58 protein-coding genes and 3 pseudogenes (2 of these 61 cut by a window edge) are annotated in these 56,535 nt (G+C 68.8%); 16 read left to right on the top strand and 45 right to left on the bottom strand.

Annotated elements, in window-relative coordinates:
* Positions 1-919 carry the 3' portion of a GDP-L-fucose synthase family protein gene (locus tag ABD655_RS04170; protein WP_344711832.1) on the top strand. Its footprint begins 62 nt before the window's first position, so 919 of the gene's 981 nt are visible here — the last part of the coding sequence; its start codon lies off the left edge, out of view; its stop codon occupies positions 917-919.
* On the opposite strand, the gene ABD655_RS04165 is transcribed toward ABD655_RS04170, so the two are convergent.
* The 3 genes from ABD655_RS04165 to istA are packed head-to-tail and all read right to left on the bottom strand — an operon-like array spanning position 895 to position 3,777.
* On the bottom strand, positions 895-1,458 hold the full coding sequence (locus ABD655_RS04165) for an NUDIX hydrolase (protein ID WP_344711830.1): 564 nt from the start codon (positions 1,456-1,458) through the stop codon (positions 895-897). The two genes, ABD655_RS04170 and ABD655_RS04165, sit on opposite strands and share 25 nt — an antisense overlap.
* A 10-nt stretch (positions 1,459-1,468) precedes the next feature.
* The gene (locus ABD655_RS04160) at positions 1,469-2,215 is read right to left on the bottom strand and encodes an ATP-binding protein (RefSeq protein ID WP_344710375.1); all 747 of its coding nucleotides are present in this window, start codon (positions 2,213-2,215) and stop codon (positions 1,469-1,471) included.
* Entirely contained in the window at positions 2,212-3,777 is a 1,566-nt protein-coding gene (istA, locus tag ABD655_RS04155; RefSeq protein WP_344710377.1) for an IS21 family transposase, read from the bottom strand. The genes ABD655_RS04160 and istA overlap by 4 nt, the downstream gene beginning before the upstream one ends.
* Before the next feature lie 406 nt (positions 3,778-4,183).
* Here istA and ABD655_RS04150 point away from each other — a divergent pair, with 406 nt between their 5' ends.
* The 10 genes from ABD655_RS04150 to ABD655_RS04105 all read left to right on the top strand — a co-directional run bounded on the left by ABD655_RS04150 (position 4,184) and on the right by ABD655_RS04105 (position 16,248).
* The gene (locus ABD655_RS04150) at positions 4,184-5,512 is read left to right on the top strand and encodes a UDP-glucose dehydrogenase family protein (RefSeq protein WP_344711829.1); all 1,329 of its coding nucleotides are present in this window, start codon (positions 4,184-4,186) and stop codon (positions 5,510-5,512) included.
* A gap of 16 nt (positions 5,513-5,528) precedes the next feature.
* Positions 5,529-6,449 carry a nucleotidyltransferase family protein gene (locus ABD655_RS04145; protein ID WP_344711827.1) on the top strand — a complete coding sequence of 307 codons (921 nt, stop codon included), beginning with the start codon at positions 5,529-5,531 and terminating at the stop codon, positions 6,447-6,449.
* Positions 6,450-6,627: 178 nt separating this feature from the next.
* Entirely contained in the window at positions 6,628-7,389 is a 762-nt protein-coding gene (locus ABD655_RS04140) for a response regulator transcription factor (protein ID WP_344711825.1), read from the top strand.
* A gap of 16 nt (positions 7,390-7,405) precedes the next feature.
* Positions 7,406-9,088: an ATP-binding protein gene (locus ABD655_RS04135; RefSeq protein WP_344711823.1), complete on the top strand. Its 1,683-nt coding sequence runs from the start codon at positions 7,406-7,408 to the stop codon at positions 9,086-9,088.
* Positions 9,088-10,179: a hypothetical protein gene (locus ABD655_RS04130; protein ID WP_344711821.1), complete on the top strand. Its 1,092-nt coding sequence runs from the start codon at positions 9,088-9,090 to the stop codon at positions 10,177-10,179. The genes ABD655_RS04135 and ABD655_RS04130 overlap by 1 nt, the downstream gene beginning before the upstream one ends.
* 312 nt (positions 10,180-10,491) lie before the next feature.
* Positions 10,492-11,121 carry a hypothetical protein gene (locus ABD655_RS04125; protein ID WP_344711819.1) on the top strand — a complete coding sequence of 210 codons (630 nt, stop codon included), beginning with the start codon at positions 10,492-10,494 and terminating at the stop codon, positions 11,119-11,121.
* A gap of 199 nt (positions 11,122-11,320) precedes the next feature.
* Positions 11,321-12,217 (top strand): hypothetical protein, encoded by an 897-nt coding sequence (locus ABD655_RS04120; RefSeq protein ID WP_344711816.1) that lies wholly within the window; start codon positions 11,321-11,323, stop codon positions 12,215-12,217.
* Between the two features lie 77 nt (positions 12,218-12,294).
* Positions 12,295-13,779: a tyrosine-protein kinase domain-containing protein gene (locus tag ABD655_RS04115; RefSeq protein ID WP_344711814.1), complete on the top strand. Its 1,485-nt coding sequence runs from the start codon at positions 12,295-12,297 to the stop codon at positions 13,777-13,779.
* 9 nt (positions 13,780-13,788) lie between these two features.
* Positions 13,789-15,597, top strand: coding sequence for a DUF4012 domain-containing protein (locus ABD655_RS04110; RefSeq protein ID WP_344711812.1), 1,809 nt, complete (start codon positions 13,789-13,791; stop codon positions 15,595-15,597).
* Positions 15,598-15,696: 99 nt separating this feature from the next.
* Positions 15,697-16,248: a cell wall protein gene (locus tag ABD655_RS04105; RefSeq protein ID WP_344711811.1), complete on the top strand. Its 552-nt coding sequence runs from the start codon at positions 15,697-15,699 to the stop codon at positions 16,246-16,248.
* A 385-nt stretch (positions 16,249-16,633) separates the two neighbouring features.
* Here the strand turns inward: ABD655_RS04105 and ABD655_RS04100 are convergent, their stop codons facing one another.
* Complete coding sequence (locus ABD655_RS04100) at positions 16,634-17,326, bottom strand: endonuclease/exonuclease/phosphatase family protein (RefSeq protein WP_344711809.1); 693 nt, start codon at positions 17,324-17,326, stop codon at positions 16,634-16,636.
* 658 nt (positions 17,327-17,984) lie between these two features.
* Between ABD655_RS04100 and lepB the strand changes: the two genes are divergently transcribed.
* Both lepB and ABD655_RS04090 read left to right on the top strand, forming a co-directional pair.
* Positions 17,985-18,683: a signal peptidase I gene (gene lepB / locus ABD655_RS04095; RefSeq protein ID WP_344711807.1), complete on the top strand. Its 699-nt coding sequence runs from the start codon at positions 17,985-17,987 to the stop codon at positions 18,681-18,683.
* Between the two features lie 259 nt (positions 18,684-18,942).
* Complete coding sequence (locus ABD655_RS04090) at positions 18,943-19,383, top strand: hypothetical protein (RefSeq protein WP_344711805.1); 441 nt, start codon at positions 18,943-18,945, stop codon at positions 19,381-19,383.
* A gap of 149 nt (positions 19,384-19,532) precedes the next feature.
* Here the strand turns inward: ABD655_RS04090 and ABD655_RS04085 are convergent, their stop codons facing one another.
* The 5 genes and pseudogenes from ABD655_RS04085 to ABD655_RS04065 all read right to left on the bottom strand — a co-directional run bounded on the left by ABD655_RS04085 (position 19,533) and on the right by ABD655_RS04065 (position 24,391).
* On the bottom strand, positions 19,533-20,372 hold the full coding sequence (locus ABD655_RS04085; RefSeq protein ID WP_344711803.1) for a universal stress protein: 840 nt from the start codon (positions 20,370-20,372) through the stop codon (positions 19,533-19,535).
* 186 nt (positions 20,373-20,558) lie between these two features.
* Positions 20,559-21,149, bottom strand: a pseudogene (locus ABD655_RS04080) (tRNA pseudouridine synthase A); the annotation flags it as partial.
* A 419-nt stretch (positions 21,150-21,568) separates the two neighbouring features.
* A pseudogene (locus ABD655_RS04075) lies at positions 21,569-21,788 on the bottom strand (tRNA pseudouridine(38-40) synthase TruA); the annotation flags it as partial.
* 85 nt (positions 21,789-21,873) lie between these two features.
* Positions 21,874-23,439 carry a PqqD family peptide modification chaperone gene (locus tag ABD655_RS04070; protein ID WP_344711801.1) on the bottom strand — a complete coding sequence of 522 codons (1,566 nt, stop codon included), beginning with the start codon at positions 23,437-23,439 and terminating at the stop codon, positions 21,874-21,876.
* Positions 23,440-23,461: 22 nt separating this feature from the next.
* On the bottom strand, positions 23,462-24,391 hold the full coding sequence (locus ABD655_RS04065) for a VanZ family protein (RefSeq protein ID WP_344711799.1): 930 nt from the start codon (positions 24,389-24,391) through the stop codon (positions 23,462-23,464).
* Positions 24,392-25,302: 911 nt separating this feature from the next.
* Here ABD655_RS04065 and ABD655_RS04060 point away from each other — a divergent pair.
* The gene (locus ABD655_RS04060; RefSeq protein WP_344711798.1) at positions 25,303-27,573 is read left to right on the top strand and encodes an acyltransferase family protein; all 2,271 of its coding nucleotides are present in this window, start codon (positions 25,303-25,305) and stop codon (positions 27,571-27,573) included.
* A 1,026-nt stretch (positions 27,574-28,599) separates the two neighbouring features.
* On the opposite strand, the gene ABD655_RS04055 is transcribed toward ABD655_RS04060, so the two are convergent.
* Entirely contained in the window at positions 28,600-29,625 is a 1,026-nt protein-coding gene (locus ABD655_RS04055) for a GNAT family N-acetyltransferase (protein WP_344711796.1), read from the bottom strand.
* A 219-nt stretch (positions 29,626-29,844) separates the two neighbouring features.
* Between ABD655_RS04055 and ABD655_RS04050 the strand changes: the two genes are divergently transcribed.
* A protein-coding gene (locus ABD655_RS04050) for an IS3 family transposase (protein WP_344711794.1) occupies positions 29,845-31,118 on the top strand; the annotation gives its coding sequence in 2 pieces (ribosomal slippage) (positions 29,845-30,115 and positions 30,115-31,118; 1,275 coding nt in all).
* A gap of 28 nt (positions 31,119-31,146) precedes the next feature.
* Here ABD655_RS04050 and ABD655_RS04045 read toward each other — a convergent pair.
* Positions 31,147-32,299, bottom strand: a pseudogene (locus ABD655_RS04045) (IS481 family transposase); the annotation flags it as partial.
* A gap of 994 nt (positions 32,300-33,293) precedes the next feature.
* Between ABD655_RS04045 and ABD655_RS04040 the strand changes: the two are divergent.
* A complete protein-coding gene (locus tag ABD655_RS04040; RefSeq protein WP_344711792.1) occupies positions 33,294-34,256 on the top strand; it encodes a hypothetical protein in 963 nt (320 codons plus the stop codon).
* Between the two features lie 393 nt (positions 34,257-34,649).
* Here the strand turns inward: ABD655_RS04040 and rplQ are convergent, their stop codons facing one another.
* The 34 genes from rplQ to ABD655_RS03870 form a co-directional block, all read right to left on the bottom strand.
* Positions 34,650-35,228 carry a 50S ribosomal protein L17 gene (rplQ, locus tag ABD655_RS04035; protein WP_344711791.1) on the bottom strand — a complete coding sequence of 193 codons (579 nt, stop codon included), beginning with the start codon at positions 35,226-35,228 and terminating at the stop codon, positions 34,650-34,652.
* A gap of 39 nt (positions 35,229-35,267) precedes the next feature.
* Entirely contained in the window at positions 35,268-36,257 is a 990-nt protein-coding gene (locus ABD655_RS04030) for a DNA-directed RNA polymerase subunit alpha (protein ID WP_344711790.1), read from the bottom strand.
* Positions 36,258-36,439: 182 nt separating this feature from the next.
* The gene (rpsK, locus tag ABD655_RS04025; RefSeq protein ID WP_344711788.1) at positions 36,440-36,838 is read right to left on the bottom strand and encodes a 30S ribosomal protein S11; all 399 of its coding nucleotides are present in this window, start codon (positions 36,836-36,838) and stop codon (positions 36,440-36,442) included.
* Between the two features lie 37 nt (positions 36,839-36,875).
* Positions 36,876-37,250, bottom strand: coding sequence for a 30S ribosomal protein S13 (gene rpsM, locus ABD655_RS04020; RefSeq protein ID WP_344711786.1), 375 nt, complete (start codon positions 37,248-37,250; stop codon positions 36,876-36,878).
* A 269-nt stretch (positions 37,251-37,519) separates the two neighbouring features.
* Positions 37,520-37,636, bottom strand: a complete 117-nt coding sequence (gene rpmJ, locus ABD655_RS04015) for a 50S ribosomal protein L36 (protein ID WP_036275999.1) — start codon at positions 37,634-37,636, stop codon at positions 37,520-37,522.
* Between the two features lie 91 nt (positions 37,637-37,727).
* The gene (infA, locus tag ABD655_RS04010) at positions 37,728-37,949 is read right to left on the bottom strand and encodes a translation initiation factor IF-1 (RefSeq protein WP_017201569.1); all 222 of its coding nucleotides are present in this window, start codon (positions 37,947-37,949) and stop codon (positions 37,728-37,730) included.
* A 164-nt stretch (positions 37,950-38,113) separates the two neighbouring features.
* Positions 38,114-38,806: a DsbA family protein gene (locus tag ABD655_RS04005; protein ID WP_344711783.1), complete on the bottom strand. Its 693-nt coding sequence runs from the start codon at positions 38,804-38,806 to the stop codon at positions 38,114-38,116.
* A 10-nt stretch (positions 38,807-38,816) separates the two neighbouring features.
* A complete protein-coding gene (gene map, locus ABD655_RS04000; protein WP_378720987.1) occupies positions 38,817-39,662 on the bottom strand; it encodes a type I methionyl aminopeptidase in 846 nt (281 codons plus the stop codon).
* A 12-nt stretch (positions 39,663-39,674) separates the two neighbouring features.
* Positions 39,675-40,283: an adenylate kinase gene (locus tag ABD655_RS03995; RefSeq protein WP_344711781.1), complete on the bottom strand. Its 609-nt coding sequence runs from the start codon at positions 40,281-40,283 to the stop codon at positions 39,675-39,677.
* On the bottom strand, positions 40,280-41,602 hold the full coding sequence (gene secY, locus ABD655_RS03990) for a preprotein translocase subunit SecY (protein ID WP_344711779.1): 1,323 nt from the start codon (positions 41,600-41,602) through the stop codon (positions 40,280-40,282). Before secY ends, ABD655_RS03995 begins: the two co-directional genes overlap by 4 nt.
* Before the next feature lie 101 nt (positions 41,603-41,703).
* Positions 41,704-42,351, bottom strand: a complete 648-nt coding sequence (gene rplO / locus ABD655_RS03985; RefSeq protein WP_344711778.1) for a 50S ribosomal protein L15 — start codon at positions 42,349-42,351, stop codon at positions 41,704-41,706.
* Positions 42,351-42,536 carry a 50S ribosomal protein L30 gene (gene rpmD / locus ABD655_RS03980; protein WP_039402995.1) on the bottom strand — a complete coding sequence of 62 codons (186 nt, stop codon included), beginning with the start codon at positions 42,534-42,536 and terminating at the stop codon, positions 42,351-42,353. The genes rplO and rpmD overlap by 1 nt, the downstream gene beginning before the upstream one ends.
* On the bottom strand, positions 42,536-43,258 hold the full coding sequence (gene rpsE / locus ABD655_RS03975) for a 30S ribosomal protein S5 (RefSeq protein ID WP_378720986.1): 723 nt from the start codon (positions 43,256-43,258) through the stop codon (positions 42,536-42,538). The genes rpmD and rpsE overlap by 1 nt, the downstream gene beginning before the upstream one ends.
* Positions 43,255-43,614, bottom strand: a complete 360-nt coding sequence (rplR, locus tag ABD655_RS03970) for a 50S ribosomal protein L18 (protein WP_344711776.1) — start codon at positions 43,612-43,614, stop codon at positions 43,255-43,257. Before rplR ends, rpsE begins: the two co-directional genes overlap by 4 nt.
* Positions 43,615-43,617: 3 nt before the next feature.
* Positions 43,618-44,154 (bottom strand): 50S ribosomal protein L6, encoded by a 537-nt coding sequence (gene rplF, locus ABD655_RS03965; protein ID WP_344711774.1) that lies wholly within the window; start codon positions 44,152-44,154, stop codon positions 43,618-43,620.
* Between the two features lie 6 nt (positions 44,155-44,160).
* On the bottom strand, positions 44,161-44,559 hold the full coding sequence (gene rpsH, locus ABD655_RS03960; protein WP_344711772.1) for a 30S ribosomal protein S8: 399 nt from the start codon (positions 44,557-44,559) through the stop codon (positions 44,161-44,163).
* A gap of 124 nt (positions 44,560-44,683) precedes the next feature.
* Entirely contained in the window at positions 44,684-45,274 is a 591-nt protein-coding gene (gene rplE / locus ABD655_RS03955) for a 50S ribosomal protein L5 (protein WP_344711770.1), read from the bottom strand.
* Entirely contained in the window at positions 45,274-45,633 is a 360-nt protein-coding gene (gene rplX, locus ABD655_RS03950; protein WP_344711768.1) for a 50S ribosomal protein L24, read from the bottom strand. Before rplX ends, rplE begins: the two co-directional genes overlap by 1 nt.
* Positions 45,634-45,635: 2 nt before the next feature.
* Positions 45,636-46,004 carry a 50S ribosomal protein L14 gene (rplN, locus tag ABD655_RS03945; RefSeq protein ID WP_344711766.1) on the bottom strand — a complete coding sequence of 123 codons (369 nt, stop codon included), beginning with the start codon at positions 46,002-46,004 and terminating at the stop codon, positions 45,636-45,638.
* 33 nt (positions 46,005-46,037) lie between these two features.
* Positions 46,038-46,340, bottom strand: coding sequence for a 30S ribosomal protein S17 (rpsQ, locus tag ABD655_RS03940; RefSeq protein WP_344715659.1), 303 nt, complete (start codon positions 46,338-46,340; stop codon positions 46,038-46,040).
* A 101-nt stretch (positions 46,341-46,441) separates the two neighbouring features.
* A complete protein-coding gene (gene rpmC / locus ABD655_RS03935) occupies positions 46,442-46,756 on the bottom strand; it encodes a 50S ribosomal protein L29 (protein ID WP_344711764.1) in 315 nt (104 codons plus the stop codon).
* Entirely contained in the window at positions 46,756-47,175 is a 420-nt protein-coding gene (rplP, locus tag ABD655_RS03930; protein WP_344711762.1) for a 50S ribosomal protein L16, read from the bottom strand. The genes rpmC and rplP overlap by 1 nt, the downstream gene beginning before the upstream one ends.
* The gene (rpsC, locus tag ABD655_RS03925) at positions 47,175-47,936 is read right to left on the bottom strand and encodes a 30S ribosomal protein S3 (protein ID WP_257501493.1); all 762 of its coding nucleotides are present in this window, start codon (positions 47,934-47,936) and stop codon (positions 47,175-47,177) included. Before rpsC ends, rplP begins: the two co-directional genes overlap by 1 nt.
* Positions 47,936-48,349 carry a 50S ribosomal protein L22 gene (gene rplV / locus ABD655_RS03920; RefSeq protein WP_344711758.1) on the bottom strand — a complete coding sequence of 138 codons (414 nt, stop codon included), beginning with the start codon at positions 48,347-48,349 and terminating at the stop codon, positions 47,936-47,938. The genes rpsC and rplV overlap by 1 nt, the downstream gene beginning before the upstream one ends.
* Positions 48,350-48,369: 20 nt before the next feature.
* Complete coding sequence (gene rpsS / locus ABD655_RS03915) at positions 48,370-48,651, bottom strand: 30S ribosomal protein S19 (protein ID WP_091703661.1); 282 nt, start codon at positions 48,649-48,651, stop codon at positions 48,370-48,372.
* A 12-nt stretch (positions 48,652-48,663) separates the two neighbouring features.
* Complete coding sequence (rplB, locus tag ABD655_RS03910) at positions 48,664-49,503, bottom strand: 50S ribosomal protein L2 (protein WP_344711757.1); 840 nt, start codon at positions 49,501-49,503, stop codon at positions 48,664-48,666.
* Between the two features lie 25 nt (positions 49,504-49,528).
* Positions 49,529-49,876 carry a 50S ribosomal protein L23 gene (gene rplW / locus ABD655_RS03905; protein ID WP_344711756.1) on the bottom strand — a complete coding sequence of 116 codons (348 nt, stop codon included), beginning with the start codon at positions 49,874-49,876 and terminating at the stop codon, positions 49,529-49,531.
* A complete protein-coding gene (rplD, locus tag ABD655_RS03900; RefSeq protein WP_344711754.1) occupies positions 49,873-50,535 on the bottom strand; it encodes a 50S ribosomal protein L4 in 663 nt (220 codons plus the stop codon). Before rplD ends, rplW begins: the two co-directional genes overlap by 4 nt.
* Before the next feature lie 4 nt (positions 50,536-50,539).
* Positions 50,540-51,196 carry a 50S ribosomal protein L3 gene (gene rplC / locus ABD655_RS03895; protein ID WP_344711752.1) on the bottom strand — a complete coding sequence of 219 codons (657 nt, stop codon included), beginning with the start codon at positions 51,194-51,196 and terminating at the stop codon, positions 50,540-50,542.
* Positions 51,197-51,204: 8 nt separating this feature from the next.
* On the bottom strand, positions 51,205-51,513 hold the full coding sequence (gene rpsJ / locus ABD655_RS03890; protein ID WP_116648288.1) for a 30S ribosomal protein S10: 309 nt from the start codon (positions 51,511-51,513) through the stop codon (positions 51,205-51,207).
* 658 nt (positions 51,514-52,171) lie between these two features.
* The gene (locus ABD655_RS03885) at positions 52,172-53,113 is read right to left on the bottom strand and encodes a hypothetical protein (protein WP_344711751.1); all 942 of its coding nucleotides are present in this window, start codon (positions 53,111-53,113) and stop codon (positions 52,172-52,174) included.
* Between the two features lie 343 nt (positions 53,114-53,456).
* A complete protein-coding gene (locus tag ABD655_RS03880) occupies positions 53,457-53,675 on the bottom strand; it encodes an Rv0909 family putative TA system antitoxin (RefSeq protein WP_344711750.1) in 219 nt (72 codons plus the stop codon).
* A 265-nt stretch (positions 53,676-53,940) separates the two neighbouring features.
* On the bottom strand, positions 53,941-54,885 hold the full coding sequence (locus ABD655_RS03875) for a class C sortase (RefSeq protein ID WP_344711749.1): 945 nt from the start codon (positions 54,883-54,885) through the stop codon (positions 53,941-53,943).
* Positions 54,886-55,093: 208 nt separating this feature from the next.
* Positions 55,094-56,535, bottom strand: the 3' portion of a protein-coding gene (locus ABD655_RS03870; protein WP_344711748.1) for a SpaH/EbpB family LPXTG-anchored major pilin. It continues 13 nt past the right edge of the window; the window shows 1,442 of its 1,455 coding nt (coding positions 14-1,455); its start codon lies beyond the right edge, outside the window — the gene reads right to left on this strand; the stop codon is at positions 55,094-55,096.

Below are 56,535 nucleotides of genomic sequence, written 5' to 3'. Positions count from 1 at the left end.
CGTCGCCGGGCACCGGGGCCTGGTCGGATCCGCGATCGTCCGCAAGCTCGAGGCATCCGGGTTCGAGAACATCGTCGGCAAGCCGTCGGCAGAACTCGACCTCAAGGATCGCGATGCCGTCTTCGCGTACATGTCCGAGATCAAGCCGAAGTACGTGGTTCTGGCCGCGGCGAAGGTCGGTGGCATCCTCGCGAATTCGACGTACCCCGTCGACTTCCTGAGCGACAACATGCGCATCCAGGTGAACGTGTTGGACGCAGCCCTCGCCAACGATGTTGAGCGAGTCGCGTTTCTCGGGTCGTCGTGCATCTATCCAAAGTTCGCCGAGCAGCCCATTCGCGAGGACTCGTTGCTCACGGGGCACCTGGAGCCCACCAACGATGCCTACGCGATCGCGAAGATCGCCGGCATCCTGCAGACGCAGGCTGTGCGCCGGCAGTACGGGCTTCCCTGGATCTCGGCGATGCCGACCAACCTCTACGGTCCCAACGACAACTTCTCGCCGCAGGGGTCGCACGTCCTACCTGCCCTGATCCGCCGCTACGACGAAGCAGCCTCGGCCAGCGCTGAGGTTGTCACGAACTGGGGCACAGGCACGCCCCGCCGCGAGTTCTTGCACTCCGATGACATGGCCGACGCGGTCCTGCACCTGCTGGAGCACTACGACGGACCTGAGCAGGTCAACGTCGGTACCGGTTCGGACGTGACGATTCGTGAGATCGCCGAGACCATCGCCGGCGTGGTCGGCTTCTCCGGGGAGACGGAATGGGACACTTCCAAGCCGGACGGGACGCCGCAGAAGCTGCTTGACGTGTCGAAGCTGGCGGATGCTGGCTGGCGGTCGAAGATCGGTCTGCAAGAAGGACTCGAACGCACCGTCGCCTGGTATCGCGATCACGTGGGAGCTTTGCGCGAGTAACGGGGTCCCGCACTGAACAGGCGCCCGAGCAGGCGCCCGCACCCCGGCCATAGCGGCTCGGGAAGCTCGTCCAGCGAGAAGTAGGCGAAATCGAGCGCCTCGCCCTGAGGAGTGGGCGCGCCCTCGTGCTCGACGATGAACGAGAGGCCGATCGCATGCTTGCGGGCATCGTCACCGTACGGCGTGCCGTCATCCGGCGCGACCTCGGCCGGAAACCACTGGAACACATCGACGGGCTGCGGCTCGAGCGCCAGCTCGATGTCGATCTGCAGGGTTTCGCGAGCGTGGCGCCTCAGCGCGTCGGCGATGGTCTCACCGCGCTGGATGCGACCCCCGAGGTGACACCACACCTCGCCGTACGGTGAATGCCGCAGGATGAGCCCCACCCGCTGCGCTGCACCTGCATTGCGGGGCGGGCTGACGATGAGTATTCGGACGTTTGAGGGCCAGTGATTATTGCGGTTCGGGGCCAGGGGATATTGCAGTTCAGGGCCAGGCGATATTGCCGGTGAGCGCCAGCCGAGGTGACGGGCGCTCACCGGCGCCGGGTCAGCTGGCGGTGGCGGTGTGTTCGCGCATGTTGGTGCTGCCGGTCTCGATCCAGATGGTGTTGTGCACGATGCGGTCCATGATCGCGTCGGCGTGGACGTCGGAGCCGAGCCTCTGGTGCCAGTCCTTCTTCGCGTATTGGGTGCAGAACACCGTCGAGGTGGTGTCGTAGCGCCGTTCGAGGAGCTCGAGCAGCATGCTGCGGACGTCATCGGCGGGTGGGTCGAGGAGCCATTCATCGATCACGAGCAGCGTGAACGCAGCGTATTTGCGGAGCCATTTCTCCTTCCCGCCGGGCCGATCCCGGGCCGCGGCCCAGGTCTCTTCGAGATCGGGCATGCGGACGTAGTGCGCCCGGTAGCGGTGCTGACAGGCCTGCTTCGCGAGAGCGGATCCGAGGTAGGACTTCCCCGATCCGGTGAACCCTTGGAACACGACGTTCTGCTGCCTCGTGATGAACGCGCAGGTCCCGAGCTGCGCGATCACACCCCGATCGAGGCCGCGCTGCTCTAGCAGATCGAGCCGGCGCAGGTCCGCGTTCGGGTAACGCAACCCCGCGCGCCGGATCAGCCCCTCGACCTTGGAATGGCTGAACGTGGCGTGCGCGTCATCGACGGCGAGCTTGATGCGTTCCTCGAACACCATCCCCAGCGTCAGGGTGTCGTCCTGGACCTCGAACGCGTCGACCAGTGCCGTAACGCGCATCTCACGGAGCTTCCGCTTCGTCTCCGAATCGATGCGGCTCATCGGGTGCCTCCCGCGTAGTAGTCCGCGCCGCGAACATACCCGGCCGGCTCCGCCGTTCTCGCTGGTGTCGACCAGGCGTCACGGGAGTCGGGGTCGTCCTGTCTGGTCTCGAGGATCGGCCGCAGGTGCGCGTAGCGCGGAGACCGAACCCGGGATGTCAAGGCGATCCCGGCGGCGGCTTCGACCCGGGCCGCGGAGTAGCGGCGGGTCAGTCGCAACACCGCCAACGCCGCGTCCAGGCCCTGCTCCTCGACGGGCACGGACTCGAAGATCCGGTTCACCACCGTCGTGGTGTTCACCCCGATCCGGGCCGCCCATTCCCTGACCCGAGCGGCGTCCCATTGCCGGTAGCGAGGGCCGTCAGGTAGGTCACCGTCATGTGTCCGATACTCGTTCACGACGCCGATCGGGGCGAGGACGTGGCTAGTCAGCCGCTGGTCCCCAGCGAAGACCTCGAGCGTGGTGTCGGTGACCCGCAGATCAACACCGCGGCCGATGTGCGGGTAAGGGACGGAGTAGAAGTTCCGCTCCCAAACCACGTGCCCGTTCTTCTGAACCCGGCGCCTATAGACCCACCGGGAGATCTCGAACGGCGTCGCCGGCAACGGCCGCAGCAGCGGCTTCTCCTCCGCCTCGAACACCCCCTGTCGGGAGCCCTGCCGCTTCTGGAACGGCTCAGCGTTGTATGCGGCGACGCGCTGATAGACCGCCGCGCGCAACTCCGGCAAGGTGCCGAACTGCGTGTCGCGGAGGGACGCGATCACCCAGGTCGCGATGTTGCCGACGGTGTTCTCGACACTCGCCTTGTCCTTCGGCTTCTTCACCCTCCCCGGCAGCACCGCCGCCGAGTAGTGCGCCGCGAGCTCTCGATACGCGTCGTTGAGGACCACCTCGCCCTCGGCAGGGTGTTTGATCACCCCGGTCTTCAGGTTGTCCGGGACGACCCGAGGGACGCTCCCGCCGAACCAGTCGAACATCGCAACATGCGCGCGCAACCAGGTGTCCTGCTTCATATCCAGGGTCGGCTCGACGAACGCGAACCGCGAGAACGGCAGACACCCGACGAACACGAACACCCGAGTCTGTTGCCCTGTGGCCGGGTCGGTGAGCTGCATCGTCTTGCCCGACCAGTCGACCTCGACCGTCTGACCCGCCTTGTGGCCGACCCGCGACGCCGCCCCGGCGACGAGGACGTGCTGCTGGTAGGACTTGCAGAACCGGTCGTAACCCATCGCCGGGGACCCCTCGACCCGGCAGGCGTCGAGATACTCGCCGTGCAACAGTTTGAGCGTCACCCCGACCCGAGCCAACTCTCGGTGCATCCTCTCCCAGTCCGGCTGTGCGTAGACGCTGTCGTGCTCACCACGACCCGGGAACAGGCGTGCATAGACCGCCGCCTCCTCAAGATCGGCGATGTCGTCCCAACCCACGTCTTCACGAACAGCGGCGTCGATGACCGCCGCCACGCTCGTGCGCGACATGCCCTGCGCTGCGATCTGCCGCCCCGAGAGCCCCTCCGCCCGAAGCCGGAGCACCAGCTTCGCTCTGATCTTGCGTACCATCCGAATCACTCCTTCTGCCGCGTGATAGGCCACGCGGCAGAAGGAGCCTAGAAACGATGGCCCTCAACCCGAACATCGGGTGGCCCTCACGGACACGAACGCGTCGACGCAAGCCCGGCCCCCGACCTCAATAACGGCGGCCCTCAGAAGACCGAATACTCACTGACGAGAACGAAGTCGACGCAGGCGATCGGCATCGAATGCTCGATCTCGGTGTACAAAGCATCTGGCAGGAACGTCATTCCCCCATTGTGGCCACGCACCCCGGGCCATGACGGGATCGGCAGAAAGACTGAGAGTATGGGAGTTCCGGCCAGGACGCTTTCGGAAACATCCGCCTGGTAAGAAGAGATCGAATCATCGCCGCCAACGGTCGCCGGCATCCCCAGCACATCGAGGAGTTCCCATGCGCCTGTCCGTTATCGGATGCGGTTACCTCGGCGCGGTTCACGCAGCCGCCATGGCATCGATCGGGCACGACGTCGTCGGCATCGACGTCGACGAGCAGAAGGTCGCCACCCTGGCCCGGGGTGAGGCCCCCTTCTTCGAACCCGGTCTGGCGGAGATCCTCACCGAAGGCATCGCCTCCGGTCGCCTGCGGTTCACGACCGACATGGCCGAGGCGCACGGCGCCGACGTGCACTTCGTCGGAGTCGGCACACCGCAGCAGAAGGACAGCCACGCGGCCGACCTCTCCTATGTCAACGGCGCCTTCGACGCGCTGATCCCCTACCTGCGGCCCGGGGACATCGTCGCGGGCAAGTCGACCGTGCCCGTCGGCACGGCCGCCGACCTGGCGGAACGCGTGCACCCGACCGGTGCGACCCTGGTGTGGAACCCCGAGTTCCTCCGCGAGGGCTGGGCCGTGCAAGACACCATCGACCCCGACCGGCTGGTGGCCGGTGTCCCCAGCACGAGATCCGGCGTGCCCACCAAGGACGGCGACCGGGCAGCCGGCATCCTCCGCGAGGTGTACCACCCCGCGATCGCGAAGCAGACGCCGTTCATCGTCACCGACTACGCGACCGCCGAACTGGTGAAGGTCGCCGCGAACGCGTTTCTAGCGACGAAGATCTCGTTCATCAACGCGATGGCCGAGATCGCCGAGGTCACCGGCGCGGATGTGACGCAACTGGCGGACGCGATCGGGCACGATGCACGCATTGGCCGCCGTTTTCTCGGTGCAGGCATCGGCTTCGGCGGCGGCTGCCTGCCCAAGGACATCCGCGCATTCGCCGCGCGCGCCGAGGAACTCGGCCGGGGCGAATCGATCAGCTTCTTGCGCGAGATCGACGCGATCAACCTCCGCCGTCGCGATCGGGCCGTGCAGCTCGTCGTCGAAGCGCTGGACGGGTCAGTGTTCGAGAAGAAGATCACCGTCCTCGGTGCCGCATTCAAACCGCACAGTGACGACATTCGGGATTCTCCTGCTCTCGACGTCGCCGTCCAGCTCCGGGGGCTCGGGGCATCGGTGACTGTTACCGACCCCGCTGCGATCGAGAACGCCAAACGGGTGCACCCGCAGTTGTCGTACGTCGAAGACCGCGACGAAGCCTTGCGGGGCGCGGACGCTGTGATCGTCGTCACCGAGTGGGACGAGTACCGCCGAGAACTCGCTCCTGAGCACGCCGCGACGCTGGTCGAAGGCCGCATCATCGTCGACGGGCGCAACTGCCTCGACTCAGCAGCGTGGCGCGCGGCCGGCTGGACCTATTACGGCATGGGACGCCCGTAGCGGCTACGGTTTCCCTGTGACCGAGCCGCGTGTAGTCCTGCGACTCGACGAAGCCGTAGACCTCGGCCACGCATGGATGCAAGCACTCGCTGACGTCCGCGGCATTCGGGTCCTTTTCATCAAGGGTCCCGCGCTGCACCGACACGGTCTGCGCGATGAGCGCGTCTCCGCCGATGTCGACCTGCTCGTCGAGCCAGTGCGGTTTGCGGAGTTCTGCCAAGCCGTCCTCGAGGTCGGCTGGACGACACGGCCCGGAAACTTCATCAGCCACCGGACGACCCTGCACTCCGAAACCTTCCTGCGTGAAGGATGGCCGTGCGACCTCGATGTGCACGGGTTCTTCCCCGGGTTCCTCGCTCCCCCCGCCGATGTCTTCGACGCGTTGTGGGCGCGCCGTGTGCGGATGGAGTTCGCACACGTGGAGTGCGATGTGCCAGACCGCGTGGGCGGCGCGCTCATCCTCGCCCTGCACTCACTGCGCGGCGCCTCGATTCAGGCTCGTCATGCCGACGAGTTGGAACAGCTGACGCGCGTGGTGCTGACCGAGGACGAACGGATCCAAGTGGCGGACCTGGCTCTCGCGACGGGCTGTGCCGCGACGTTGGCATCGGTGCTGCCCCGACTCGGGGTGCCTGTCGAGGCACCCGTCGCAGAACTTGCGTCGCGGGGGCTGCGCGAGTGGCGCGAACGAGTGGACTCGGGATCACACGGCGCCTACTTCTGGATGCTTGCTCTACGAAGGGCTCCGTGGTGGGAGAAGCCAGCGGTCCTCTGGCGTGCGTTCTGGCCGAGCGGCGCCGAACTCCGCGTTGCGCACCCGGAGATCGACGGGACGCTGCGGTCCGCGATGCGCGCGCGATGGGCGCGGTGGGTGCACGGCGTCACGAGCGCGCCGAAGGCGATGCACGCGATCTTTTCGAACCGACGTCGCCGCTGATTTGTCAGTCGCCTATCGGACCTAATCGCAATTTCGTGACACTTGCGACCCTGAGTCTAAGAACCACTCAAACGGCCTTAGGCTAAAGCTAAGAAAAAGTCCATTCACGTGCGGAGAGGTGAAGCCATGAACGCTTCCATCGTTCGCTTGGGCGCGGACGGCGTTCTTCATCGCTGACATGCCCAACTCCGTCACCCAGCAGACAGCGATCGTCATCGAAGACGATCCCGCCGTGCGCGAGCTTCTGCTCGAGGTCTTCGAAGCAGCGGGCTTCGACGCGACCGGCACCGACAACGGTGTGGACGGAGTCGCGCTCGTGGAGAAGCACCGCCCGCACATCACCACGGTCGATGTCAGCATGCCCGGAATCGACGGGTTCGAGACCGTTCGCCGCGTCCGCGCTCTCAGCGACACCTTCATCGTGCTGGTCACTGCGCGCACCGACGAGTCCGACGTGGTGCTCGGCCTGAGCATCGGCGCGGACGACTACATCACCAAGCCGTTCCGGCCGCGGGAGTTCCGCGCCCGGGTCGAGGCGATGCTGCGCCGACCGCGCCTGGTCGAACCCAGCGACTCGGTCGCACCGACGAGCGCAGCGGGCCTGCGCGAGCACATGCTGAACCACCGCGACCTGTCGCTGGACACCAGCACACGAGTCGTCTATCTCGGAGACGAAGAGGTCTCGCTGACGCGCACCGAATTCGATCTGCTGCAGACACTCCTCGAGTCCGAGCGCCGGCCGCGCTCGAAAGAGGATCTCGCGCTGGTTGCACGCGGCGACCAGGTGGGCGCAGCGTACGTCAGCGACCTCGACAAGCGGGCGATCGAAGTGCACGTGACGAACCTGCGCCGAAAGATCGGTGATTCGGTGACGCAGCCGAAGTACATAGAGACCGTCCGCGGGATCGGCTACCGACTCACCGTCGCAGACGCCCGATGACGCGGCGCGATCCCCGGTGAGTGAACCGGTGCGCAGTGTCGCGCAGACGGAGGCGCGTCCGACGAACGCCCGTCTGACAAGCGTCACCACGGCTGTCCCGAGCCGCTCGCGCTCACGTTCCATCTGGCTGTGGCAACTGTCGCTCGCCGGGGGCGTGGTCACCATCATGATCATCGGCGCGGTCCTCATGCCGTCGATGTTCGCCAGTCCCTTCTTCGTGACCGGCATCCTGTCGATCTTCGCGATCACCGTCGCAACGCTCTCGCTGCCCTGGCATCGACTGCCGTTGCTGGCGGTCGTGGTAATTCCCCTCGCCGACGCGATGGCCATCGGCGTGGTCGTCTTCGACAACGACTCCCGCTTCGCGTACCTCTGGGTGTTCCCGATCGCGTGGGTGGCGACGCACTTCTCGCTCCGCTGGCTCTTGGCCACGCTCGGCATGATCACGGTCTTCATGGCGATCGACGCGACGTTGGAGAACGCGCCGCCGACGAGCGTGCAGCGCATCGTCGTCATCACGATCAGCCTGGGCTTTCTCGGTCTGGCCACGTTCAACGGAGCGCAGCATGCGCGGGCGCTGCGCAGACTGCTGCGCCGTCACTCCGCGCGCCTGCAGACGACCCTCGACCGCGCGCACCGCCAGGCACATCGCACCACCCAGATGTTCAACAGCCTCGACGTCGGTATCGCCCGGATCGACGGCAGCGGCGAAATCGTCAAGGCCAACGACGCCTTCATCGAGCTGTACGCGCTCGACCGCAATGATCTCAACCTTCCGGCCCGGTCGATCGAGTACTACACCGAACGCGGCAGGCCGCTGCCCGCCCACGACCAGCCGCGCACGCGCGCCGCCCGCGGCGATCTGCTCGATGACGAACAGGTGTGGCTGTACGACCCCGACGGCACCTGGCACATCATCTCGGTGTCCACCCGCCCCCTCCCCGCCTCGCCGGGCAGGTCGAGCACGCTGCTGCTCGTTCAGGACGTGTCGGAGATCCACCGCGCGGAGGTCGAGAGGCGCGCCATCCTCGCCGCCGTCTCGCACGAGCTGCGCAACCCGCTGCAGGTCGTCCTCGGGCACACCGAGATCCTGCTCGAGCGCGACGACCTCGCTCCCCGCGTGCGCGCGCAGATCGCCAACATCGATGCCGCCGGCGAGCGCATGCTGCGCATGGTCGGCGAGAACCTCGCGGACGCGCGCGCGAGCACGCACGCGTCGGTCGAGAAGACGCAGGTCGACGTGCGACGCGTGCTCGAGGCATCCATCGAATCCTTCCTGCCCGCGATGAAGCCCGCCGGAATGACCCTCGAACTCAACCTCGTCGAAGACATGGACTGCCTGGGCGACGCGTTCCGCCTGCGCCAGGTGTTCGACAACGTGCTGAACAACGCCGTCAAGTACACCCGCGCCGACGGGAAGGTGACGATCAGCTCGCGGAGCGGTGCCGAGCAGCTGTCTATCCGCTTCGCAGACTCCGGCATCGGCATGGAAGCGGACGAAGTGCCGCACATCTTCGACCAATACTTCCGCGGCCACGCCGCCCGTGAAAGCGGTGCCACCGGCACCGGCATCGGCATGGGCATCGTGCGCGAGATCGTCGAAGATCACGGAGGCACCGTGACGGTCACCTCCGAACCCGGGATCGGAACCACCGTGACCGTGACGCTGGCGCGTCGAACGGCCAACCAGGAGGAATGATGCTCGGACCAAGCCTGACGGTTTCGCACCTGGCCATCGCGACCGTGTGCACTGCCATGATGCTGGGGCTCGGCTTCCTCGCGCGCCCGGGCAAAGCCACGGCGCTGTGGTCGGCGATGTACGTGGTGTGGCTGACCTCCGCCTTCCTCGGAGTGACGGCCGACCTGGTGGACTCCGGCGCACTCTGGCTGGTCGCGGTCGGATTGATCATCTCAGTCCCCGCTTACACGTGGTCGGGCCTGCGGGCGTTCCGCGGGGCGCCCTCCTATGCGTGGATTCCGGTCGCGGTCAGTATCGCGGCCATCGGGATCCTGATCCTCAGTGCGGGTCAACCCGGGTTCCACCTCGTCGGCCGAGCGGTCTTCCTCGCGGGAGCCCTCTTCAACGTCCTCGTGGTGCAGGAGCTGTTCCGCGGCCCCCAGAGAGCACAGGGGTTCACCGTGCCGCTCATCCTCTCTTCCGGTGCGTGGGTCGTCCTGGGTGTCGTCGGCATCTTCGCGGGCGCTCTCAACCTCGCCGAGAACTACGAGCTCCTCACGCAGAGCAACGCCGTCGCCGCGATGATCTACCAGATCGCCGCGCTGGCGACGCTTCTGTTCATGATCCGCGACACTCCTCCGCCCATCGCACCATCGACGACGGCGGCCTTCTACGCGCAGGCGGCCGACCGGCTGGACCGCGCAAAATCCGCCGGTGAGCACACCTGGACGCTGCTGGACATCCGCCTGGACGACGCGGACGAGCTGCGCGCCGCCACCGGCGGCTCCCGCTTCGCCCAGCGCAGCGAACGCTTTCACGAGGCCGTGCGCTCGGCGTTCCCCGCCGAGGCCGATGTCGCCGCGGTGAGCGAGGGACGTGCGCTGGTGCTGGTGTCGCGTACCGCGTCTGCGGTGAGCGCCTCGATCCGCCGTCTGATGACAGACCTCGAAGCCATCGACAAGGACCTGCCCACGGCCCCTCAGGTTTCTGCGAGCATCGGCTGGGCGGACGTCTCGACGGCCGGGTACGAGTTCGAAGGACTGCTCGCCGCCGCCGACGCGCGTGCCGAAGCGGCCGTCGCCGAGGGCGGGGACCGCTGGAAGCGGGACTGACCCGCCCCTCGGTCATCGAGTAGCGCGCAGCGCACCCGCCCCTCGGCCATCGAGTAGCGCGTACGCCTCCCGGTCATCGAGTAGCGCGCAGCGCGTATCGAGATGCCCAGGTGCACCGTTCGTTCGGGCGCGGCCGTGCCCCCGCTTTCTTAGCGAAACCCTAAGCCGTGGGAGCGCTCCCTAAAGGAAGCGCAAGATCGCTTTAAGCACCCGAAGATCGGTATTTCCGGAGAAATGATCATAGAGATGGCGCGGATTGAACGCCCATCCATGCGAGGCTCCGCTGGTCCCTGAGCCGTTTGGGCTCCCCCCGTGAACTTCGATTTCCTCCGCGCCACCGCGCGCTCCGCAGGCACTGATCTCGGCATCCAGACCGCATCCGCCAAGGTGCTCGACCGCCGCCAGATCCTCAAGGCCGGCGCGTGGGCCGCTCCCATCATCGTTCTGGCGACGGCCGCACCCGCCGCGGCCGCGAGCACCGTCGTGCCGGACAAGTCAGCGCCCGCTCCGGCTCCCGCGCCCCCGCAGCCTGCGCAGCCCACGCAGCCCGCCCCGTCCGTGGACTCGCTCCGCTTCAGCAGCACCGCCGTCTGGCAAGGCGGTAACAAGTGGAACGTCGGAACGCCATGGGAGGGCTTTGGCGGCACGCCTGGCCAGGTGGTCGGCAACTTCTGGATCGAGAACCGCAGCGCAGACCAGTCGACAGGCCTGGCGAACAAGGCAACGGCGGTGGTGACCGTCATCGTCACCCGCTCGGACCTGCCCGGCCAGTCGAGAACGTTCACGCACGCGATCCCGTTCAACGAACATGCGTCCGAGAACCCGTTCACCTGGGACAACCCGAACTACGCCTGGAACAAGCCGGTCACCGTCACATTCAACGCGGTCGCATCCGGCTTCAAGCCCGCAGCGCCGGTCACGAACACCGTCGTTCTGGGCTGAATCCCTAAGTTCAGCCACAGCGCCTGAGGTGATGCGCAAGGTTCTCTGAAGTCCCCGAAGATGCCTCGGTCGGGCAACAGGATCAGATCGTTGGTGGGAGTTCCAGTCACCAAAAAGAAGTCGGCCTGGGGGCCGATCTCGGGGGCCTTCTGGGGAGGCCCCCGAGAGTTCTGATCTGACCGAGAACTGGGGTTCCGCTTTGTCGTACGACCTTTCGTCCACCATCACCTCCCAGACCTTCGAGCGCCCTGAGCCGAGGTTCAGCCGTCGCCAGTTGATCAAGGCCGGGGCGTGGGCCGCGCCGGTCATCGTGCTCGCCGCGGCTGCGCCGGCCGCCGCGGCGTCGCCAACGACGATCACCGCAGCGGCGATCGTCGCATCGGTTCCGAACGCGCGGGCAGTATCGCCGAGTACGGTAACGGTGGACTTCGCATCGGTCTCCTACAACTACACCGCGTGGGCTCTGACCGGCGAACACAATCAGACGGCCGGTCCCGCGACCGCGAGCGTCAATTGGCGGGTAGGGCTCAGGAATATTTCGGACGGGTCCCTTTACGCGTACTTCCCAATCGGCTCGGCAAACGCAACTTCCAGGACCGACGCAATTGCGATGTACGCTGCCGCTGAGGTCGGGGCTGCGTCGCTGACGGGGGTTCCAGCCGGTGAATACCAGGTCGTGGTAGAAGTCGTCTCGGTTAGCTATCCGGCGAGCCCCGTCAACGGCGTGGCGTTCGCGTCGAATGGCTTCACCGGCAATCCGGTGCTCGTCACGATCGCCCAAACTCCTTCGCCCCCGCCGGGGCCGGCGACAACCTCCCTAGCAATCGCCAGGGTCAAGAAGGGCGAAAAGGCACACAATGTGACGCTGACCCTGAGTGGGGATCCGGGCACGGTGGTCAACATCGGAGTAGGGAGCTGGAACGTGACCTGGGACGCGCCGATGCCCCCCAGTGCGACCATCGGATTGAATCGCACGGCGACGGCAAGCGCAGTCGTCAGGGCATCGTTCAACTACGCAGGCGGATTTAACCTCTCGCTCGCATCCGACGCGAAGCTGAGCAAATCGCAATTCAACGAACAAGTGGTTCCGGCTTAGCGGAAGCCGCCTGCCGCGCTGCGCGAACGGGCACGCACAGCCCTACCGGTAGTCTTCAGAGGAACTGAAGGAGCCGGATGGAACTGCGCGACTACCTGCGAATCCTGCGGGCACACTGGCTCGGCATCCTGCTCCTCACCCTCCTCGGTGTCGGTGTTGCGGCGGGCTGGACGGCGCTGCAGCCACGGGTTTACACCGCCAGCTCGAGCGGCTACGTGTCCTCGGGCGGCGGCGGATCCGACGTCGGTTCGTCGCTGGTCGGCGACCAGCTCGCGCGCAGCAAGGTCACCTCGTACATAGACATCGGCTCGTGGCGCACGGTGGCCGAGTACGCGATCGACGAGCTCGGGCTGCAGACCTCGCCCGAAAGTCTCGTGACCAAGGTCGACGTCTCCAATCCCCTCGACACCGTCGTCATTCACGTGTCGGCATCCGCCTCATCACCCGAGGGCGCGCGCGACCTCGCCGAGGCGTGGATCCGCGGCATGGTCGCCGAGATCGACAACATCGAAGGCGACGGCTCATCGGGATCGGCCGCAGTCAGCCTGATCCCGGGCGATTCCGCACGACTGCCGGGCGGCCCGTCGTCCCCGAACGTGCGACTGAGCCTCGCGCTCGGAGGACTCGTCGGCCTCGCCCTCGGCATCGGGTACGCCGTCATCCGTCACGTCCTCGACCGTCGCGTGCGTGATCCGCGCGACATCGAGCGCGAGACGGGCGTCTCGGTGGTCGGCACGCTGCCGCTCGACAAGGAACTGGCCGCCCACCGCCAGATCCTGGACTTCACCTCGGCCGGCGCCGGCCCCACCGCGATCGCCGAGGCGATGCGCGAGCTGCGGACGAACCTGCAGTTCATGGACGTCGACAACCCGCCGCGCGCGATCGTGGTCACCAGCCCCCTGCCCGGCGACGGCAAGTCGACGCTCGCGGGCAACCTCGCCGTCAGCCTGGCCGCAGCGGGCCAGAAGGTCATCCTCGTCGACGCCGACCTGCGCCGCCCGATGGTCGCGTCGCTGTTCGGCCTGCCCGAGGGCGCCGGACTCACCGACATCCTCGCCGGCCGCGCCCAGATCGCCGACGTCCGGCATACGGTCGACCCGTCGGGCAACCTCGTCGTCATCGCCGCCGGCCGCATCCCGCCGAACCCGAGTGAGGTGCTCGGCTCCAACCGCATGCGCGACCTCATCCGTAGCCTCGGCGAGTCCGCGCTGGTCATCATCGACTCTCCGCCGCTGCTGCCGGTGACGGATGCCGCGATCCTCGCCAACCTCGCCGACGGCGCGCTCATCGTGGTCAGCGCCGGCAAGACCACCTACGACATGCTGCACAAGGCCACCGCGAACCTCGAGAAGGCCAGCGCCCGCGCGCTCGGCATCGTGCTGAACCGGGTGCCCAAGCGCGGCGCGCAGGCGATGTACTACGGCTACCAGTACCACGGCGAATACGCCTCGACCGAGCCTGCGGCCGTCACCCCTGACGAGCCGGCCCTGGTCGGGCCCGGCCAGCCGGCGCTGCGTCGCTCGAGCCTGCGCCGACGGGGAACACTCGGCGACCCCGCCTAGGCTGGTTCGGTGACCTCTTCCGCGAATCGCTCGTCCTCCCGCGATCGCGGACCTCTCCGCACCGGAGGAATCATCTTCGCCTCGGTGCTCGGCGCCCTGCTGCTGATCGCTGTGATCGCGACGATCTGGGTCGGCGCGCGCGGCGCGATGGCCTACGGACACCTGCGTGACGCGCAGGCCGCGGCCGCCGATGTCCGCGCCACCCTCACCGACCCGGCTGCCGCCTCTGGCGCGATCGACAGCATCGCCGCCGAGACCTCGGCCGCCCACGCGCTGACCAGCGACCCGGTGTGGCGGGCCGCCGAGACACTCCCCTGGGTCGGACCCCAGCTGGCCGCGTTCGCGACGGTCGCGGCATCCATCGACGATGTCGCCGGAACCGCACTGACCCCCCTGGCCGAGGTCGCCTCCACGTTCTCGGTCGACGCGCTGCGTCCCGTGGATGGGCGCGTCGACCTGTCCGGCTTCGTGGCGATTCAGGATGCCGCGGCGACGGGCGCATCCGGGATCGATCGCGCCACGGCATCCGTCGATTCGATCGATCGCACCCCCCTGCTGGCTCCTCTGCGCACTGCCGTCGACGAGGTCTCGGCGCTGCTGCGCGAGACCCGCGACGGCACCGGCGCGCTGGCCCGGGCGACCGTGCTGCTGCCCGCGATGCTCGGCGCCGAAGGCCCGCGCGATTACCTCGTGCTGTTCCAGAACAACGCGGAGTGGCGCTCGCTCGGCGGCATTCCGGGCGCGATGGCGGTCATCCACACCGACGGCGGCGCGATGACCCTGGCCGGCCAGGAGTCCTCGTCGGACTACCCCAAGTACGACACGTCGGTGCTGCCGCTCGAGCCCGAGGCCGAGGCCATCTACGGACAGCGGCCGGGCCGGTGGATTCAGAACGTCACGCAGATCCCGGACTTCACCGTCTCGGGTGCACTCGCCCGCGAGATGTGGGCGCGCGAGCACGGCGGACAGCAGGTCGACGGCGTCCTCTCGCTCGACCCGGTGGCCCTGTCGTACCTGCTGCAGGCGACCGGCCCGGTGACCCTGCCGACCGGCGATGTGCTGACGGCCGAGAACGCGGTGCCGCTGCTGCTGAACGAGGTGTACCAGCGCTACGAGCGCCCCGCCGACCAGGACGACTTCTTCGCCGCCGCCGCGGCATCCGTCTTCTCCGCCCTGTCCGCGGGCGGGGTCGACCCGGCCGCGCTCGTCTCGGCGCTCGCGCAGGCCGGCGACGAGCACCGGCTGCTGATCTGGAGCGCGCACCCCGACGATCAGGCCGTGCTGGACGGCACGACTCTGGCGGGCCGGCTTCCGGCGACGGATGCCGAGGCCACCCGATTCGGCGTCTACCTGAACGACGGCACCGGCTCGAAGATGGACTACTACGTCGCCGCGGACTCGACCGTCGCGTGGAACGAGTGCGTGATCGGCAGCGCGGGCACCGCGAGCGGGACCGCCACCCTGTCGGTGACGGTGACCAGCAATGCACCGGCGGATGCCGCGAACCTGCCCTCGTACATCACCGGCGGCGGAAGCTTCGGTGTGCCGGGGGGAATCGTCCGGACCATGGGCTACCTCTACCTGCCCGAGGGCGCCGAGCTGCTGGATGCGACGATCACCGGCGACCTCGGTTTCGGAGGCGGGATGCACGACGGCCGCCGCGTACTGACGTTCAACGTCGACCTCGCGCCGGGCGCGTCGGCGACCGCGACGGCGACCGTTCGCGCACCCGCGGGATCGTCGCCGCAGCTGCTCGTGGAGAGCACGCCGACCATCGCCCCGACCCCCATAGTTGCCGATACCTGCGGGGCGCCGTAGTCTAGTCCTACTGGCACCGCAGCTTTGGCTGCCGGTGCCATCGTCTTGATGCCGACCGCTCCGCACTCGATGCCGCCCCCCGCACCGCGAGAGAGATCCATGAAGCACCCCGTTCGCACCGTTCTCGCCGCTTCGGCTTTCGTCGCGTTGGCTGTTCTGGCGGTTCCGTCCGCGGCATCCGCCAATGCGATCTACCCTCCGTCGGGGTCGTGCACCGTCTCGCCCGCCACCCCCGCGGCCGGTGAGACCGTGCGGTTCCAGTGCTCGGCCGAGACGTTCTCGCCGAACGAGCCCGTCACGATCACCGTCACGGGTGAGAACGGCGCCGGAGCCGCGATCGGCATGATCAAGTTCGCGATCACCACCGCCAGCGGCACCTCGACCTCGACCGACGTGGGCGCGCTTTCGGCCGTGCCGATCACGCTGCCCTCGAACGCGAGCGGCACCTACAACATCGCCGCGGTCTCGCCGACCTCGGCCGGCAGCACCGCCGCCGCGACGATCAGCAGCGACGGCAGCGGACTGCCCACGACGGGCCTGGACAGCGCCTCGCTCACGGGTCTGTGGATCGGCGGAGGCGCGCTCGTGCTCGCCGGCGCCGCGCTCGGCGTGACCGCGATGGTCCGCCGGTCGCGCAGGAACGCGGACTAGGGGTTCGTCGGTTCGGCGGGGGCGGTTCGCGGGCTTCGTGCGGGCCGAGCGTCAGCTTGGGGTCGTCGGGGATTCGTCCGAGGTTTTTCGGGTCCGTCGGGGTTCTTCGAGGCTTCGTCCGGCTTCGTCGCCTGCGGCCGGGGGGTTGTCAGGGCCGAGCGTCAGCTTGGGGTCGTCGGGGCTTCGTCCCGGTTTTTCGGGTTCCGTCGGGGTTCTTCGGGGCCGAGCGTCAGCTTGGGGTCGTCGGGGCTTCGTCCGAGGTTTTTCGGGTCCGTCGGGGTCCGTCGGGGTTCTTCGGGTCCGTCGGGGTTTTTCGGGTCCGTCGGGGTTCTTCGGGTCCGTCGGGGTTCTTCGGGTTATTCCGCGGCTTCGTCCGACCGGAGTGTCAGGCCGCGTTCGCCGCGGTCTGGGCCGTGATGTTCGTGGTCACGAGGATCGGCAGGTGGTCGCTGAGGCCCTGCGGAAGCGTCCGGACGCGGTCGATCGTGAACCCGACCGAGGTCGCGAAGTCGTAGTGCCCGCGGAAGAAGCGGTACCGCGTATACGTGCGCGAGTCGCTGAGGTTGAGCTCGTAGCCGTGCTCGCGGATCTTCTGCCCCAGGTTCTCCTTGAAGACGGGGTAGTTGTAGTCGCCGACCATGAGTACCGGGAGCCCCTCGCCCAACGTCTGCAGCTCGGTCAGCGCGGTGCGGATCTGGTGGCGGCGGAGTGAGTTGAGGGCCGTGAGGGGTGCGGCGTGGAAGGATCCGACGATCACGTCGCGGTTCTCGTCGATGTCGTGGAGTCTGACCCCCAGCATCCGCTCTTCCGCCGGTTTGAGGACGCGGTCGTGCATGGACTTCTTGAGCGCCATGGAGCGGACGTCGACGAGGCGGAAGGTGTTCTCGCGGTAGTAGACGGCGAGGCCGAGGCGGTTGCGCGAGGTCGCGTTGGCGAGGCGGAGACCGCCGATGTTGTCGGGCATGCTCGTGGTGTCGCACTCCTGCAGGCAGAGCACATCGGCGCTGTAGCGGGACACGAGAGCCGCGAGCTCGCCCGCCGCGCGGTGCTTGCGCAAGTTGTAGGAGATCACCTTCATAGCCGTCCCAGCCTATGACGCGAAGGATTCGCGGGGATGCACCCTTGACAATCGCTTGTGAAGTTCCCAGCCGGGTTCCAGGGCGTGGGTCGCTGGGGGGGTGGTGACGCGGGTCGCGGGGGTGGCGTGGGTCGCGGGGGGGGTGGTGCCGTGGGTCGCGGGTGCGGTGCGGGTCGCGGGTGCGGTGCGGGTCGCCGGGTGCGGTGCCCCGGTTTCTGGTCCCCAGCTCGCGAGAGCGCATGTCGCGGCTCGCGAGAGTGCACGTCGCTGCTCGCGAGAGTGCATGTCCTCGCTCGCGAGAGTGCATGTCGACGCCCACGGACGTGGTCACTCACCGTCGGCCCCCACCCTCGGCATCCCGCACGTGCACTCTCGACGGCCCGGACACGCACCCTCGGCAGCAGGAAGATGCACCCCCGGCGGCCCGGACACGCACCCTCGGCAGCAGGAAGATGCACCCCCGGCGGCCCGGACACGCACCCTCGCGAGCAGTGACACGCACCCTCGGCAGCCCGGACACGCACCCTCGGCAGCAGTGACACGCACCCTCGGCAGCCCGGACATGCACTCTCGGCAGCAGGGACACGCACTCTCGGCAGCAGGGGGCCGCGGCATCCGCTCGTCCGGCCACGGCCGCGCTACCGGGTACCGTGAGGACGTGCCCCAGACTCCCTCCCGCCCGCGGTGGCGGCGCGTCGCGGGGAGCCCGTGGTTTCACCTGGTCGCGGCGTTCGTGCTTGCGGGCCTGGTGCTCAGCTTCGTCGCCAAGCCGTACTGGGTGCCGTCGGGATCCATGGAGACCACGCTCGAGCCGGGCGACCGCGTGCTCGTGAACCGTCTCGCGTACGTCGGTTCCTCCCCCGGATCCGGCGACGTCGTCGTCTTCGACGCGGGGCCGGAGTGGGACATCGCTGCGGCTGCGGCATCCGATCCCCTTCGCGGAGCCCTGCGATGGATCGGCGAGGTCACCGGCTTCGGACCCTCCGGCGCCCACACCCTCATCAAGCGGACGATCGGCACCGCCGGCCAGACGGTCGCGTGCTGCACCGACGAGGGACGCCTGACCGTCGACGGCGCACCCCTCGACGAACCGTACGTGACGAACGACTTCGCGTTCGAGCCCGGAACCCTCGACTGCACCAGCACACCGCGGTCGCCGCGCTGCTTCGACGCGGTGACGGTGCCGGCGGAATCGCTCCTGCTGCTCGGTGACAACCGCGGCAACTCGTCGGACTCGGCCGCGTTCTGCCGCAGCGACGATGCCGCGCCGACGTGCTGGCGCTGGGCGACTCGGGCGGACGTGGTCGGCAAGGCCGCCGTCGTGTTCTGGCCCGTCCCGCGGTGGAACGTTTTCTAGATCGGATGCCGCGACAGCGACATGCACTCTCGGCAATCGGACATGCACTCTCGGCAGTAGGGACATGCACTTTCGACGGCGGGGAGATGCACCCTCGGCGGCCGCAGGCAGCAGGTAGCAACCGGCAGTCGGACACCGGATGCCGCGGCCGAACCCGTAGATCCGCCGACGAATCTGCCCGACAATGTACGAAAGCCGCGTATGCCGACTCCTTCATGGGGACAGGACCGACGACAGGGGCAACCGAATGTCAATGAGAATGACGCACCCGACGCGCGCCGCGCGCGTTCGCTCACGGCGGCTCGAGATCGCGACCACCGCGAGCCCGGCACGTACCGCCGATTCCAGCACCGCGGGACCACGACACTCGCTCGCCGAGGCGGTCGACACCGCCGGTCAGGCGCGGATCGACGCCGAACGCGCGCTGCGCCGCAGCGAGATCGAACGGGACCGCGCCGGGCGGGCGCTTGAGTTGAACCTGCCTCCGCGGATCGACGAGGCCGAGCGGGCTCGCCTGCGGGCTGTGCACGCGGATGCCGCGAGCCACGTCCACATCGCCCGCGAAGCACTCGACCGCGCTCGCGACATCGAGGACGCCGCCACCCTGATCCGCGACAACGCCGCCGACGACGGCAGCCGGGTCAGTCAGGACCTCGCCGAGAGCCTGCTGCGATTCGTCGAGTCACGAGACGAAGCCTGAGTTCTGCAGCCAGACCGCGGTCACGCATCCGGGGTCCCCGCGCAGACCCACCGGCGCCGGACCGCGGTCGCGCACCCCGGGTCCCCGCGCACACCCACGCGACCGCAGCGCCGGCGCACACCCGACCGCCCCGGCCCCGCCGACCCGCCTCAGCGCACGATCGCCGTGATCGTGGCGAGGCGCGACAGGACCTCTTCGCTGATCGATCCGAGCAGGAAGCGCGCGACCGCCCCGCGGCCGTGCGAGCCCAGCACCGCGAGGCGAGCGGACTCCGCGATCCGGTTGAGGACCGCCGACGGGTACCCCTCCTCGACGTGCTTGATGACCGCCAGATCCGGATAGTCCTGCCGCAGCCCGGCCACCGACAGGGCGAGCGCCTCCTCGGCCAGAGCCTGCATGTTGCGCAGATAGTCGTCGGGATACACACCCGGATTATGCGGAGTCACGATCGGCGACCACACGGTGGCGACCGTGAGCGTCTCGCCCATCCGGTCCGCCTCGGCCGCGGCGAAGGCGATCGCGCGCTCGGACACGTCCGATCCATCGGCCCCGACCAGCACACCGGACCTCCCGGACACGTCGACATCGGGAACCACGACCACCGGGCAGCGCACCCCCGACGCGATGCGCACGCCGTGGGCACCGCGCTCGGGCCCGGAATCCGGGCCGCGATAGTCGCTGCCGATCACCAGGAGCGCGGCATCCGATGAGGCATCGATCAGCCGCTTGACCGGGTTGCCGCGCTCGACCCGCACGGTGGCGACAACGCCGCGCTTCTCGATACGCAGCGCCTCAGCCTCGAGCATCTGCCGGCTCGTGTCCATGGCCTGCTCGATGACCGCGCGCTCGCCGACCGCACCGACCGCTCCGCCCACGACCGAAATGAGCTCGAGGTCCTGGCGCCGGTCCGCCGCCCGCTGCACCGCCCACTCGAGGGCGCGGCGCGAGACCGGCGCCTCGGTGATTCCTACGACAATCCTGTTCGTCACGTTGTCCCCCTCACCCTCAACCTACTGGAAGGCGCGTGCTCGGGCGGTGCGGGTCCTTCGAAGGATGATCGGATGCCGCGGCCCGGCGGGCCGGGCGCGCGAGGTTCCGCGGCCCAGCGGGCCGGGCGTGCGAGGTTCCGCGCCCGGCGGGCCGGGCGTGCGAGGTTCCGGGCCCGGGCGTTCAGCTCACTCGCGGTCGCGCCGTGCGCGAGTCTGCGCGGCACGCGCCGCGAGGAGTTCGTCGGAGGGATAGCCGACCTCGGTGAGGGCCAGCCCGCGCGCGGCGATCACGGTGAAGTCGCTGGTGCGCTCACCCTCGTCGCGGATATCCGTCACGTCCTCGACGTCCAGCCGACCCTGCCCCACCGCGACGCACGCGCCGACCAGAGCGCGCACCATGCTGTGGCAGAAGGCGTCGGCTTTGACGTTCGCGACCAGGACGCCCTCGGCATCCCGCTGCCAGTCGAACTCGAGCAGGGTGCGGATGGTCGTCGCCTTCTCGCGGGGTTTGCAGTATGCCGCGAAGTCGTGCAGGCCGATGAGGGATCGGGCCGCGGCATCCATCGCGTTCTCGTCCAGGTGTCCGCGGACGGTGGTGGTGCGGTGCCGTTCGAGGGGATCGTAGCCCGTCGTCGCGTCGGCGATGCGGTACGAGTAGCGGCGCCAGACGGCCGAGAAGCGGGCATCGAAGCCGTCGGGCGCGAGGGACGCGTGATGCACCGCGACGTCGGAATACGAGCCGACGACGCCGCGCACGCGCGCCGCTAGTTTCGCGGCGGCGGCGGCGAGAGCGGGGTCGGCGGCCGCGGCGGCGGCGGCGAGAGCGGGGTCGGCGGCCGCGGCGGGACGGGGTGTTGGGTCGGCGCCGGGTGCCGCGGCCCCGCCGTGCACAACGTCGCTCATCCGCTCCGGGACGCCTACGGCACCCCGCTGGAGGCGGCCCGCAGCCCGCGGATCAGCGACGTTGTGCGCGCGGGCAGCGTCGGCCTCGGCGTGGGGGGCGCGACCAGCGTCGGCCGCGGCGTCGGGACTGGAGGTTGGGTCGGAGCCGGGTGCCGCGACCCCGCCGTGCACAACGTCGCTCATCCACTCCGGGACGCCGGCGATACCCTGCTCGGGGCGGCCCCCAGCATCCGGATCAGCGACATTGTGCACACCGGCACCGGCGGCCTCGGCCCCGCTGACTCTGCTCCGGCGCAGCCGGGCGATCTGAGCCGCGTCGAGGTCGACGTGCGCGACCTGACCCGTCGCATGGACTCCGGCATCCGTTCGGCCGGCGACAACGAGCGAGGCCTTGCCGCCGAGGATCCGCTCCAGCGCACCCTCGAGGGTCCCCTGCACGGTGCGCAGGCCGGGCTGGACCGCCCATCCTCGAAAGTGCGTCCCGTCATAGGAGATGTCGAGCCGGATGCGCACCCGCCCAGTTTAGATGCGGCCCGCGGTGGCGCCGTATCCGGAACTCTATGCACCGGCAACAGGTTCCGGAACACGCAACGGGAAGCTATTGCGCCTGCACCAGCCGCGACTCGACCAGCCCTGCGACGAACGCCTGCACCTGCCCCGCGACCTCGGCCGCGGCATCCATCCCCGCTGCCTCCGTCGCGCGCGCGACGAGCTGTGTCATCGTGACCGGATCCTCCAGCCACTCCCAGATCACCGCGGCCGACCCGGTCAGCGCGGCGGGCTGCGCGAGCTGCGCGTCGGGCCCGGGGCTGAGCGGCAGCGCGACGATGCGGTCGCCGCTGTCTACCCACGCGACGTCCTTGCGGCGCAGGTACACGGGTTCATCGGAGGTGAGCAGGCCGGCATCCAGCAGCTGACCGACCGCAACGAGCACCGCGGCCCCGGCATCCGATCCCTCGGGTTCGTCGTAGGCGGCGACCGCGGCATCCACCAGCTGCGCGAACGTGGCGCCGTGGGCCGCGCGCCACACGGCCGGCGCGATGCCGCCGAGCACGGTGACGTACCCGCGCCCGTCCGCTCGCACGGTGAGGATGCCGGCGCGATCGGGATCCTCGAGCGCCACCTCGTCGGCGACATCCACGCGTGAAAAGCGGGGCTCGTGGGCTGGACCCGCCCGTGACTCCGCGACGTCCGAGCGGGGTCCGTCCACCGACGCCGGCTGCGTCTCGTCCGCCACGGCACGTCGCGCGTCGTCCGCGACACCGCCCCGCGCCGCGTCCGCGACACCGCCCCGCGTCACGTCCATCGACGCCGGCTGCGTCTCGTCCGCCACCGCATGTCGCGCGTCCGCGACACCGCCCTGCGCCCCGTCCACCGCCGCCGCAGCCCGGTGCGTGATCACCGGCGGCAGCACGATCGGGGCCGCCGGGCGCGCCAGCTCCGCGATCACCGCGGGAAGACTCGTCGCCTCGCGGTACTTCACCGTGCGGATGCCGCCGGTCGCCGCCGCGAGCGCCGCGATGAACCGCAGTCCGGCCGCCTGGTCGTGCAGAAAACTCGTCTGCGACACCAGGTCGCTCATCGCGTCGCCGACGTCGGTGACCTCGACGACAGGCTGCTCCGGATGCCGCTCATCCCGGTCCAGCAGCACGACAGCCGCGACGCGCAGCTCGGCATCCGGCAGCGGCTGCAGCCCGAGCGCGGACGGCGGCAGCTGCGTCTTCGGAGCCTCCGGATCCTCGATGACCGAGAGCGGCTTGCGATACGGCCACACCCGCCCGTCGGCGTCGATCGCGACGGTCTCGTCCGAGACGTATCCGTACACGGCGCCGAGCGCGCGCGACGCGGTGGTCTTGCCCCGACCGGACGGCCCCACCATCACCACGACGCACCCGTCCGCCGTCGCGACGCCGGCCGCGTGCAGCATCCACGCCCGCCCGCGCGCGGCCTCGATCGCCGCCAGCGTCACCTGCTGCGAAAGGTCCGAGAGCATCTGCGCGCGACCTGCACCGCCGGGCGTGACGGTCGCGATCGGTGCGGCCGCGGCATCCGCTGCCGCATCGCCCCACGCGGCACGCACGGCCGCCTCGTCACCCTCGTCGAGCCCGCTCAGGTCGATCGCGATGCACGAGCCGACGGCGTCGACGAGCAGAGTACGGGGCACACCGGAAGTGTACGTCGACCTGTTATCGCTGGACGTCGCCCGGCAGGGGCGGTTTCGGCGGGATCCGAACGGACGGGATGGTGTCGCCCGCGGTGGGCGTCGGGGTGCGCTTCGTGCTCTTCGACGGGATGCTGTCGCCTTCGGCCTGCGACTGGGCAGGCATCGTGCGCACCGGCCGGGTGGTGTCGCTCTCGGGCTGCTCCCGAAGCGGCAATGTGCTCTTCGGCGGGATGCTGTCGCCCTCGGCCTGCGGGGCCGGCGGTGGCGGCACCGGCACGGTGATGTCGTGTTCGGTGGGCGGCGGGGCCGGCGGGATGCGCTTCGGCGGGATGCTGTCGTGCTCGGGCGGCGGCGATGCGGCGAGCGCCGCGCCAGACCTAGGGGGACGCGATGCGGCGAGCGCCGCGCCGGTCGGGCGCGGAGGCCGGGGTGGCACGAGCGGCAGCGGCGGAACGGGAGGGGGGAGGAAGCCGAGGGTCGCCCAGGCATCCGTCGGGTTGTCGCGCTGCGGCATCCGACCCGCCGGAAGACGCGCGGGACGGGCGCGGCGGTATTCGACGAAGGCGACGATCAGCATGCCGATGCATGCGCCGGCGGTGTTCGCGATGATGTCGAGGGTGCTGGGAGTGCGCTTGTCCAGGAGCAGGCCTTGGGCGCATTCGATCGCGACGGTGACGACGATCGCGACCGGAAGGATCAGGTACCGGCGCCGCAGGATCAGCATGAGCAGCACACCGAGCGGCACGAACAGCAGGATGTTCGCGGAGAACTCGATGCGCGCGTACGTGAGCGCCGGGATCACCTGGGTGATCGTGCGCAGGAAGGGTCCGGCGCCGCTGTCGACCGGGACCGGCCAAAGCGCGATGATCGCGAGGGTGACCGCGTAGACGGTCAGCACGAGGCGCGCGCGGGTGCGCCGGGTGGTGCGGGGAGCGGATTCAGCGGAGGTCATGCGGGCCTTTCAGTCGGACGCCGCAACGCTGATGCGTGGGCCAGAGCTTACCCGACCCTCCTGAGCGGGGTCGGGGGTTTTTGGGGTGGGCGCGCGCTCGCTGGGTGGCGCGTGCTTGCTGGCTGCGGCGCGCGGTTGCTGGCCTTGGGCTCGCGGCCCGCGCTTGGACTCCTGGCCCGCGCACGAACACGCGCCGCGAGCCCCAACCCGGGCCGGGAGCCGGACCGACCGGTGGCCTCCGGCTCGCGGGCTCACTTCGTGCTCGCGGCCCGCCCTTGGACCCTCCGCGGTCCCCGCTGACTCGCCTCCTGCCAGCGGCCCGCGCTTGCACTCGCGGCCCGGGCACGAACACGCGCCGCGAAGATGAACGCGGGCCGGCAGCCGGACCGACCGGTGGCCTCCCGTTCACGGCGCGCCCTCGGCATCCGGGTCAGCCCGCTGACCCGCGTCACGCTCGCCGCCCGCGCGCGGGCTGACTTCGTGCTCGCGGCCCGCCCGCGGACCCTCGGCACTCCCCGTTGACTCGCCCCCTGCTCGCGGCCCACCCCTGCACTCCCGGCCCGCGCACGAACACGCGCCGCGAGCCCCAACTCGGTCCGGGAGCCGGACCGACCGGTGGCCTTATCCGTGCGGCGCGCTGGCTCGCTCGCGGCCCGCCCTTGCGCTCCCGGCCCGCGAACACGACACCCGCTGCGATCCCGAACACGCGCCGCGAGCCCAACTCGCGACACCCGCGAAGCCCCAACACCCACCGCGTCCCCGAACACGCGCCGCGAGCCCAACCTGCGACACCCGCGCCACCCGCGCCAACCCGCGCCACCAACGACGCCCCGCGACCACCCACCCAAGCGCGCCGCCCAAGCCGCACCGCGGGGGCCTTTTAGACTGGGGGCTGCCATCTCTGGAAGTTGATGACCTCGAACACCCCTCCTCGCCCCCCAGCCCGTTACGCCGGCCTCGACGGCATGCGCGCGATCGCCGTGACCCTCGTGGTCACGTACCACCTGTTCCCCTCGTCGTGGGTGCGAGGCGGGTTCGTCGGCGTCGATGTGTTCTTCGTGATCAGCGGCTTCCTCATCACGTCGCTGCTGCTGCGGGAGCACACCGCGACCGGACGCATCGGCCTGCTCGCGTTCTGGCAGCGCCGCGCGCGGCGCCTGATTCCGGCGCTGGTCGCGGTCGTCACCGTCTGCGCGACCGGCGCGTGGTTCGTCGGCGGTGACGTCCTCGTGCGGCTCGGCGAGCAGGTGCTCGGCGCGGCGACCTTCAGCTACAACTGGGTGTCGATCGCCGAAGGGACCGGATACTTCTCCGCCGCCACACCCAAACTGTTCCGCAACTTCTGGTCACTCGCCGTCGAGGAGCAGTTCTACGTGCTGTGGCCCCTGCTGCTGCCGCTGTTCCTGCTGCTCCCCCGGTCATGGGGGCGCGCGGCGGCCGTGCTGGCGTTGGCCGCGGCATCCGCTGTCTGGATGGGCGTGGTCGTCTCGTCGGGCACCGACGTGACCCGCGCGTACTTCGGCACCGACACCCACGCGTTCGGCATCCTGCTCGGCATCGCGCTGGCGTTCCTGCTCGAGCGGATGCTGTGCCGGGCGCGCGCCGGTTCGGCGGGCGTTGTCGCAGGCGGGGCTGCCGGCGTTGCCGCCGGTAGGGCGAACGCTGCCGCAGGCGGAGCTGCCGACGTTGCCGCCGGATCGGCGGGCGTTGCCGCAGGCGGGGCTGCCGCCGTTGCCGCCGGTTCGGCAAGCGTTGCCGCAGCCGGGGCTGCCGGCGTTGCCGGCGGCAGGGCGAACGCTGCCGCCGGCGGGGCTGCCGGCGTTGCCGCCGGTAGGGCGAACGTTGCCGCGGGCCGGACTGCGACGGTTGCTGCCGGTTCGGCAAGCGTTGCCGCGGGCGAGACCGCGGGCGGGACCCCGGGTGCGCCATCCGCGCCGGCCTCTCGCCGTCTGCGGATCGCAACCGCAGTCGCGGGCGGCGCCGCCCTCGCCGGGCTCGTCGCGCTCGCGATGCTGCCGCCGACGTTCACGCCGGTGACTTTTCCGGGCGTGGTCGCAGCTGCCAGCATCCTGAGCGGGATCGCCATCGTCGCCGGGGTGTGGCCGGGCTCGGTCTTCGGGCCCGCGATCGACGTGCGGCCGCTGCGGTGGATCGGCGACCGCTCGTACGGCATCTATCTGTGGCACTGGCCGCTGCTCGTGCTGCTGGTCGCGGGCATTCAGCACACCAGTCCGGATGCCGGTGTCCCGGTGTGGCTGGGCGGCATCGCGCTCGCGCTGACACTCGTCGCGGCGGAGCTGTCGTACCGGCTTCTCGAGACGCCGGTGCGGCGCTACGGTTTCCGCGGGTCGATCGTCCGGGTGAGCCGCCGCCTGCTCGGCTCGCCCGCGGCACGTGTGCGCGCGATCGCCGGGGTGACGATGGGTGTGCTGCTGCTCGGCGGAACCTCGGCCGCGATCGCCGCAGCGCCGGACGACTCGTCGGCGCAGTACGCCGTCCGGGCCGGGCTGCAGGCGCTCGACGCGGCCGGGGCTCCGGGGACTGGCGAGCCGGCGGGGCCGGTGGGCCCTTCGGCGCCGGCGGTGTCCGCGGATGACGCGATGCCGGTGCCCTCCCCCACTCCGGTCACGGGCGACCAGATCACCGCGGTGGGCGACTCGGTGATGCTCGCCTCCGGTGCGGGGCTGCTCGAGCGGTTCCCCGGGATCGCCGTGGATGCGGCGGTGTCGCGGTCCACGTGGGCAGGTCCCGGCATCCTGCAGGCCCTGTCCGACACCGGCCAGCTGCGGCCGTACGTCGTCGTCGCGCTCGGAACCAACGGGCCGCTGAACGCCGAGGCGATGGAGCAGATGGCACAGATCGTCGGCCCCGACCGCGGCCTCGTGCTCGTGAACGCGTTCGCGCCGCGCGAGTGGATCCCCGGCGTCAACGCGGAACTCGCGGCGTTCGCGGCATCCCGCCCCGGCGTCTTCGTCGCGGACTGGTCGAGCGCGATCGCCGGTCGCACCGAGTTGCTGGCCGGGGATCAGATCCACCCCGGGGATGCCGGCGCCCGCGTCTTCGCCGACACCGTCGCCACCGCGGTGGAGCACGCCGAGCAAGCGCGGGCCAACGCCGCGTACCAGGTCGAGATGCGCGCGTACCGGCGGCTGCACCACAGCGAGGCGCGGGTGCCGGAGTAGCGGGTGGGGCGTGGCTGCGGGTGGCGTGGCTGCGGGTGGGGCGTGGCTGCGGGTGTCGGGTTGCCCGCGCGCGTGGCTTGCGGCCCGCGCTTCGTGGCTCGCCCGCGCTTCGTGGCTCGCCCGCGCCGTGGACCGCCCGCGCTTGGTGGCCGGCCCGCATCCGCTCGCGGCCCGCGCTTCCGCTCCCGGCCCGCGCTTGAGCACTCGCCGCGACACGAAACACGTGCCGCGACGCGGAGCCCCGCCCCGAGCCCCGCGCCCGCGGGTCCCCGCCAGCCCCGTCGCGGCCACGCCCCCGCGCCCATCCCAGCAACGCGCCCGCATCCGCTCCCGGCCCGCGCTTCGGCTCCCGGCCCGCGCTTCGGCTCGCGGCCCGCGCTACGGCTCCCGGCCCGCGCTTGAACACCCGCCGCGACACGAAACACGTGCCGCGACGCTGACGCCTGCCCGAGCCCTATGCCTGCGGCTCCCCGCCAGCCCCGTCGCGGCCACGCCCCCGCGCCCATCCCAGCAACGCGGCCGCATCCGCTCGCGGCCCGTGCATACGCTCGCGGCCCGCGGTTCCGCTCCCGGCCCGCGCTTGAACACCCGCCGCGACACGAAACACGTGCCGCGACGCCGAAGCCTGCCCCGAGCCCCGTGCCCGCGTCGCTCGCGGCGCGCGCTTCGCGTGCCGGCCCGTGTTCAAGTACCCGCCGCGATACGAACTGCATGCCGCGAGCGGTCTGACCGTCGCGGGGCCCCGTGCGTCAAGCCCCACCGCACCTCCGGCCCCGCGCCGGCCCGCGGCCCGCGCCGAGCCTCGCGGCCCACGCTCCCGCTCCCGGCCCACGCCGAGCCTCGCGGCCCACGCTCCCGCTCCCGGCCCGCGCTCCACCTCGCGGCCCACGCTCCCGCTCCCGGCCCGCGCTCCACCTCGTGGCCCGCGGCAAAGGGCCTGCCCGCGACACGAAGCACCCGCCACAACACGAAACACGTGCCGCGACGCCGGCCCACCCGCCCACGAGCCCGAACGAACGCCGGACCCTAGAACCGCCGCACCAGCGCCTGCTGCCGCTGCGTCGGCCGGAACCCCAGCCGCTCGTACAGCCGGTTCGCGCCGGTCTTGCTCGCGGTGTCGACGTCGAGCACGGCCTGCTCGAGCCCGGCAGCCTTCGCCGCCTGAAGCGTCCGCGCGATGACCGCCGGCGCCAGGCCACGGCCGCGGGAGTCCCGCACCACCCCGATCAGATCGATATAGGTATTCGGGGCGCCGAGAGCTGCCCAGTCCTCCTCGTTGACCGACGCCATGCAGAACGCCACGACGCGACCGTCCACGAGCGCGAGGGTCGACAGGTCAGGACGCAGGAACGGTCCGTCCACGAACTGCCCCCACCGTTCCGGCGTGCTGGGCAGGCTCCCCCAGTGGTCGCGGAACGCGTCGTTGCGAGCAGCGAGGACAGCGCCCGAACGGTCGGCCGTGTACGCGATCAGCTCGACCCCGTCCGCGGCTGGCGGCTCCTCGATCGGATCCGCCAGGTCGCGCTGCATCGACGTGAACCAGCGTTCGGTGCGCAGGCCGAGCCGCTCGCCGAGGGTTGCGGCATCCGTGTTGCCCTCATCGACGTATTGGTAGATCGCCGCCTCCGCCGTCGACCCCGTGTCGGCGAGCAGCTCGATCGCGCGCGCGTAGAGCCACCCGATCAGCTCGGTGCCGATGCCCTTGCGACGCCAGTCCGGATGGACCGTGCCCTGCAAGTACGCGTGGAGCTCGGCATCCTGAGTCGGGTGCACCATCGCCCACCCCATCGCCACGACCGCACCGTCGGGCGCGATGGCAAGCAGCGTGTCGCGTGCGGCGTCGACGTGCGAGAGCTCGAATATGTCGGCGATCTCCTCGCGCGGCGTCACCCAGGTGGGGTGGTCCACCCGATCGGATGCCGCCACCGCAGCATGCACGGCATCGATGTCGTCCACGGTGGCCGGGCGGAACACGACATCCGGATGCTGCGGCTGGACCGGCGGTGCGGCGTTTAGCCGCTCGGACAGGGGCGGGGTCGCCGACTCACTCACGCCCGCAAGCGTACCCGCCGCGGCGCGGCGCACGGCGCGGGGCGGTCGCGGGGGGGCGGAGTGGCGCGTGCGCTCCGCTGTGATGAGTCGCGACATAGGAGACATCTGAGTCGCGACATAGGAGACATCAAGAAAGAGAGCCCGGCCATCGGCCGGGCTCTCTGAACCGTCCCCGGTTTGATGCCGTTTCCTTTCGAGTCTGGAAGGAAGATGTTGATCATGCCGAAGAGGATTCCGGAGGAGACGAAGCAGCGAGCGATCCGGCTTGTGCTCGATCACCTCGATGAGTACCCGAACCTGACGACTGCGTGCGAGGCGGTTTCGGCGAGGCTCGGGTTCGGGGCTGAGTCGCTGCGCCGCTGGGTGCGGCAGGCGCAGATCGACGGGGGCGAGCGCCAGGGGGTGTCCTCGAGTGAGTCGGAGCGGATGCGTCGGCTCGAGCGGGAGAACCGTGAGTTGCGTGAGGCGAACGCGATTCTGCGGGACGCGGCGGTTTTCTTCGCCGGGGAACTCGACCCCCGACGCCGTTGATCCTCGCGTTCATCGAGGATCAACGCGCCAAAGGCCGCTCGGTCGGGTCGATCTGCAAGGTTCTGCGGGAGCAGGGCGTGCCGGTCGCCGAGCGGACCTATCGGGCATGGAAACGCGCCCAGCCCAGCAACCGGGACCTCGCGGACGCGGTCATCATCGACGCGATCCGAGCCGCCCGGGTGAACGCGAAGGGCGAGCTGACGCCGGAGTCGATGTATGGGCGACGGAAGATGACCGCGCTGCTGCGCCGGCAAGACCTCGCCGTGTCGAAGCGGCAAGTTGACCGACTGATGCGACAGCTGCAGATCAACGGCCTCGTGCGGGGCAAGGGCGTGCGGACCACCATCCCGGACCGTAACGCCGCGAGGGCGCCTGACCTACTGGACCGCGATTTCACCGCCGCCGCGCCGAACCGGCAGTGGGTCGCTGACTTCACGTATGTGCGGACGTGGGCCGGGTTCGTCTATGTGTCGTTCGTGATCGACTGCTACTCGAGGGCGGTCGTCGGCTGGCATGCCGCGACCGTGAAGACGACACCGCTGGTGACCACCGCGCTGCGGATGGGACTGTGGCGCCGTGACCGTGCCGGGCACGGAGTGAAGGACGGGCTGATCCATCACAGCGACGCCGGCTCACAGTTCACGAGCGTGTCGTTCGCCGAGACGCTCGCCCTCGAGGGCATCGCCGCGTCGATCGGATCGATCGGTGACGCATACGACAACGCCCTGGCCGAATCGACCATCGGGCTGTTCAAGAACGAGGCGATCCGCGACGGCTCCCCGTTCCGATCCGGGCCGCTGCGCACGATCGACGACGTCGAATGGGTCACCACCGACTGGGTCGACTGGTACAACGCGAGACGCCTGCACTCGACCATCGGAGACGTCCCGCCCGAAGAGCTCGAGGCCGCGTACTACGCTGACCTCGAAACGCCATCCCATCCGGTGATGGAACCCGCATAGGAGCGGCACAGAACCGGGGACGGTTCACTCTTTCGTTGTTTCGCCAGTAGGTTTTGGCGGGGTTGATGGTGTTGGTCGCGAGGATTTCGCCGGTGTCGAGGTGGATGACGGTGACGGTGTGTTCGTCGGCGATGAGGATGCAGCGTTTGCCGCGGTGGGCGGTGCCGATGCCGAGGTGGTGCATGCGGGCGGCGCGGCGGAAGCTGATCTTCCCGTTGCTGCCGACGTGGTCGTAGCGGATTCGGTAGTGGCCGGCGTCGGGGCGTGTTCCGGCGGGTGTGGCTTTGGGTGAGGCTGTGTAGGCGGACGCGGGGGTGAGGCCGTTTCGGGCGCGGTGCGGGCGGGCGGTGTTGTAGTGGTCGCGGAATGCGTTGAGTTGGGCTTGCAGCTCGGGGATCGTGGTGGCGTGGGGGCGGGCGGTGAGCCAGCGTTTCAGGGTCTGGTGGAATCTTTCGACCTTCCCTTGGGTTTGCGGGTGGTTCGGGGCGCCGTTCTTCTGCACGATGTTCAGCGCGGCGAGGACGTATTCGAACTCGTTGCGTGCGCCGGAGTGGCGGGCGGTGTAGACGCGGCCGTTATCGGTGAGGGTGGAGGCGGGCGGGCCGTAGGCGTCGATGGTGGACAGGAAGGTGTCGACAACGTGTCTGCCGGTGACGGGCTGGTGGGCGGTGCAGCTGAGCAGCATGCGGGAGTGGTCATCGAGCCAGTTCAGGATCTCCACGTCGCTGCCGTCGTGAAGGCGCCAGTGGGTGAAGTCGGACTGCCAGGTCTCGTTGGGTTGGGCGGCTTCGAAGCGGATGTAGGACGATGTGGGTCGCTTGCGTGGCTCTGGGATGATCAGTCCGGCCGTGTGCAGGATCCGGCGGATCGTGGAGATCGATGGTGCGCGCAGTCCTTCCTGGGTGAGGTGCCACGCGATCGTGACGGGGCCGGCGTCGGTCCCGGCCGCGGTCAACGCCTGGCGCAACTGCACGACCCGATCCCTGACCTGATCGGTGGTCGCGTGCGGGCTCGAGCGGCGCCCGAGAGCGCGGCTCGAGCCCGTCGAGTCCGCCGCGCCGGTAGCGGGCAAGGAGCTTGTGCAGATACTGGCGGCTCAGCCCGTACTCGGCAGCCGCCGCGCTCACGCTCAGCTGCCCGGCGACGATCTTCAACACCACGACCCGATGCTTCGACGACATGCCCGAGTGTGTCGCCTATGACCCGACTCACGTGTCGCCGATCACCTGTCGCCTATGTCGTGAACCCACACAGCGCGTGCGCTCCGCACCGCTCGCGGCCCGCGCTTCACCTCGGGGCCCGCACTCCAACACGGGCCGCGACACCGAACGCGTGCCGCGAGCCGCGCGTCGACGAGCCTGCCCCGCCGCACGGCGAGCGGCGCCTCGCGGGCGCCGCACCGATCGCGGCCCGCGTTCGTGAGCGTCGCACGAGCCCCTGCCCGCCGACCGCGAGGGGCGCGACGCGATACCCGCGGTGGACCCGCATCCTCGCGGCCCGCGCTTTACCTCGCGGCCTGCACTCCAACACGGGCCGCGACATTAAACCCATGCCGCGAGCCGCGCGTCGACCCGAGCCTGGCCCGCCGCACAGCGAGCGGCGCCTCGCGGGCGCCGTACCGCTCGCGGCCCGCGCTCCGCCTCGCGGCCCGCGCACCAAGACGGGCCGCGACACCGAACGCGTGCCGCGGCCGTGAGCGTCGCCCGAGCCCCTGCCCGCCGACCGCGAAGAGCACCACGCGATCCCCACGGTGGACCGGCATGCTCGCGGCCCGCGCTCCGCCTCGCGGCCCGCACTCCAACACGCGCCGCGACACCGAACCCATGCCGCGAACCCCGAAGCATCGACCCGAGCCTGGCCCGCCGCACGGCGAGCAGCGCCTCGCGGTCGCGGCAGCGCTGGCGGCCCGCGCTCCGCCTCGCGGCCCACACTCCAACACGCGCCGCGACACCAAACGCACGCCGCGACACGAAACGCATGCCGCGAGCCCCGCGTCCGCCCGCCTGCCGCCCCGGTCACGTGCCACCCCGCCGCCGCGATCGCACGCACCCGGCCGCGAACCACCCCGGCCGAGACCGCCCGGCCGACTCCTCCCCCGCTGCCGCGTTCTCGCTCGACTGCACAGATCCGCCGCAGACACCCATCGCCCTCGGCGCGCGCGCCCATGCTCGAGGCGTGAACCTCTCCGACGACCGCGTCGCGAACGGCGTGAATGTGGCGCAGGCCCGGGGTCGCGGCATCCTGTTCCATGGCGACCTGCTCGAAAGCGGACTGTCGGCGACATCGATCCACGGTCTCGTCGCTCGCGGCGGGCTCGTCCGGCTCCGGCGGGGTGCGTATGCGAGATCGGATGCCGCGGCCGACGCTGACGCTCGACACCGACTGTTCGTGCAGGCGTGCATGGCGCTCGGTGACGCGGAACGCATCGCGTCGCATTGGTCGGCGGCCGCGATGCACATGCTGCCGCTGATCGGCGCATGGCCGTCGAAGCTTCACGTGACCGACCCGGCGGCCGCAGGCGGAAGCAGCTCGGCAAAGGTGATGCGGCACCGAGCCCGGTCCGACGTCGACACCGGCGTGATCGACGGCGTTCGCACCACCAGCCTGTCGCGCACCGTCGTGGACATGTGCCGCGTCCTTCCGTTCGCGTCGGCCGCCGCCATGGTGGACGAAGGGCTGCGCCGCGGATTGACGATCGCCAGGCTGCTGGAAGAGCTCGATCGCGCCCGCGTCAGGTACGGGCACCGCGCCGCCGCGAAGGCCATCGAGTTCGGGGATGCGCGAGCGGCGAACGCCGGCGAATCGCTGTCGCGAGCGAGAATCCACGAGCTGGGCTACGCAGCACCGGACCTGCAGGTGACATTCACGGATCTGCGCGGCCGCCGATCCGACGTCGACTTCTTCTGGACGGGTGTGCGCAAGATCGGCGAGTTCGACGGCATCCATAAGTACACGCGCGGCGAGTACACCAAAGGCCTGCCTCCCGCGGACGTGGTCGTGCGGGAGAAGGAGCGCGAGGACGCGCTTCGGCCGCTGGTCAACTCGTTCGACAGGTGGGTGTGGGACGACGCCATCTCGCTAGGGCGATTCGATCGTTTTCTGCGCGACCGCGGCGCGCCGAGGGCCGTGGGTCGCTGACCGCTTAGCCGTCGGCGCGACTCTCGCTGCCCGCCCTCACGCTCCCGGCACGCCTACGTACACCCGCCGCGAGCGACAAGACGGGCCGCGACAGATCCGCGCCCCTCGCGCGGGGCGCACCGCACCGACCGTCGGTGACTGCAGCAGCGCCGCGCGGCGGCAGGCGGTCGGCGACCGAGGAGGCGCCGCGGCTCTCGCGGCCCGCCCTCGCGCTCCCGGCACGCCTACGAGCACCGGCCGCGAGCGTCAAGACGGGCCGCGACACATCGACACGCACGCACGCACGCACGCACCCCCGCACCCCCGCACCCCACACACCGGATGCCGCGCCCCAACGCAGTGAGACCCGCGTGCCCGAAAGGGCACGCGGGTCTCACTGGCAGAGCTGAAGTGCTAGGCCTTCTCAGCAGCCTCGGCGGTGACCGCGGCTTCTTCGGCGGCTTCGTCGTCCGCGGCGATCTCGACCGCGGCGTCCGCGGCCTCGTCAGCCTCGGCGACCGTCTCGTCGGCCGAAGCCTCGGCGACCGTCTCGTCGGCCGAAGCCGAAGCGTCGTCCGAACCGGCGGCCGAAGCGGCAGCAGCCGTCTTCTTGGCGCTCTTCGGCTTCGGGTTCACCGGCTCGAGGACGAGCTCGATGACAGCCATCGGAGCGTTGTCGCCCTTACGGTTGCCGACCTTCGTGATGCGGGTGTAGCCGCCCTCACGGTCGGCGACCAGCGGTGCGACCTCGGTGAACAGGACGTGCACGACTTCCTTGTCACCGATGACGGACAGCACGCGACGACGCGCGTGCAGGTCGCCGCGCTTGGCGAACGTGACCAGTCGCTCGGCGAACGGACGCAGGCGCTTGGCCTTGGTCTCGGTCGTCTTGATCGACTTGTGCGTGAACAGGGCCGCGGCGAGGTTCGCCAGCATGAGGCGCTCGTGTGCGGGTCCGCCTCCGAGGCGGGGTCCCTTCGTGGGCTTAGGCATTCTTCATTACTCCAGGATCAGATTCGGGGATACCGGGACTCAGACGGTTTCGTCGTCGTAGCCGCCGTAGAAGTGTGCACCGTCGAACCCGGGGACCGAGTCCTTCAGCGTCAGACCGAGCGAGACGAGCTTGTCGCGCACCTCGTCGACCGACTTCTGACCGAAGTTGCGGATGTTCATCAGCTGCGTCTCCGACAGGGCGACGAGCTCGCTGACCGTGTTGATGCCCTCACGCTTGAGGCAGTTGTACGACCGGACCGACAGATCGAGGTCCTCGATCGGCATGGACAGTTCGTTCGACAGGACGGTCTCGACCGGCGCGGGGCCGATCTCGATGCCCTCGGCCTCGACGTTCAGCTCGCGCGCCAGACCGAACAGCTCGGTCAGGGTGCGACCGGCCGAGGCGACGGCGTCACGCGGAGCCATCGAGTTCTTCGTCTCGACGTCCAGCACGAGCTTGTCGAAGTCAGTGCGCTCGCCGGCGCGGGTGGCGTCGACGCGGTAGCTGACCTTCAGCACGGGCGAGTAGATCGAGTCGATGGGGATCTGCCCCGACTCGGCGTACTCGTTGCGGTTCTGGGTCGCCGAGACGTAGCCGCGGCCACGCTCGATCGTGAGCTCGAGCTCGAACTTCGCGGTGTCGTTCAGGGTCGCGATGACCAGCTCGGGGTTGTGGACCTCGACACCGGCCGGAGCCGAGATGTCAGCGGCCGTGACCTCGCCGGCACCCGTCTTGCGCAGGTACGCGGTGATGGGCTCGTCGCGCTCGCTCGAGACGACGAGCTGCTTGATGTTCAGGATGATCTCGGTGACGTCTTCCTTCACACCGGGGATCGTGCTGAATTCGTGCTGGACGCCGTCCAGACGGATGCTGGTGACAGCCGCGCCGGGGATCGACGAGAGCAGGCTGCGACGCAGCGCGTTGCCGATCGTGTAACCGAAACCGGGTTCCAGGGGCTCGATGATGAACCGGCTGCGGAACTCCCCGATCTTCTCCTCGGTCAGTGTCGGACGCTGTGCAATAAGCACTATGTGTTCCTTTCGGCTAAGTGCCCGCTATTTGACACTTGCAGTGATGAGTTGTGTTGAGTTTTTCTCGAGGATGCCGTGAACCACGTGCCCCGGCATCCGTGTCGTGATACGGCCGCTGCGCGGCCTGCTCGACAACCGTTTCGGGCTGGGGAGCAGACCGCGCGCGGCGCGAAGGAATCTCAGACGCGGCGGCGCTTGGGCGGGCGGCAGCCGTTGTGCGCCTGCGGCGTCACATCGTTGATCGAACCCACCTCGAGGCCAGCGGCCTGAAGCGAACGGATGGCGGTCTCGCGGCCGGAGCCGGGACCCTTCACGAAGACATCGACCTTCTTGACGCCGTGCTCCTGAGCCTGGCGGGCAGCCGATTCGGCGGCCAGACCAGCGGCATAGGGAGTCGACTTGCGCGAGCCCTTGAAGCCCACGCCGCCCGAGGAGGCCCAGCTGATGACAGCGCCGGTCGGGTCGGTGATCGAGACGATCGTGTTGTTGAACGTCGACTTGATGTGGGCGTGGCCCAGTGCGATGTTCTTCTTTTCCTTGCGACGCGGCTTGCGCGCGGCGGTCTTAGGTGCAGCCATGTGCGATTCTCCTGAATCCTGATGCGCAGGCGGCGGCCTAGCGCGCCTTCTTCTTGCCGGCGACGGTGCGCTTGGGGCCCTTGCGGGTACGGGCGTTGGTCTTCGTGCGCTGACCGTGCACGGGCAGGCCGCGACGGTGGCGGATGCCCTGGTACGAGCCGATCTCCACCTTGCGGCGGATGTCGGCGGCCACCTCGCGACGGAGGTCACCCTCCACCTTGTAGTTGCCTTCGATGTGGTCGCGGAGCTGGATCAGCTGCTCGTCGGTCAGGTCCTTGACGCGGACGTCCGGGCTGATCTCGGTCGCCGAGAGGATGTCCTTCGACCGGTTGGGGCCTACTCCGTAGATGTAGGTGAGGGCGATCACCACGCGCTTATCGCGCGGGATGTCAACGCCGGCAAGACGTGCCATGCGGTTTCTCCTGGGAGTGTGGTGGAGGTGTGGAGCAGGATCGGTGCCCGGGCCTCCAGCCCGAGGTGTCGCCCCTCACGGGGTTTCTGATCCTGCCTATGTACCCGGTGGTCGAGCAGCCGGCGAAGCCGGCGTATCGAGACCCGGGGGTCCTGCGTATGGAGTTGTGAGGTCTTCGGGAGGTTTCGATACGCGCCGCCTGCGGCAGCGCTACTCAACCTTGACCCGAGTCGCATCAGCGCGGCTTCGCCGCGGTGATCCGACTCGCGTCAACCCTGACGCTGCTTGTGGCGGGGGTTCGACTTGCAGATGACCATGACGACGCCGTGACGGCGGATCACCTTGCAGTGATCGCACATGGGCTTGACGCTGGGACTTACCTTCATGATTTTTCCTGTTCGCTGTCTTCGTACCCGTACGGCGGCGCGGCTCGGTTGGTGAGCCTGTCGACGCGTGGGCCGTTACTTCTCGACCGGTCTAGCGGTAGCGGTAAACGATTCGGCCGCGGGTCAGGTCGTAGGGGCTGAGCTCTACGACCACGCGGTCCTCCGGGATGATGCGGATGTAGTTCTGCCGCATCTTGCCCGAGATCGTGGCGAGGACCTTGTGTCCGTTGCTCAACTCAACGCGGAACATCGCATTGGGAAGCGCCTCGGAGATCACGCCCTCGATCTCGATGACACCGTCTTTCTTCGCCATACACTCGCTAACGCCGTGCAGACTGGTCGGTCTGCGTTTGGGTGGGATTTGGTGCGTGGACACGCCGATGAAGGCGCAACGCACCAAGGATCAATCATACGTGATAAAAGGACCGCTCGGCAACTTCGGACGCCGGATGCCGCACCCGCGGCATCCGCGAACCCCTACTCGAACAGCGTGCCGAGCTGCGCGGGCTGCGGCAGCGTCGAGTTCGCGATCACCGCACCGTTGACGGCGATCGTGGGCGTGCCGATGCCGGCGGCGCCCGGGGCGACCGGCGTCTTCTCGGTCATCGCCGCGACATAGGTCGCGAACTCGCCCTCGTTCACGCAGGAGTCGATCCCGGATACGCCGACGCTCGAGGCGACCTGCAGGATCTGCGCGTCGGTGAGCCCCGCGGTCCCCTCGGCGGGCTGGTTCGCGAACAGCGCCTGCATGAACGGCACCGACAGCTCGGGCTGGGTCAGGGCGACGCAGTACATCGCGTTCGCCGCACGCGTCGAATACTGGGTGCCCTGCGACTGGCGGTCCAGGATCGAGATCGGGTGGATGTTGAGGGTGATCGTGCCGTCGGCGACCAGGGCCTGAATGGCCTCGCCGTAGAGCTGCTCGAATTGATTGCAGACCGGGCACATGAAGTCGATGTAGGTGTCCAGGGTCTGCTCTCCGCTGCCGACCGCGATCGCGCCGGTCTCGGCGTTGACGCTCGGTGCCACCGGGGTGACGGTCGGACCGGCATCCGGCGCGGAATTGTTGTTCAGCTGGATGACGATCACCGAGATGACCACCAGGACCACGACGACGGCAGCGGTCACTCCGATCGCGAACCAGTTCGTCTTGCGCGCGGGAGCAGCCATTGCGTTGTTCCTATCCGATCTCGCGGGGTGTGACTCCGAACGGCGCCAGTCCGGCGGCGCCGCCATCGGGTGCGGTCAGCACCCAGATTCCTCCATCATGCACCGCGACGCTATGTTCCCAGTGGGAGCCGGCGGTGCCGTCCAGGGTCGACACGGTCCAGTCATCGTCCTCGACGAAGGTGGCCTGATCGCCGATGACGACCATCGGCTCGATCGCGACCGCGAGTCCGGGTCGCACCTCGGGGCCGGGGTCGGGGACGCGGTAGTTGAACACCGACGGGGCCTCATGCATCTTGCGGCCGATGCCGTGCCCGACATATTCGCGCAGGATGCCGTAGCCGTGCCCGGACGCGTCGATGTAGTCCTGCACCGCGGTGCCGACCTCGCCGAGGTTGCGGGCGCCGGCCAGCGCCGCGATGCCCGCCCAGAGCGACCCCTCGGTCACCCGCGACAGCTCTTCGCGCGCCGCGACGATCTCGGGCCGCGACGGGTCCGGCACGACGAACGTGATCGCCGAATCGCCGTTCCAGCCGCGGTACTCGGCTCCGGCATCGATCGAGATGATGTCACCGGGCTCGAGCGCACGCCCGGACGGGATGCCGTGCACCACCTGCTCGTTCACCGACGTGCAGATCGTGTGCCGGTATCCGCGCACCATCTGGAAGTTGGACTTCGCGCCTCGCGCGGTGATGACAGCGGATGCCGCGGCATCCAGTTCCAGGGTGGTGACACCCGGCGCGACCAGGGCACGGACGGCATCCAGCGCCGCCGCGGTGATCAGGCCGGGCTCGATCATCGCCTGCAGCTGAGCGGTCGACTTGTAGATCGACCGACGGCCGGGCAGAGACGGAGTCACGAGCGGCGCACGTCAGGCAGCGGCGGAGCGCATCAGGCCGCGCTGCTCGAGCGCGGCGATGACCCGGGCGGTGATCTCATCGAGGGTGCCGACGCCGTCGATCTCGTCGACGACTCCCCGCTCGCGGTAGACGTCGAGGATCGGCGCCGTCTCGCGCTCGTAGATGGCGAGACGGTTCGCGATGATCTGCTCGGTGTCGTCGTTGCGCCCCTGCTCCTGCGCCCGCACCGTGAGTCGCTCGATGCTCTCCTCGCGGGGAACGACGAGCTCGATCACGGCGTCCAGCTCTTCGCCGCGACCGCCGAGGAACTCGTCCAGGTCGCCGACCTGGCCGATGTTGCGCGGGTAGCCGTCCAGCAGGAACCCGTGCGCGGCGTCGGCCTGCGCGAGGCGATCGCGCACCACGGCGGTGGTCAGCTCATCCGGGACGAGGTTTCCCGCCTGGATGATCTCGGTGACCTGCGTGCCCAGCTCCGAACCGCTCGCGATCGCGGCGCGGAACATGTCGCCGGTCGAGATCGCCGGGATGCCGAAGGCTTCGGCGATGCGGACGCCCTGGGTCCCCTTGCCGGAGCCCTGGGGTCCGACGATGAGCAGACGTGCTCCCTGTGCCGCGGTCATCGGAGCAGCCCTTCGTAGTGTCGCTGCTGCAGCTGAGCATCGATCTGCTTGACGGTCTCAAGACCCACGCCGACGATGATCAGGATCGATGCGCCACCGAACGGGAAGTTCTGGTTGGCGCCGACCGCCGCAAGGGCGATCAACGGCAGCAGGGCGATGAAGCCCAGGTACAGCGAGCCCGGCAGGGTGATGCGGGTCAGCACGTAGTCGAGGTACTCGGCGGTCGGACGACCGGCACGGATGCCGGGGATGAAGCCGCCGTACTTCTTCATGTTGTCGGCGACCTCGACCGGGTTGAACGTGATCGCGACGTAGAAGTACGTGAAGCCGACGATGAGCAGGAAGTACACCAGCATGTACAGCGGGCTGTCACCGGTGGTGAGGTACTGCGCGATCCACGCGACCCAGGCCGGTGCTTCCTGACCGACCTGCGGCTGGTTGAACTGCGCGATCAGAGCAGGGATGTACAGCAGCGACGAGGCGAAGATGACGGGCACGACGCCGGCCATGTTCACCTTGATGGGGATGTACGTGTTCGTTCCGCCGTAGGTGCGGCGACCGACCATGCGCTTGGCGTACTGCACCGGGATGCGCCGCTGCGACTGTTCGACGAACACCACCAGCGCGACGACCAGGATGCCGACGGCCAGGACGAGCAGGAACACCTCGAAGCCGCGCGACTGGGCGATGCCCCACATCGAGGCGGGGAAGGCCGCGGCGATCGAGACGAAGATCAGCAGGGACATGCCGTTGCCGATGCCGCGCTCGGTGACCAGCTCGGCGAACCACATGATGAGGCCGGTGCCGGCGGTCATCGTGACGATCATCAGCAGCTGCGCCCACCACACGTCATTGGTGAGGAGCTGCTCGCACTCGGGAACACCGGTGGAACCGAACAGCTGCCCGCTGCGGGCGACCGTGACCAGCGTCGTGGACTGCAGCAGTGCGAGCGCGATCGTGAGGTAGCGCGTGTACTGGGTCAGACGGGACTGACCGGCCGCGCCCTCTTTGTACAGCGTCTCGAAGTGCGGGATCACGACGCGCAGCAGCTGCACGATGATCGTCGCCGTGATGTACGGCATGACGCCGAGGGCGAAGATCGACAGCTGCAGCAGCGCGCCACCGGAGAACAGGTTGACCAGGGACAGCAGTCCCTCGGTGCCCGCGCTCTGCCGGAGGCAGGACTGCACGTTCGGGAAGTCCACGAACGGCGCCGGGATGTGCGCGCCGAAGCGATAGAGGGCGATGATCGCCAGTGTGAATGCGATCTTCCGACGAAGGTCGGGTGTACGGAAGACCCGCGCGATGGCGCTGAACAAAAGGATGCCTCCAGAGGGGATGCCGACGCGCAACGGGGCGCATCAACCTCCAGGGTAACGCAGTGGGGGTCGGAGCTCGCTCCGACCCCCACCGGGTGTGACTACTTGACGGATCCGCCCGCCGCAACGATCTTCTGCTGCGCAGAACCCGAGACCTTGTCGACGGAAACCGTGAGCTTCACGTCGATGTCGCCGGCGCCGAGCACCTTGACCTTCTCGTTCTTGCGAACCGCACCCTTGGCGACCAGGTCGCCGATGGTGACGTCTCCACCCGAGGGGTAGAGCTCGGCCAGCTTCTCGAGGTTGACCACCTGGTACTCCACGCGGAACGGGTTCTTGAACCCGCGCAGCTTGGGAGTGCGCATGTGGAGGGGCATCTGCCCGCCCTCGAAGCCCACGCGCACGGTGTTGCGCGCCCGGGTGCCCTTGGTGCCGCGACCGGCGGTCTTGCCCTTGGAACCCTCACCGCGACCCACGCGGGTCTTTGCGGTGTTGGCGCCGGGGACCGGACGCAGGTGGTGCACCTTCAGCACGCCGGGGCGGGATGCCGCGGCATCCGCCTTCGGCTTGCTCTTGGGGGCAGCCTTCGCAGCCGTGCCTGCCTTGTTGGAGGCGGCCGACTTCGCGGGCGCCTTCTTCTCGGCAGCGGGCTTGTCGGCCTTCGCCGCAGCAGCCTTCCTGGGAGCAGTCGCCTTGGGGGCCTTGGCCTCCGACGCGACGGCGTCCTTCTTCTCAGCCTTGTCTGCCATTAGTCGATCTCCTCAACCTTCACGAGGTGAGCAACGGTCTTGACGTAACCGCGCGTCTGCGCGTCGTCGGGACGGACGACCGAGTCGCCGATCCGCTTCAGACCGAGGCTGCGCAGCGTGTCACGCTGGTTCTGCTTCTCGCTCACCTTGGACTTTGTCTGTGTGACCTTCAGTCGGGCAGCCATCAGACACCTGCCTTCGCGGCCTCAGCGGCCTTGGCCTCGTTGCGGATCAGGATCGCCGGGGCGACCTGGTCGTAGTCGAGTCCACGGCGCGCGGCGACAGCACGCGGCTCTTCGAGCATCTTCAGAGCCTTGACGGTCGCGTGCACGATGTTGATCGTGTTCGACGAGCCGAGCGACTTCGAGAGGACATCGTGGATGCCGGCGCACTCGAGGACGGCGCGAACCGGACCACCGGCGATGACACCGGTACCGGCCGCGGCGGGGCGCAGCAGCACCACACCGGCGGCAGCCTCACCCTGGACGGGGTGCGGGATGGTCAGGCCGACGCGGGGAACGCGGAAGAAGTTGCGCTTGGCCTCTTCGACACCCTTCGAGATCGCGAGGGGAACCTCGCGAGCCTTCCCGTAGCCGACGCCGACGACGCCGTTTCCGTCGCCCACGACCACCAGGGCCGTGAAGCTGAAGCGACGACCGCCCTTGACGACCTTCGAGACGCGGTTGATGGTGACGACGCGCTCCAGGAACTGGCTCTTGTCGGAATCACGCGAACCACGGTCACGCTGGTTGGTGTTGCGCTCGCGGCCACCGCGGCGGGGCTCGCGCTCACGCTCGGGGGCAGCAGCAGCCACAGCCTCGGCCGCAGCGGGCGCCTCGGTCGCGGCGGCAGCGGGCGCCGTCTGATCGGCAGCAACTGCCACTTCGGTCTCCTTGTTATCACTCACAGGTTCAGTCCCCCTTCACGGGCGCCGTCGGCGATCGCCGCGACACGGCCCGCGTAGCGGTTGCCACCGCGGTCGAACACGACGTCCTCGACGCCGGCAGCCTTCGCGCGCTCGGCGACGAGCTCGCCGACCTTGCGGGCCTTGGCGGTCTTGTCACCGTCGAACGCACGCAGGTCCGTTTCGAGGGTGGATGCCGAGGCCACAGTGTGACCCTTCGCGTCGTCGACGACCTGGACGAACACGTGGCGTGCCGAACGGGTCACGACGAGGCGCGGACGCGCCTCGGTGCCGACGATCTTCTTGCGAAGGCGCGTGTGACGACGCGCGCGCGCCTGAGTCTTTGTCTTGACAGCCATGGTCTACTTACCACTCTTTCCGGCCTTGCGCCGGACAACTTCGCCGGCGTAGCGCACACCCTTGCCCTTGTAGGGCTCGGGCTTGCGAATCTTGCGGATGTTCGCAGCCGCCTCGCCGACGGCCTGCTTGTCGATGCCGCTCACGGTGACCTTGTTGTTGCCCTCGACCGTGAACGTGATCCCGGCGGGCGGTTCCACGAGCACAGGGTGCGAGAAGCCGAGTGCGAACTCGATCGAGCCGCCCTTCTGTGCCACGCGGTAACCGGTGCCGACGACTTCGAGGCCCTTTGTGTAGCCCTGGGTCACACCGATGATGTTGTTGCTGATGAGCGTGCGGGTCAGGCCGTGGAGCGAGCGTGATTCACGCTCTTCGTCGGGACGGGTGACGAGCACCTGTCCCTCTTCGACCTTGACCTCGATGGGGCGCGCGACGGTGAGCGCGAGCTCACCCTTCGGGCCCTTGACCGCGACATTCCGACCGTCGACCGTGATGGTCACGTCGGCGGGAATGTCGATCGGAAGACGTCCAATACGCGACATGTCAGATCACCACACGTAGGCGAGGACTTCCCCACCCACGCCCTTCTGCTCAGCCTGGCGGTCCGTGAGGAGACCGGAGGAGGTGGACAGGATGGCGACGCCGAGGCCACCGAGAACCGTGGGGATCTCGGTCGAACGCGCGTAGACACGCAGGCCGGGCTTGGAGACGCGCTTGATGCCGACGATCGACCGCTCGCGGTTCGGGCCGTACTTGAGCGTCAGCGTGAGGGTCTGTCCGACGCGAGCGTCTTCGACGTTCCACTCGCCGATGTAGCCCTCGCGCTTGAGGATCTCGGCGATGTTGGTCTTGAGCTTGGAGCTGGGCAGCGACACGGAATCGTGGTGCGCCGAGTTCGCGTTGCGCAGACGGGTCAGCATGTCTGCGACCGGGTCTGTCATTGTCATGTGTTTGTTTCCTTCGTTCACCAGGTTTCGTACGCCGTTACGCAGCGGCCGACCTGTGGTGTCCCGATGCACCCGCTGTGCGGGCTACTCGATGACCGGGGCCATCGAGCTCGAGGTGGATGGTTTATACCTGTGCGTCCTCGGCCCGGAACGGGAAGCCCAGTCCGCGAAGAAGCTCGCGACCCTCGGCATCCGTCTTCGCAGTGGTCACGACGGTGATGTCGAAACCGCGAACGCGGTCGATCCGGTCCTGGTCGATCTCGTGGAAGACCGACTGCTCCTGCACGCCGAACGTGTAGTTGCCGGTGCCGTCGAACTGCTTCGGCGACAGGCCACGGAAGTCGCGGATGCGGGGCAGCGCCAGCGACACGAGGCGGTCCAGGAACTCCCAGGCGCGGTCACCGCGCAGCGTGACGTGAGCGCCGATGGCCTGGCCCTCACGCAGCTTGAACTGGGCGATCGACTTGCGCGCCTTCGTCACGATCGGCTTCTGACCGGTGATCTTGGTCAGATCGTCGATCGCGCCGTCGATCACCTTGCTGTCGCGAGCTGCCTCGCCGACACCGGTGTTCACGACGACCTTGACGATCCGGGGGATCTGGTTGACGTTGACGTAGCCGAATTCCTTCTGCAGGGAAGGCGCGATCTCGCTGCGGTACTTCTGCTTCAGGCGCGGCTGGATCTTGCCAGCCGGCGCAGCAGTGCTGGTGCTCATCAGAGGTCCTTGCCTGAACTCTTCGCGTAGCGCACGCGGACGGTGCGCTTCACGCCGTCCTTCGTCTGCTCCTCGACCCGGTGACCGACGCGAGTCGGCTTCTTGGTCGAGGGGTCCACGAGTGCGACGTTGGAGATGTGGATGGGCGCCTCGAAGGTCTCGATGCCGCCCGTCTTGGTCCCGCGCTGGGTCTGACCCACGCGGGTGTGCTTGGTGACGTAGTTCACGCCCTGGACGATGACGCGGTTGCGCTCGGCAAGGACCTCGAGGACCTTGCCCTGCTTGCCGCGGTCTCCGCCACGCTCGGGCTTGGCGCCCGTGATGACCTGAACCAGGTCACCCTTCTTGATCTTCGCCATGACTAAATGACCTCCGGTGCGAGCGAGACGATCTTCATGAACTTCTTGTCACGAAGCTCGCGACCGACCGGTCCGAAGATACGGGTGCCGCGGGGCTCCCCGTCGTTCTTCAGGAGGACGGCGGCGTTCTCGTCGAACTTGATGTACGAGCCGTCGGGACGGCGCGTCTCCTTCTTGGTGCGGACGATGACGGCCTTGACCACATCGCCCTTCTTGACGTTGCCGCCGGGGATCGCGTCCTTGACCGTTGCGACGATGGTGTCACCGAGTCCGGCGTAGCGGCGCTTCGAGCCGCCGAGCACGCGGATGGTGAGCAGCTCTTTCGCGCCGGTGTTGTCGGCGACCTTGATGCGGGATTCCTGCTGAATCACTTGTTACTCCTTGGGTTCCAAGCAGGCCGAGGCCTACTTGGCCTTCTCGAGGATCTCGACCAGGCGCCAGCGCTTGGTGGCGCTGAGCGGACGGGTCTCGTTGATGACGACCAGGTCGCCGATGCCGGCGGAGTTCGCCTCGTCGTGAGCCTTGACCTTCGAGGTGCGACGGATGATCTTGCCGTAGAGAGGGTGCTTCACGCGGTCCTCGACCTCGACGACGATCGTCTTGTCCATCTTGTCGCTGACGACGTAGCCGCGGCGGGCCTTGCGGTAGCCACGGGCTTCGGCGTCACGGACGTCACGCTCGGACGACTCGTGTCCCTTGACCTGCACTTCGGCAAGCTCCGGCTCCACGACGGCGACGTCTGCCGCAGCAGCGGTCTTCTTGGGCGCAGCCTTCTTAGGCGCGGCGGGCTTCTTAGTGGTCTCAGCCATTACTCGGCCTCTTCCTTCACGGCCTCGTCGGCGGCGTCCGCCTTCTTGGCCTTCGTCTTCTTAGCCTTCGTCACCGTCTCCACGGGGGCGGGCGTGGCACGGATGCCGAGCTCGCGCTCACGGATGACGGTATAAAGCCGCGCAATGTCGCGCTTGACCGCACGGATGCGGCCGTGGCTGTCGAGCTGGCCGGTGGCCGACTGGAAGCGCAGGTTGAACAGCTCTTCCTTGGCCTTGCGCAGCTCCTCGACGAGGCGCTGGTCTTCGTACGTGTCGAGCTCGCTCGGAGCGAGCTGCTTGGTGCCGATCGCCATTACGCGTCGCCCTCCTCGCGCTTGATGATGCGTGCCTTCAGGGGCAGCTTGTGAATGGCACGGGTCAGTGCTTCGCGAGCGAGTTCCTCGCTGACACCGGCGACCTCGAAGAGGACGCGACCCGGCTTGACGTTCGCGACCCACCACTCCGGCGAACCCTTACCGGAACCCATGCGGGTTTCGGCCGGCTTCTTCGTGAGCGGACGGTCGGGGTAGATGTTGATCCACACCTTCCCGCCGCGCTTGATGTGACGCGTCATGGCGATACGAGCGGACTCGATCTGACGGTTGGTCACGTAAGCGGGCGTGAGGGCCTGGATGCCGTACTCGCCGAAGGACACCTTGGTGCCACCGGACGCCTGACCGGAACGGCCCGGGTGGTGCTGCTTGCGGAACTTGACCTTGCGGGGGATAAGCATCAGGCTGACGCTCCTTCTGCGACGGGGGCGTCGTTGCGCGGTGCACGGCGACGGTCGCCACCACGGTCGTCCCGACCACGGGGCGCCTTCGGTGCGTTGGCCTGCTCGCGAGCGAGTTCCTTGTTGGTGAGATCGCCCTTGTAGATCCAGACCTTCACGCCGATGCGGCCGAAGGTGGTCTTGGCCTCGTAGAAGCCGTAGTCGATGTTCGCGCGCAGCGTGTGCAGGGGCACACGACCTTCGCGGTAGAACTCCGAACGGCTCATCTCGGCGCCGCCGAGGCGGCCGGAGACCTGGATGCGGACACCCTTGGCACCGGCGCGCTGAGCACCCTGCAGACCCTTGCGCATCGCGCGGCGGAACGCCACACGAGCGGAAAGCTGCTCGGCGATGCCCTGCGCGACCAGCTGAGCGTCAGCCTCGGGGTTCTTGACCTCGAGGATGTTCAGCTGGATCTGCTTGCCGGTGAGCTTCTCGAGGTCGGTGCGAATGCGCTCGGCCTCGGCGCCGCGGCGGCCGATCACGATGCCCGGGCGGGCGGTGTGGATGTCGACGCGAACGCGGTCACGCGTGCGCTCGATCTCGATGCTGCTGACGCCGGCACGGTCGAGGTTCGACTGCAGCAGCTTCCGGATCTTGATGTCCTCGGCCACGTAGTCGGCGTAGCGCTGTCCGGGCTTCGTCGAGTCGGAGAACCAGCGCGACACGTGGTCGGTGGTGATGCCGAGGCGGAAGCCGTACGGGTTTACCTTCTGGCCCATTACTTGCTCGCCTTCTTCGTCTTGGTACCCGCGGTTGCCGAGCTTGTCGAAGCGTCGGCCACCTCCGGCGTAGAGAGCACGACCGTGATGTGGCTCGTGCGCTTCTTGATCTGGAACGCGCGACCCTGGGCGCGGGGGCGGAAACGCTTGAGCGTCGTCCCCTCGTCCACGTACGCGTTTGCCACGTACAGGTCCTGCTCGTCCAGGTATTCGGCATCCTTGTCGGCCTTGACCCGAGCGTTCGCGATCGCGGCTGCTACCAGCTTGGCGATCGGCTCGCTCGCGCTCTGCGGCGCGAACTTCAGGATGGCGAGTGCCTCCTGGGCCTGCTTGCCCTTGATGAGGGCGACGACACGACGAGCCTTCTGAGGGGTCACGCGGATGTGTCGCACACGTGCGATTGACTCCACCATTTCTCTACCTCCTCAGTCGCCTAGCGGCGACGGCCTTTCTTGTCGTCCTTCTCGTGGCCGCGGAAGGTGCGGGTGGGCGCGAATTCGCCCAGCTTGTGGCCGACCATGGTCTCGCTCACGAACACAGGGATGTGCTTGCGACCATCGTGGACGGCGATCGTGTGGCCGAGCATGGCCGGCACGATCATCGAACGACGTGACCAGGTCTTGATGACGTTCTTGGTTCCCGCTTCGTTCTGGACGACGACCTTGCGAAGCAAGTGCTCGTCGACGAAGGGGCCCTTCTTAAGACTGCGTGGCATCTTCCTCTACTCCTACTTGCGCTTCTTGCCGACGTTGCGACGACGGACGATGTACTTGTCGCTTTCCTTGTTGGCATGACGCGTGCGGCCTTCTTTCTGGCCCCACGGAGTCACGGGGTGACGTCCACCGGACGTCTTACCCTCACCACCACCATGCGGGTGGTCGACCGGGTTCATTGCGACACCGCGGACGGTCGGGCGGATGCCCTTCCAGCGGTTGCGGCCTGCCTTGCCCCAGTTGATGTTCGACTGCTCGGCGTTGCCGACCTCGCCGATCGTCGCGCGGCAGCGCACGTCGACGTTGCGGATCTCACCCGAGGGGAGACGCAGCTGGGCGTACGGGCCTTCCTTGGCGACCAGACGCACACCGACGCCGGCCGACCGTGCCATCTTCGCGCCGCCGCCGGGGCGGAGCTCGATGGCGTGGATGACCGTACCGGTCGGGATGTTGCGCAGCGGCAGGTTGTTGCCGGGCTTGATGTCCGCGGACGGACCCGACTCGACGACGTCACCCTGCGACAGCTTGTTCGGCGCGATGATGTAGCGCTTCTCGCCGTCTGCATAGTGCAGCAGCGCGATGCGGGCCGTGCGGTTGGGGTCGTACTCGATGTGAGCGACCTTCGCGTCGATGCCGTCCTTGTCGTTGCGACGGAAATCGATCACGCGGTACTGGCGCTTGTGGCCACCGCCGATGTGGCGGGTGGTGATGCGACCCTGGTTGTTGCGGCCACCGGTCTTGGACAGCGGGCGGAGGAGAGACTTCTCGGGCGTCGATCGGGTGATCTCAGCGAAGTCCGCCACCGACGAGCCGCGGCGACCGGGGGTCGTGGGCTTGTACTTGCGAATTGCCATGGTTATGTGTCCTTCGTCCCGACCGTCAGCCGACTGCCGTGAAGATGTCGATGGTTCCCGACTTGAGCGTGACGATCGCGCGCTTGGTGTCCTTGCGCTTGCCGGCGCCGAATTTGGTGCGACGGACCTTGCCGACGCGGTTGATCGTGTTCACCGCGGCGACCTTGACGCCGAAGATCTTCTCGATGGCGAGCTTGATCTCCGTCTTGGTCGCGCGGGGGTCCACGAGGAACGTGTACTTGCCCTCGTCGATGAGCCCGTAGCTCTTCTCCGACACGACCGGCTTGAGGATGATGTCGCGCGGGTCCTTGTTGATCGAGAGCGCCTGGCCGCTATTGCCGTTTGCGCTCACAGCCGTCTGCAGGTCGGTCATGCCGAGACCTCCTCGGTCGCGGGAGCCTTCGCCGCGATGAACGCGTCGTAAGCAGCCTTGGTGAAGACGATGTCGTCGGAGACGAGCACGTCGTAGGCGTTGAGCTGGTCGACCGGCAGCACGTGAACGTACGCGAGGTTGCGAACGCTCTTGACGGTGATCTCGTCGTTGCGGTCGATCACGACGAGGACGCGCTTGGTCTGCGCGACCTCGGCCAGGTACGCCGCGGCGGCCTTCGTCGAGGGCGCACCCTCGATGCCGAACGACTCGATGACGTGCAGACGCTCGCCGCGAGCACGATCGCTGAGCGCACCCAGGAGGGCGGCCGCGATCATCTTCTTGGGCGTGCGCTGCGAGTAATCGCGGGGCTTGGGTCCGTGGACGACGCCACCACCGGTCATGTGCGGCGCGCGGATCGAGCCCTGACGGGCGTTACCGGTGCCCTTCTGCTTGAACGGCTTGCGACCGGCGCCGGAGACCTCACCGCGACGCTTGGTCGAGTGGGTGCCCTGGCGAGCCGCCGCACGCTGTGCGACGACGACCTGGTGGATCAGCGGGATGTTGGTCTTGACGTCGAAGAGCGCGGCGGGCAGCTCGACCGAGCCGGCCTTTTTGCCTTCTGCGCTTCGCACGTCGAGCGCGAGATTCTGGTCAGCCATGGTCTCAGCCCTTCACTGCGTTGCGGACGTAGACGATGCGACCGCGCGCGCCGGGGACGGCGCCCTTGACGAGCAGCAGACCCTTCTCGGCGTCGACGGCGTGCACCGTGAGGTTCAGGACGGTCACGCGCTCGCCACCCATACGGCCGGCCATGCGCATGCCCTTGAAGACGCGGCTCGGGGTCGACGATGCGCCGATCGAGCCGGGCTTGCGGTGGTTGCGGTGCGAACCGTGCGATGCCGAGACGCCCTTGAAGTTGTGACGCTTCATGACACCGGCGAAGCCCTTGCCCTTGCTGGTGCCGACGACGTCGACCAGCTGGCCGGCCGCGAACGTGCCCTCAGCGGTGAGCTCCTGGCCGAGCGTGTAGTCGCCGGCGTCGGCGGTACGCACCTCGGTGAGGTGGCGGCGCGGCGTGACGCCGGCAGCCTCGAAGTGGGCGGTCTGCGGCTGGTTGACCTTGCGCGGGTCGATCTGGCCGTAGGCGATCTGGATCGCGTTGTAGCCGTCACGCTCGGGGGTGCGAACCTGGGTGACCACGTTCGGGGCGAGCTCGATGACGGTGACGGGAATGAGCTTGCCATTCTCGTTCCACACCTGGGTCATGCCGAGCTTGGTGCCCAGCATCCCCTTGGAAATCTTTGAGTTGATGTCTGCCATGGCGAGTCCTAGAGCTTGATCTCGATGTTGACGTCAGCCGGCAGGTCAAGGCGCATCAGCGAGTCGACGGCCTTGGGCGTCGGGTCGATGATGTCGATCAGACGCTTGTGGGTGCGCATTTCGAAGTGCTCGCGGCTGTCCTTGTACTTGTGCGGCGACCGGATGACGGCGATGACGTTCTTCTCGGTCGGAAGGGGCACGGGGCCCACGACGGTCGCGCCAGCACGGGTCACGGTGTCGACGATCTTGCGGGCCGACGAATCGAGGCCGGCGTGATCGTACGACTTCAGGCGAATGCGGATCTTCTGTCCCGCCATTGTCTGCTCTCTCTCTTTCCGCGTCTTACGTTCCCGGGATCCGGGCCGCATTGGACGCACGGGGACGTGGGATGGGTCATCCCTCGTCCTTGGCACTTCGCTCACCGCGTCTCCGCGGTAAGGCTTGCACCACTGTTCTGCTGTCAAACCGGAGGCTTTCGTCCCCGGCTCCCCCACCCGCGCTGCGCACGCAAGGCACGCCCCGTTGCCGGGATGCTGGTGTTGGAAGTGTTGCTCTGCTGCCTGCGGCCTAGGACCCTGCGCGTGTGCGCCGCCTATGCACTGCCCTGGCAGTGATCCGGGGCACGCGAGCGGCCGCCGGAATGTGGAACCTCACTATTCTACGTGCAGCCCGGGCGTGTCGCAAACTCGGGCGTGTCGTGGGTGTGTCGGGGCCTCGCGCCCGCCGTCGCCCGGCTGCCGAGAGTGCATATCCCTGCCGTCGAGAGTGCCGGTCCCGGCTGCCGAGAGTGCATGTCCCTGCCGCCGAGAGTGCATGTCCCTGCTGCCGAGAGTGCCGGTCCCGGTTGCCCAGGGTGCGCGTCTCCGCCGCCGAGGGTGCGGGCCACCGCCGCCGAAAGTGCACGTCCCCGCCCCCAAGGTGCCGGTCCAGGTTATCGAGCGTGCACGTCCCCGCCGCCGAAAGTGCTCGACGCGGCTACGGCCGATACCCGCGCGGCCAACCCTGCGTGATGAGAGCGTCCAGGAGCGTCTCGCAGTCGTCGAGCTGCGGCATCCCCCAGTTCATGCCGATCCATCCCGTCGCGTTTTCGATCGCGGCACGCCGCGCAGCCTGATCGCGCACCACCTGCGCCGGTGTGCGCCCGCGCGTGAACTCCGGGTCCACGAGCTTGACGGCGCCGTCGAACTCACCGAACCGACGCAGCCGCGGCCATGCGAAGTCGAGGTACGTCCGGCCCAGATCCGTCAGCACCTCCCGCTGCAACTGTGCCGCCGGCATCCCGAGCTCCCACATGCGGTACCGGCTGACGCTCTCGCCCGGCAGCTGCGCGCGACCGTCGGCGAGTTCGGCCAGCAGGCGCGCCCGACGGATGCCGCGCGCGCCCGGATTCGCGAAGATCCGGCGCCACACGAGTGCACGGAAGCCGTCACTGGCATCCGCATCGATCGTGTGCGATTCGTCGTCCCAGGCAACGCGACGAAGCGCTGCATCGAAAGCGGCGAGTCCGCCCTCGGCAGGCAGCACGCGGATGACGTCGTACACCGTGCGATCCAGGGCGGTGACGAGCAGTCCGTCGAGCATCACGACGTCCTCATCGGACAGGGGGATGCCGTGACGCACCACGTCCCCGCGAGACTTGGCGGGGTTTTCGCCGGGATCGATGACGTGCGCGCGGGTGTCACGACTGCCGAAGACGGGCACGCGCCAGAGTGCGGCCGCCGTGATGTGCGAATACACCGGTGCCCGCCGGGCACTCGCCGCCACGGCATGCGCGCGCAGCCGCTGGCGTCCTTCCACGTGCTGCGCCGCCCATTCCTCCGCGTTCACGTGGATGCCGCGGCGAAGCCTCGTGAACCCCACCGTGGGTGCGGGGTCGAGCTGCGTTGACCTGACGAGGGCGTCGTCGATGGATGCCATGGGTCCAGGCTGGCGGCCGCGGGTCTGCGCGCGGCGCCGGTACGCCGATATGGAGGAGTAACCCGTCGGGAGCGGCGCCTGGGGAGGAGGAGCTCGGGCGGGGCGCGGCTGTTCAGCGTCGGAGGACTCTCGGCGATCGGCGTGGGTACTCTCGGCGGGCGGGAGGTGCACCCTCGGGGCTGAGGTGGGCACTCTCGGCAGCCGGGGCGTGCACCCTCGGGGCTGGGGCGGGCACTCTCGGCGGCCGGGATGTGCACCCTCGGGGCTGAGGTGGGCACTCTCGGCGGCCGAGCCGGGACGCGAAAGGGCCCGGGACGCCGAGCATCCCGGGCCCCCGAAACAGCTACTTCTCGTTGCCGACGGCCTTGTCGATGTTGTCGCGGACACCGTCGACGTGCTGGTCGACGGTGTCAGGGGCGACCTTCTTGACGAAGTCTGCGGCGGCGTTCAGCGCGTTGTCGCTGATGTCCTCCGCCTGGTCGGACTTGAGCGCCTCGCCGATCTTGTCCTTGTTCTGCTCGAGGAATTCCTTGCCCTGGTTCACCACGTCGTCGATACCCATTGCGCACTCCTTCGTCGCCCGAGTGGGCGCTCACTCCCATTGAAGGTGGGCAACGGGGTCTCCGTCAAACGGTCAAGGCGCCCGGCATCCACTGTTCGAGCGCTCGTCAGCCGAGCGACGCAGCACCCTCGGCAACCGGGACCTGCACCCTCGCCAGCCGGGACACGCACCCTCGGCAGCCGGGACATGCACCCTCGGCAGCCGGGACATGCACTCTCGACAACCGAGCCGAGCCGCGCCGAGCCGCACCGCGAAGGCCCCGGGGTCACGGCTTCCCGGCGCTACGAGACCGGCGACGGCGCGCGGGTCGACCGGACCACCAGACGTACAGGCCGAGCGTGAGCGCCGCCGCCGCGAGGATCAGCGTCCACCACGGAAACCCGGGGATATCGGGGGTCTGCCCCGCCTGCGCGACCTCGGCGGGCGGTGTCGGCAGGATGCGCTCGCCCGTCACCAGGATCCGATGGCTGTTGATGCCCAGCGGCGTGCAGGTCACCAGCGTGACGAGGTCCTCGCCCACCAGCGGGTAGAGCGTCTCGGTCTCGCTGGGGGCGACCACCTGCGTGCTGATGACCCGGTAGGTCAGGACGTCGCCGAACACTTCGATCGAGAAGAGGTCCCCCTCGTCGACCTGGTCGAGATTCGTGAACAGCGTCGAGGACGCCAGCCCGCGGTGGGCGGTGAGCACCGCGTGCGTGTCCTCGCCACCGACCGGCAGCGCCGTGCCCTCCAGGTGCCCGACGCCGCGCTGCAGCACGGCCTCCGATACGCCGTGGTAGATCGGCAGATCGACGCCGATCGAGGGAACGCGCAGGCGGGCCATCAAGCCCTGATCGTCGGCCGAGAGCAGCGAGGAGTAGTCGTTGTCGACGGCCGCGCCGTCGACAACGGGCAGCCTCTCACCCGCGGCCACGGACGCCCCGCCGACCAGGTCCGTGTTGTACGCGTGCGCGCGTTCGATCTCGCCCGCGACACCCTCGGGGCCCAGGACCTCGACCTCGGTCGAGTACTCGTCGATCATGCGCGACTGCTCGTACTGCGAGAACCATCCCGCCACGGAGGGATACATCAGGATCAGGATGCCGAGAAGGCAGACGACGGCGATGGCGAGCGGGAGTACCGGAAGCCGCCACCGCGGACGCAGCGCCCGCTCCGCTCGTCGCGAGGACGGCGTCGACGAGTCGGCAGCAGCAGGGGCGATCAGTGTCACGGGTACTCCGGGCGGACGTGGAACAGCGTGGTGCCGTGGCGAGGGAGGCGGTGCGGCCTCCCCCGCCACGGGGTCGGGGGCCGTGGCGGGGAAGCCGGCAGACCTCTCCCGTTCCGGAATGGAGACCGGAACGGGAGAGGCGGTGCGGCCGCCCCGCCACGGGTTTTGGGGGAACGGCGATCGGCTAGGGGGGCCGACCACCGGGGGGTCAGGCGCGGACGGCGGCGGCCTTGCGCCGGGCGATCACGAAGGCGGCTCCGACGGCGACGAGCACGAGCGCTCCACCACCCGTCGCGAACATCAGCGGGCCGTTGCCACCGGTGAGCGGCAGGGCGTACGCCGGAACCTGCGAGTTGTGCACCTTCACGACCTGCGCGCCGGCGATGTCGCCCGTCTTGACGGTCACCTTGGTCGGTGCGGCGGTCGCGGTGTATCCCACCGGCGCCTGGGTCTCGACGATCCAGTAGTCGGTGCCGCTCACGCCGGCCTTCAGACCGGGAACCACGATCATGCCGTCCTCCGGCGACGTGAAGGTCGCCTTGCCGTCGACCACGACGGCATCCGACTTCGCGATCGCATCGGCCTCGCTCGTGAAGATCTGGAACTGCGCACCCTTCAGCGCGGTCTTCTCGCCGGTGTACTTGAAGATCTTCAGCGCACCCCAGTACGTGACCGCGTCGGCCTTCACTGTCGCGTCGTTGACGTACAGCGTGGCGGAGTTCTCGATGGAGCCGTCTTCGATCGACTTCACGGTGGTCACGATCTTCAGCTGCACGGTTCCGCCGGCGGCGGCTTCGAGCTTGTCCAGGCCTGACGCCGTCGCGACGACCTTCACCTCGCCGGCCGAGCCCGCGGTCGGCGCCGTCAACACGTAGTCGGCGGGGTCGCGCGGCACGGACGTGCCGTCGGCCGTCTTGGCCGTGACCGTCGCGGAGACGTAACCGAGGCGCGCGTCCAGCGTGTCGACGATGTCGTACTTCGTCAGCTGGCCATCCGCTGCCAGGTTCGGGATGTCTCCGGTCACGGTCCACGCGACCTCCTGGCCGAGGCCGAACGCGGTGCTGTCATCGACGGACTTGGACACTCCGGTCACGGAGTTCTTCGGGTACACGTGGATGTCGTAGAGCCACTTACCGGCGTTCGGCAGCGGCACCGACACCAGGAAGGGCGGCGAGGTGACGGCGATCGGGTTGCCGCCGGCGCCGGTCTCGGTGACGAGGTAGACCCCGAGGCCGAGGCTCGGGAAGGCCAGGGTGCCGTCCGCGGCGGTGGCGCCCGCCGACACGGCAGTCGTCGCGAACGTCGTGGTGCCGTCCGTCACCTTGCCGGCAACCACCGTGAGCTTCTCGGCGAGGGTCCAGCCGGCGTTCGTGGCGAGATCGACGGCGTCGACCTTCGCGATGCTGAACGTGACGCCCTCCAGCGGCTGCAAGCCCTTGAGCTGTTCGGGCGTCAAGGCCGTGCCGTCGTGCGGCAGCGTGGTCGGCTGGGCCGGCTGCTGATATTTGTGGATGGTGACCGAGCCGGTCGCCTTCGGGTCGATGTTCGGCCCGTCCGTCGCGGATGCGGGTCCGCCGATGGTCACGGCGCCGAGCGTCGCGATCGCGACCACTCCGACCGCTGCTACGAGCCGTCCGAGACGGCCCTTCG

Origin of the sequence: Microbacterium terregens (assembly GCF_039534975.1) — a bacterium.
Taxonomy (GTDB): domain Bacteria; phylum Actinomycetota; class Actinomycetes; order Actinomycetales; family Microbacteriaceae; genus Microbacterium; species Microbacterium terregens.
This window is presented reverse-complemented; position numbering and strand designations above follow the sequence as displayed.

Bases quoted from the DNA above. Each gene is read 5' to 3' on its own strand.
- rpsS (WP_091703661.1), bottom strand. From the start codon at position 48,651: ATGCCACGCAGTCTTAAGAAGGGCCCCTTCGTCGACGAGCACTTGCTT.
- rplE (WP_344711770.1), bottom strand. From the start codon at position 45,274: ATGAGCACCAGCACTGCTGCGCCGGCTGGCAAGATCCAGCCGCGCCTG.
- ABD655_RS04160 (WP_344710375.1), bottom strand. From the start codon at position 2,215: ATGAGCCGCATCGATTCGGAGACGAAGCGGAAGCTCCGTGAGATGCGC.
- ABD655_RS04065 (WP_344711799.1), bottom strand. From the start codon at position 24,391: ATGACCTCCGCTGAATCCGCTCCCCGCACCACCCGGCGCACCCGCGCG.
- rplB (WP_344711757.1), bottom strand. From the start codon at position 49,503: ATGGCAATTCGCAAGTACAAGCCCACGACCCCCGGTCGCCGCGGCTCG.
- ABD655_RS04105 (WP_344711811.1), top strand. From the start codon at position 15,697: ATGAAGCACCCCGTTCGCACCGTTCTCGCCGCTTCGGCTTTCGTCGCG.
- ABD655_RS03885 (WP_344711751.1), bottom strand. From the start codon at position 53,113: ATGGCATCCATCGACGACGCCCTCGTCAGGTCAACGCAGCTCGACCCC.
- rplV (WP_344711758.1), bottom strand. From the start codon at position 48,349: ATGGTGGAGTCAATCGCACGTGTGCGACACATCCGCGTGACCCCTCAG.
- rplQ (WP_344711791.1), bottom strand. From the start codon at position 35,228: ATGCCTAAGCCCACGAAGGGACCCCGCCTCGGAGGCGGACCCGCACAC.
- rpsJ (WP_116648288.1), bottom strand. From the start codon at position 51,513: ATGGCGGGACAGAAGATCCGCATTCGCCTGAAGTCGTACGATCACGCC.
- ABD655_RS04090 (WP_344711805.1), top strand. From the start codon at position 18,943: ATGACGCACCCGACGCGCGCCGCGCGCGTTCGCTCACGGCGGCTCGAG.
- ABD655_RS03995 (WP_344711781.1), bottom strand. From the start codon at position 40,283: ATGACCGCGGCACAGGGAGCACGTCTGCTCATCGTCGGACCCCAGGGC.
- ABD655_RS03880 (WP_344711750.1), bottom strand. From the start codon at position 53,675: ATGGGTATCGACGACGTGGTGAACCAGGGCAAGGAATTCCTCGAGCAG.
- rpmJ (WP_036275999.1), bottom strand. From the start codon at position 37,636: ATGAAGGTAAGTCCCAGCGTCAAGCCCATGTGCGATCACTGCAAGGTG.
- ABD655_RS04130 (WP_344711821.1), top strand. From the start codon at position 9,088: ATGCTCGGACCAAGCCTGACGGTTTCGCACCTGGCCATCGCGACCGTG.
- rpmC (WP_344711764.1), bottom strand. From the start codon at position 46,756: ATGGCGATCGGCACCAAGCAGCTCGCTCCGAGCGAGCTCGACACGTAC.
- ABD655_RS04140 (WP_344711825.1), top strand. From the start codon at position 6,628: ATGCCCAACTCCGTCACCCAGCAGACAGCGATCGTCATCGAAGACGAT.
- ABD655_RS04005 (WP_344711783.1), bottom strand. From the start codon at position 38,806: ATGGCTGCTCCCGCGCGCAAGACGAACTGGTTCGCGATCGGAGTGACC.
- rpsM (WP_344711786.1), bottom strand. From the start codon at position 37,250: ATGGCACGTCTTGCCGGCGTTGACATCCCGCGCGATAAGCGCGTGGTG.
- rpsC (WP_257501493.1), bottom strand. From the start codon at position 47,936: ATGGGCCAGAAGGTAAACCCGTACGGCTTCCGCCTCGGCATCACCACC.
- rplR (WP_344711776.1), bottom strand. From the start codon at position 43,614: ATGGCTGTCAAGACAAAGACTCAGGCGCGCGCGCGTCGTCACACGCGC.
- infA (WP_017201569.1), bottom strand. From the start codon at position 37,949: ATGGCGAAGAAAGACGGTGTCATCGAGATCGAGGGCGTGATCTCCGAG.
- rplX (WP_344711768.1), bottom strand. From the start codon at position 45,633: ATGGCGAAGATCAAGAAGGGTGACCTGGTTCAGGTCATCACGGGCGCC.
- rplC (WP_344711752.1), bottom strand. From the start codon at position 51,196: ATGGCAGACATCAACTCAAAGATTTCCAAGGGGATGCTGGGCACCAAG.
- ABD655_RS04100 (WP_344711809.1), bottom strand. From the start codon at position 17,326: ATGAAGGTGATCTCCTACAACTTGCGCAAGCACCGCGCGGCGGGCGAG.
- istA (WP_344710377.1), bottom strand. From the start codon at position 3,777: ATGGTACGCAAGATCAGAGCGAAGCTGGTGCTCCGGCTTCGGGCGGAG.
- rplP (WP_344711762.1), bottom strand. From the start codon at position 47,175: ATGCTTATCCCCCGCAAGGTCAAGTTCCGCAAGCAGCACCACCCGGGC.
- ABD655_RS04150 (WP_344711829.1), top strand. From the start codon at position 4,184: ATGCGCCTGTCCGTTATCGGATGCGGTTACCTCGGCGCGGTTCACGCA.
- rpsH (WP_344711772.1), bottom strand. From the start codon at position 44,559: ATGACAATGACAGACCCGGTCGCAGACATGCTGACCCGTCTGCGCAAC.
- rplF (WP_344711774.1), bottom strand. From the start codon at position 44,154: ATGTCGCGTATTGGACGTCTTCCGATCGACATTCCCGCCGACGTGACC.
- rplD (WP_344711754.1), bottom strand. From the start codon at position 50,535: ATGGCTGACCAGAATCTCGCGCTCGACGTGCGAAGCGCAGAAGGCAAA.
- ABD655_RS04060 (WP_344711798.1), top strand. From the start codon at position 25,303: ATGACCTCGAACACCCCTCCTCGCCCCCCAGCCCGTTACGCCGGCCTC.
- rplW (WP_344711756.1), bottom strand. From the start codon at position 49,876: ATGACCGACCTGCAGACGGCTGTGAGCGCAAACGGCAATAGCGGCCAG.
- rpmD (WP_039402995.1), bottom strand. From the start codon at position 42,536: ATGGCTGCCCGACTGAAGGTCACACAGACAAAGTCCAAGGTGAGCGAG.
- ABD655_RS04115 (WP_344711814.1), top strand. From the start codon at position 12,295: ATGGAACTGCGCGACTACCTGCGAATCCTGCGGGCACACTGGCTCGGC.
- rplO (WP_344711778.1), bottom strand. From the start codon at position 42,351: ATGGCAGACAAGGCTGAGAAGAAGGACGCCGTCGCGTCGGAGGCCAAG.
- rpsK (WP_344711788.1), bottom strand. From the start codon at position 36,838: ATGGCTGCACCTAAGACCGCCGCGCGCAAGCCGCGTCGCAAGGAAAAG.